This is a genomic window from Mesorhizobium sp. B2-8-9 (genome assembly GCF_006439475.1).
Lineage (GTDB): Bacteria > Pseudomonadota > Alphaproteobacteria > Rhizobiales > Rhizobiaceae > Mesorhizobium.
In genome coordinates this window covers 1-44275 of the sequence record NZ_VFTQ01000041.1, presented here as the reverse complement: position 1 = coordinate 44275, position 44275 = coordinate 1, and the positions used below count along the sequence as shown (strand labels likewise).

The 44275-nt window shown below is 63.6% G+C and carries 49 protein-coding genes and 1 tRNA gene; 22 read left to right on the top strand and 28 right to left on the bottom strand.

From position 1 onward, the window contains the following. The first annotated feature begins 318 nt into the window (after nucleotides 1–318). A complete protein-coding gene (locus tag FJ423_RS30625) occupies nucleotides 319–1239 on the top strand; it encodes a diacylglycerol kinase family protein (RefSeq protein ID WP_140847063.1) in 921 nt (306 codons plus the stop codon). Between the two features lie 8 nt (nucleotides 1240–1247). On the opposite strand, the gene FJ423_RS30620 is transcribed toward FJ423_RS30625, so the two are convergent. After that, a complete protein-coding gene (locus FJ423_RS30620; protein WP_095767385.1) occupies nucleotides 1248–1451 on the bottom strand; it encodes a hypothetical protein in 204 nt (67 codons plus the stop codon). Between the two features lie 158 nt (nucleotides 1452–1609). Here FJ423_RS30620 and FJ423_RS30615 point away from each other — a divergent pair, with 158 nt between their 5' ends. Continuing rightward, nucleotides 1610–3136, top strand: a complete 1527-nt coding sequence (locus tag FJ423_RS30615) for an HWE histidine kinase domain-containing protein (RefSeq protein ID WP_140847061.1) — start codon at nucleotides 1610–1612, stop codon at nucleotides 3134–3136. Between the two features lie 15 nt (nucleotides 3137–3151). Here the strand turns inward: FJ423_RS30615 and FJ423_RS30610 are convergent, their stop codons facing one another. The 3 genes from FJ423_RS30610 to FJ423_RS30600 form a co-directional block, all read right to left on the bottom strand. Continuing rightward, complete coding sequence (locus tag FJ423_RS30610; protein WP_140847058.1) at nucleotides 3152–3616, bottom strand: phage holin family protein; 465 nt, start codon at nucleotides 3614–3616, stop codon at nucleotides 3152–3154. A gap of 6 nt (nucleotides 3617–3622) precedes the next feature. After that, nucleotides 3623–3949, bottom strand: a complete 327-nt coding sequence (locus FJ423_RS30605) for a DUF883 family protein (RefSeq protein WP_095767382.1) — start codon at nucleotides 3947–3949, stop codon at nucleotides 3623–3625. A 73-nt stretch (nucleotides 3950–4022) separates the two neighbouring features. Continuing rightward, the gene (locus tag FJ423_RS30600; RefSeq protein ID WP_140847055.1) at nucleotides 4023–4775 is read right to left on the bottom strand and encodes a Crp/Fnr family transcriptional regulator; all 753 of its coding nucleotides are present in this window, start codon (nucleotides 4773–4775) and stop codon (nucleotides 4023–4025) included. 149 nt (nucleotides 4776–4924) lie between these two features. Here FJ423_RS30600 and FJ423_RS30595 point away from each other — a divergent pair, with 149 nt between their 5' ends. Then, entirely contained in the window at nucleotides 4925–5308 is a 384-nt protein-coding gene (locus tag FJ423_RS30595) for a response regulator (RefSeq protein WP_095767380.1), read from the top strand. Between the two features lie 141 nt (nucleotides 5309–5449). On the opposite strand, the gene FJ423_RS30590 is transcribed toward FJ423_RS30595, so the two are convergent. Both FJ423_RS30590 and FJ423_RS30585 read right to left on the bottom strand, forming a co-directional pair. Continuing rightward, nucleotides 5450–6001, bottom strand: coding sequence for an RNA polymerase sigma factor (locus FJ423_RS30590; RefSeq protein ID WP_040985057.1), 552 nt, complete (start codon nucleotides 5999–6001; stop codon nucleotides 5450–5452). 3 nt (nucleotides 6002–6004) lie between these two features. Continuing rightward, on the bottom strand, nucleotides 6005–6208 hold the full coding sequence (locus FJ423_RS30585) for a NepR family anti-sigma factor (RefSeq protein WP_095767379.1): 204 nt from the start codon (nucleotides 6206–6208) through the stop codon (nucleotides 6005–6007). Between the two features lie 219 nt (nucleotides 6209–6427). On the opposite strand from FJ423_RS30585, the gene FJ423_RS30580 reads away from it, so the two are divergent. From FJ423_RS30580 to FJ423_RS30565, 5 genes are all read left to right on the top strand, one after another. Then, complete coding sequence (locus FJ423_RS30580) at nucleotides 6428–7222, top strand: response regulator (RefSeq protein WP_095767378.1); 795 nt, start codon at nucleotides 6428–6430, stop codon at nucleotides 7220–7222. A gap of 169 nt (nucleotides 7223–7391) precedes the next feature. Further along, the gene (locus FJ423_RS30575; protein ID WP_018429836.1) at nucleotides 7392–7556 is read left to right on the top strand and encodes a DUF1328 domain-containing protein; all 165 of its coding nucleotides are present in this window, start codon (nucleotides 7392–7394) and stop codon (nucleotides 7554–7556) included. 244 nt (nucleotides 7557–7800) lie between these two features. After that, complete coding sequence (locus tag FJ423_RS30570; protein ID WP_246680359.1) at nucleotides 7801–8751, top strand: sensor histidine kinase; 951 nt, start codon at nucleotides 7801–7803, stop codon at nucleotides 8749–8751. A gap of 219 nt (nucleotides 8752–8970) precedes the next feature. Next, nucleotides 8971–9141 carry a hypothetical protein gene (locus FJ423_RS33795; protein ID WP_176477012.1) on the top strand — a complete coding sequence of 57 codons (171 nt, stop codon included), beginning with the start codon at nucleotides 8971–8973 and terminating at the stop codon, nucleotides 9139–9141. A 256-nt stretch (nucleotides 9142–9397) separates the two neighbouring features. After that, complete coding sequence (locus tag FJ423_RS30565) at nucleotides 9398–9643, top strand: YMGG-like glycine zipper-containing protein (RefSeq protein WP_095767375.1); 246 nt, start codon at nucleotides 9398–9400, stop codon at nucleotides 9641–9643. 77 nt (nucleotides 9644–9720) lie between these two features. Here FJ423_RS30565 and FJ423_RS30560 read toward each other — a convergent pair whose 3' ends face one another. The 5 genes from FJ423_RS30560 to xylF form a co-directional block, all read right to left on the bottom strand. Next, the gene (locus FJ423_RS30560; RefSeq protein WP_140847049.1) at nucleotides 9721–11343 is read right to left on the bottom strand and encodes a CHASE domain-containing protein; all 1623 of its coding nucleotides are present in this window, start codon (nucleotides 11341–11343) and stop codon (nucleotides 9721–9723) included. 132 nt (nucleotides 11344–11475) lie between these two features. Then, nucleotides 11476–12276: an ATP-binding cassette domain-containing protein gene (locus FJ423_RS30555; protein WP_095767373.1), complete on the bottom strand. Its 801-nt coding sequence runs from the start codon at nucleotides 12274–12276 to the stop codon at nucleotides 11476–11478. Nucleotides 12277–12292: 16 nt separating this feature from the next. After that, on the bottom strand, nucleotides 12293–13645 hold the full coding sequence (locus FJ423_RS30550) for a sugar ABC transporter permease (RefSeq protein WP_140847047.1): 1353 nt from the start codon (nucleotides 13643–13645) through the stop codon (nucleotides 12293–12295). Between the two features lie 48 nt (nucleotides 13646–13693). After that, on the bottom strand, nucleotides 13694–13822 hold the full coding sequence (locus FJ423_RS34685) for a hypothetical protein (protein WP_281409025.1): 129 nt from the start codon (nucleotides 13820–13822) through the stop codon (nucleotides 13694–13696). A 51-nt stretch (nucleotides 13823–13873) separates the two neighbouring features. Beyond that, the gene (gene xylF / locus FJ423_RS30545) at nucleotides 13874–14914 is read right to left on the bottom strand and encodes a D-xylose ABC transporter substrate-binding protein (RefSeq protein ID WP_095767551.1); all 1041 of its coding nucleotides are present in this window, start codon (nucleotides 14912–14914) and stop codon (nucleotides 13874–13876) included. A 268-nt stretch (nucleotides 14915–15182) separates the two neighbouring features. Between xylF and FJ423_RS30540 the strand changes: the two genes are divergently transcribed. Then, entirely contained in the window at nucleotides 15183–16424 is a 1242-nt protein-coding gene (locus FJ423_RS30540; RefSeq protein WP_140847045.1) for an ROK family protein, read from the top strand. 328 nt (nucleotides 16425–16752) lie between these two features. Here FJ423_RS30540 and phoB read toward each other — a convergent pair whose 3' ends face one another. From phoB to FJ423_RS30505, 7 genes are all read right to left on the bottom strand, one after another. Beyond that, on the bottom strand, nucleotides 16753–17442 hold the full coding sequence (gene phoB / locus FJ423_RS30535) for a phosphate regulon transcriptional regulator PhoB (protein WP_010911896.1): 690 nt from the start codon (nucleotides 17440–17442) through the stop codon (nucleotides 16753–16755). A 16-nt stretch (nucleotides 17443–17458) separates the two neighbouring features. After that, nucleotides 17459–18166, bottom strand: a complete 708-nt coding sequence (gene phoU / locus FJ423_RS30530; RefSeq protein ID WP_095767370.1) for a phosphate signaling complex protein PhoU — start codon at nucleotides 18164–18166, stop codon at nucleotides 17459–17461. 20 nt (nucleotides 18167–18186) lie between these two features. Further along, a complete protein-coding gene (gene pstB / locus FJ423_RS30525) occupies nucleotides 18187–18990 on the bottom strand; it encodes a phosphate ABC transporter ATP-binding protein PstB (protein ID WP_095767369.1) in 804 nt (267 codons plus the stop codon). Further along, nucleotides 18987–19838 carry a phosphate ABC transporter permease PstA gene (pstA, locus tag FJ423_RS30520; protein ID WP_095767368.1) on the bottom strand — a complete coding sequence of 284 codons (852 nt, stop codon included), beginning with the start codon at nucleotides 19836–19838 and terminating at the stop codon, nucleotides 18987–18989. Before pstA ends, pstB begins: the two co-directional genes overlap by 4 nt. Before the next feature lie 3 nt (nucleotides 19839–19841). Then, on the bottom strand, nucleotides 19842–20828 hold the full coding sequence (pstC, locus tag FJ423_RS30515) for a phosphate ABC transporter permease subunit PstC (protein ID WP_140847042.1): 987 nt from the start codon (nucleotides 20826–20828) through the stop codon (nucleotides 19842–19844). Nucleotides 20829–20891: 63 nt separating this feature from the next. Continuing rightward, nucleotides 20892–21950: a phosphate ABC transporter substrate-binding protein PstS gene (pstS, locus tag FJ423_RS30510; RefSeq protein ID WP_140847039.1), complete on the bottom strand. Its 1059-nt coding sequence runs from the start codon at nucleotides 21948–21950 to the stop codon at nucleotides 20892–20894. Nucleotides 21951–22443: 493 nt separating this feature from the next. Beyond that, nucleotides 22444–25788 carry a response regulator gene (locus FJ423_RS30505; RefSeq protein WP_246680358.1) on the bottom strand — a complete coding sequence of 1115 codons (3345 nt, stop codon included), beginning with the start codon at nucleotides 25786–25788 and terminating at the stop codon, nucleotides 22444–22446. A gap of 105 nt (nucleotides 25789–25893) precedes the next feature. Between FJ423_RS30505 and FJ423_RS30500 the strand changes: the two genes are divergently transcribed. Next, nucleotides 25894–26334: a hypothetical protein gene (locus tag FJ423_RS30500; RefSeq protein ID WP_224527149.1), complete on the top strand. Its 441-nt coding sequence runs from the start codon at nucleotides 25894–25896 to the stop codon at nucleotides 26332–26334. Between the two features lie 178 nt (nucleotides 26335–26512). After that, nucleotides 26513–26755, top strand: coding sequence for a hypothetical protein (locus FJ423_RS34430; RefSeq protein ID WP_246680357.1), 243 nt, complete (start codon nucleotides 26513–26515; stop codon nucleotides 26753–26755). 82 nt (nucleotides 26756–26837) lie between these two features. On the opposite strand, the gene FJ423_RS30490 is transcribed toward FJ423_RS34430, so the two are convergent. From FJ423_RS30490 to FJ423_RS30465, 6 genes are all read right to left on the bottom strand, one after another. Then, complete coding sequence (locus FJ423_RS30490) at nucleotides 26838–27200, bottom strand: hypothetical protein (protein WP_246680356.1); 363 nt, start codon at nucleotides 27198–27200, stop codon at nucleotides 26838–26840. A 289-nt stretch (nucleotides 27201–27489) separates the two neighbouring features. After that, nucleotides 27490–28344: a glutathione S-transferase family protein gene (locus tag FJ423_RS30485; protein WP_140847035.1), complete on the bottom strand. Its 855-nt coding sequence runs from the start codon at nucleotides 28342–28344 to the stop codon at nucleotides 27490–27492. A gap of 23 nt (nucleotides 28345–28367) precedes the next feature. Continuing rightward, a complete protein-coding gene (locus FJ423_RS30480) occupies nucleotides 28368–28949 on the bottom strand; it encodes a VOC family protein (RefSeq protein WP_140847032.1) in 582 nt (193 codons plus the stop codon). A 144-nt stretch (nucleotides 28950–29093) separates the two neighbouring features. Continuing rightward, a tRNA-Glu gene (locus FJ423_RS30475) sits at nucleotides 29094–29168 on the bottom strand. A gap of 85 nt (nucleotides 29169–29253) precedes the next feature. Continuing rightward, the gene (locus tag FJ423_RS30470; protein ID WP_140847029.1) at nucleotides 29254–29667 is read right to left on the bottom strand and encodes a VOC family protein; all 414 of its coding nucleotides are present in this window, start codon (nucleotides 29665–29667) and stop codon (nucleotides 29254–29256) included. After that, entirely contained in the window at nucleotides 29664–30047 is a 384-nt protein-coding gene (locus tag FJ423_RS30465) for a fimbrial protein (protein ID WP_140847026.1), read from the bottom strand. Before FJ423_RS30465 ends, FJ423_RS30470 begins: the two co-directional genes overlap by 4 nt. Nucleotides 30048–30073: 26 nt before the next feature. On the opposite strand from FJ423_RS30465, the gene FJ423_RS30460 reads away from it, so the two are divergent. Continuing rightward, the gene (locus FJ423_RS30460; RefSeq protein ID WP_140847023.1) at nucleotides 30074–31144 is read left to right on the top strand and encodes an RluA family pseudouridine synthase; all 1071 of its coding nucleotides are present in this window, start codon (nucleotides 30074–30076) and stop codon (nucleotides 31142–31144) included. 215 nt (nucleotides 31145–31359) lie between these two features. After that, complete coding sequence (gene rpoH, locus FJ423_RS30455; RefSeq protein ID WP_095767360.1) at nucleotides 31360–32271, top strand: RNA polymerase sigma factor RpoH; 912 nt, start codon at nucleotides 31360–31362, stop codon at nucleotides 32269–32271. A gap of 258 nt (nucleotides 32272–32529) precedes the next feature. Here rpoH and FJ423_RS30450 read toward each other — a convergent pair whose 3' ends face one another. The 3 genes from FJ423_RS30450 to FJ423_RS30440 all read right to left on the bottom strand — a co-directional run bounded on the left by FJ423_RS30450 (nucleotide 32530) and on the right by FJ423_RS30440 (nucleotide 34015). After that, nucleotides 32530–33189: a peroxiredoxin gene (locus tag FJ423_RS30450; protein ID WP_140847021.1), complete on the bottom strand. Its 660-nt coding sequence runs from the start codon at nucleotides 33187–33189 to the stop codon at nucleotides 32530–32532. A 183-nt stretch (nucleotides 33190–33372) separates the two neighbouring features. Continuing rightward, complete coding sequence (locus FJ423_RS30445) at nucleotides 33373–33738, bottom strand: cell division protein ZapA (protein ID WP_140847018.1); 366 nt, start codon at nucleotides 33736–33738, stop codon at nucleotides 33373–33375. 4 nt (nucleotides 33739–33742) lie between these two features. After that, entirely contained in the window at nucleotides 33743–34015 is a 273-nt protein-coding gene (locus FJ423_RS30440; protein ID WP_023763725.1) for a DUF4164 domain-containing protein, read from the bottom strand. A 260-nt stretch (nucleotides 34016–34275) separates the two neighbouring features. Here FJ423_RS30440 and tkt point away from each other — a divergent pair, with 260 nt between their 5' ends. The 6 genes from tkt to FJ423_RS30410 all read left to right on the top strand — a co-directional run bounded on the left by tkt (nucleotide 34276) and on the right by FJ423_RS30410 (nucleotide 42985). Further along, nucleotides 34276–36267 carry a transketolase gene (tkt, locus tag FJ423_RS30435; protein WP_140847015.1) on the top strand — a complete coding sequence of 664 codons (1992 nt, stop codon included), beginning with the start codon at nucleotides 34276–34278 and terminating at the stop codon, nucleotides 36265–36267. Between the two features lie 147 nt (nucleotides 36268–36414). Next, nucleotides 36415–37425, top strand: coding sequence for a type I glyceraldehyde-3-phosphate dehydrogenase (gene gap / locus FJ423_RS30430; protein ID WP_095767356.1), 1011 nt, complete (start codon nucleotides 36415–36417; stop codon nucleotides 37423–37425). Between the two features lie 273 nt (nucleotides 37426–37698). After that, nucleotides 37699–39588, top strand: coding sequence for a potassium/proton antiporter (locus FJ423_RS30425; RefSeq protein ID WP_246680355.1), 1890 nt, complete (start codon nucleotides 37699–37701; stop codon nucleotides 39586–39588). Between the two features lie 160 nt (nucleotides 39589–39748). Then, nucleotides 39749–40945, top strand: a complete 1197-nt coding sequence (locus FJ423_RS30420; protein WP_140847012.1) for a phosphoglycerate kinase — start codon at nucleotides 39749–39751, stop codon at nucleotides 40943–40945. 117 nt (nucleotides 40946–41062) lie between these two features. After that, nucleotides 41063–42091 (top strand): class I fructose-bisphosphate aldolase, encoded by a 1029-nt coding sequence (locus tag FJ423_RS30415; protein ID WP_140847009.1) that lies wholly within the window; start codon nucleotides 41063–41065, stop codon nucleotides 42089–42091. A 153-nt stretch (nucleotides 42092–42244) separates the two neighbouring features. Next, nucleotides 42245–42985, top strand: coding sequence for a thioredoxin family protein (locus FJ423_RS30410; RefSeq protein ID WP_140847007.1), 741 nt, complete (start codon nucleotides 42245–42247; stop codon nucleotides 42983–42985). 41 nt (nucleotides 42986–43026) lie between these two features. On the opposite strand, the gene FJ423_RS30405 is transcribed toward FJ423_RS30410, so the two are convergent. Then, complete coding sequence (locus FJ423_RS30405; protein WP_095767546.1) at nucleotides 43027–43188, bottom strand: hypothetical protein; 162 nt, start codon at nucleotides 43186–43188, stop codon at nucleotides 43027–43029. Nucleotides 43189–43393: 205 nt separating this feature from the next. On the opposite strand from FJ423_RS30405, the gene FJ423_RS30400 reads away from it, so the two are divergent. From FJ423_RS30400 to FJ423_RS30395, 3 genes are all read left to right on the top strand, one after another. Beyond that, nucleotides 43394–43558: a hypothetical protein gene (locus tag FJ423_RS30400; protein WP_095767353.1), complete on the top strand. Its 165-nt coding sequence runs from the start codon at nucleotides 43394–43396 to the stop codon at nucleotides 43556–43558. A 207-nt stretch (nucleotides 43559–43765) separates the two neighbouring features. After that, nucleotides 43766–43891 carry a hypothetical protein gene (locus FJ423_RS34680; RefSeq protein ID WP_263483645.1) on the top strand — a complete coding sequence of 42 codons (126 nt, stop codon included), beginning with the start codon at nucleotides 43766–43768 and terminating at the stop codon, nucleotides 43889–43891. A gap of 18 nt (nucleotides 43892–43909) precedes the next feature. After that, nucleotides 43910–44275 (top strand): YafY family protein (locus FJ423_RS30395; protein ID WP_140847005.1); only part of this gene is annotated, 366 nt, incomplete at its 3' end.

Below are 44275 nucleotides of genomic sequence, written 5' to 3'. Positions count from 1 at the left end.
GGGCGTCGTCTGCGCGAAAGCGCCGGTTGCTAGAAGGGTTGCGATCGCGGTCGTCGCAAAAAGAGTGCGGATCATCATGGTGGTCTCTCCTCGTGCCTGATCTGTGCATGACGCTCCTTGGCCAGCCTCTTGACGGCAGGTCGGAAGCGGCAATGTCTACAGGTTCACAACGTTGTGACAGGAGGGTTGTTCCAACCGCAACGCGTTCACGCGTCCGTGGATTGCTGACCTCCCGGCGGAACCTTTGCGGCGGCCTCCTCGTTTCAGCCTGCGGCTGAGGGTCTGCCGGCTCAAAGTGACCCGAACACGGAGCGCGATATGCGGTTTGCTGCGGTGCTGAACCAGGACGGCGGCACCCTCCGTACCATCGACATGGAAGCATTTTCCGAAAAGCTGCGTCAGACACTCGAAGCGGCGGGGCATTCGGTCGAGATCGACATCGTTGCCGGTCGCGACGTCGCCACGGCGCTGGAAAAGGTCATCGCCAGGCGAAATATCGACGTTGTTCTCGCCGGAGGCGGCGACGGCACGATTTCCACCGCGGCATCCCTCCTCATGAACAAGAAGAAGGCCCTGGCCATCTTGCCGGCCGGCACGATGAACCTGTTTGCGCGCGGCCTGGGCATCCCGCAGACATTGGAAGCGGCGTTGCAGTCCTTTGCCGACGGCGAGGTGATCGCCGTCGATATGGCGAGCGCCAACGGCCAGCCTTTCGTGCATCAGTTCTCCGTCGGCATGCACGCCAAGATGGTCCAGTTGCGCGAGAAAATGGATTTCGGCTCGCGCCTTGGAAAGATGCAGGCGTCCGTGCGCGCGGCGTGGGCGGCTATCAAGAACCCGCCGGCGCTCAAGGTGAGCCTGAGCATCGGCAAGGCCGAGATCGTCACCCGCACGACCGGCATCGGCATCTCCAACAATCTGTTCGGCGAAGGCCACCTGCCCTATGCCGACAACCCGGCTGGCGGCGTGCTCGGCATCTATGTCAGCGTCGCGCGCCGGCGTCATCATCTGGCGAAGCTGCTGCTGGACATGCTGCGCGGCAGGTTGCGCCAGAGCGCGCATGTCGAAGTGCATCAGGCTGGCAAGGTCGTGCTGAAAATCCGTTCGCCCACCAGGAAGTTCAGCGCGGTGCTGGACGGCGAATTGATCAGGCTGGAGAGGGAAACCACGGTCGAGATTCACCCCGGCGCCCTGAACGTGCTTGTCCCGTCCCGCAATGCGCAGGCGAAGGCGGCGTGATGGAAAGATCAGCTGCCTTGAGTGGATTTCTGCTCGGCGGGCGGCGCCGTCGGCACGTTCTGCTGGGTCGTCGGCGACTTGATCAGCTCGCCGTAGATCTCGACCGCGCCCCACGCGATGAAGGCGAGCAGCAGCCCGGCGATGAGGATTCTGAGGGCGTGCCAGCCCCAATGCCCCTGGCGAGCTTTGTCTTCAGGTACGATCTTGGTCACGATTGGCCTCCATGCTGCGCGGCGGCGGGCGCTTCAGGCACGACATGGTCGGTAACGGATCCTGTTCGGGAAGGTTCCGTGTCGGAAAAGACGCCCCGCAAGCATGCGGCAACCCGATTGCGTGTATATGATGGCCGATTGCGTGGCGTTTTGAGGGAATGGTGAGCAGCAAGGCGGATAGTTTGCCAGCGGACGTCAGCCGCGTCGTGATCGATGCGGAACGGCTCGCCCTGCTTCAGGGCCTGGGCGCCATGGATACCGCAACCGATCCGGACTTCGACCGTATCACCGGTCTCGCTGCGGCAATCGCCGAAGCGCCTGTCGCGGTGGTGAGCCTGATCGGAAGCAGTCGCCGGCGGTTAAAGGCGCGCATCGGCCTCGATGAGAAGGAGACGCCGGCCAGCACTTCCTTCAGCGCCCACGCCATCGCCGCCAGCGACGATCCCATGGTGGTGACCGACGCCACGCTCGATCCGCGTTTCGCCGACAATCCGCTGGTCACGGGCAAGCAGCACATCTGTTTTTTTATCGGCGTGCCGATGATGGTGGCCGGTGCCAGGATCGGTACGCTCTGCGTGCTCGATCGCCAGCCGAGACCGTTTCCGGCCGAGGACAAGGTGGCGAAGCTGAGAATGCTGGCCGACCTCGCGGCCAGCCTGTTCGCGCTGAAGGACGCCACCCGCGACGGCGCCATCGCCAAGGCGGAACTGGCGCGCGAGGAAAAGCGCCGCGCCATCGCGCTCGACGCCGCCTCACTGGCGAGCTGGGCGTGGGACATACGCACCGACATGATCGAATGCGACACGCTTCTGGCCGAGCTTTTCAACCTGCCGCCTTCGAACCGGCTGAAGGCGCGCGACATCCTGCGCGCCATCGACCCGCGCGACGTCTACCAGACCGAGACGCGTTTCCGCGACGCGCTGAGCGGCAGCGACGACTATTTTGGCGAGTACCGGGTCAAGGGGGTCCATCCACCCCGCTGGATCGCCACGCGCGGACGCGTGATCGAACGCGATGGCGAGGGCAAGCCGACGCTGATCTTCGGCGTCAACTACGACATCACCGAGCGCAAGCTCGGCGACGAGCGGCAGCGCCTCTTGCTGCGTGAGCTCAACCACCGCGTCAAGAACACATTGGCGACCGTGCAGGCGCTGGCGACGCAGACCGTCCGCCACGCTCGCCAGCCGAGTGTGTTCCTGGAGGCCTTCGGTGCCAGGCTGCAGGCGCTCGGCGCCGCCCATAATCTGCTGTCCGACCGCGAATGGCGCGGCATTGGCATCGGCGAATTGGCACGCATCGAGGTCAGGGTTTTCGACACGGGCCGCCAGCCGCGTATCGCGATTTCGGGTCCCGAGCTTCTGCTCTCACCCGATCAAGCGGTCGGGCTCGGCCTGATCCTGCATGAGCTCGCCAGCAACGCGATGAAATACGGCTCGCTCTCCGCGCCGTCGGGAAAAGTCGATCTCGACTGGAAGACGCAAGGCCGCAAAGGCGCGCGCCGCCTGGTGCTGACCTGGCGCGAAAGCGGTGGGCCGCGGGTCGAGCCTCCGGATCGCCAGGGTTTTGGCTCGATCCTGATCCGCCGCAGCCTCGCCAAGGTCATCGACAGCGAGGTGATCCACGAATTTCGCCCGGATGGCGTCTTCGCCGAAATATCGATACCGCTCGAGCCGTCCTTGAAATGACCGCTCCGGCACTGCTCAAGGCAAGTTTTCCGGGTCCGGCTTCGACGGCCCGGACTTGGTGTTCTCGCGATAGATAGCATACGCGACGACCGCCAGGGCAGGCGCGACAACGGCTCCAAGACCGCCTTTGCTTTTGGCGAGGGCCGGAAGCAAGGCAAGTGCGGCGGTAACGCCCGCCGCCGTCATATTGGCCTGGCGTCGCCGCGCGCGGCGCTTGCTGCGCATGCCGGCCGCCAGCTTGTGAATGACGAGGATGAGCCCGGCAACCACCAGGAAGCCGATGCCGAAGCCGAGACTGGTCGCCATCGGTCCGTAGCGGACCGCCAGCCAGATGTAGGCGGCGCCGATGAGGAAGCCGACACCGCACACGGCGAAAATGGCGGCAAGCCCGTAAAGGATTGCCGCGGTCCGCGCCCTGTGCAAAGCGGCCATCGCCTCGCCCGAGGCGAGGGCCGAGATCAGCGAGACAAGCGCCCCCATCTGCGGTTAGCGGCGGGAAAGCAGGGCGAACAGGTAACCGACGCCCGCCGCGATGGCCAGCGAGGTCACCGGCTTCTCGCGCACCTTGGCGATCAGCTGCGCTTCGATATCCTCGGCTCTTCCCCGCATGCTCTCGAACGCGGCTTCGCCCTGCGCGCGCAATTGCTCGACGCCGTCCGCGGCAGCGCGACGGGCCGCGCCGTAGCCGTGTTGACCGGTCGTGGCGAGTTGCTCGGTGAGTCGCTGGATGTCCGCTTTCAGTTGCTCAATATCGGCCTCCAGATCGGCGGCGGTTGCTTCGTCTGTGGCGGATTTGCCTGCGGCGGTTGCCATTCTCTAACTCCTTGTGTTTGCGTTGGTTTCAACGCCCGTTCGGCGCCATGGTTCCGGTCGTCGCAAGCCAAACCTAGATCAGCGGCCTGCATTCCTCGCCTAGCCCCTCCCAGCGGGCAAGCTTCTTCAGCCCGTCATAGTCGATCACTTCGCAGCCGCCGTCTCGCCACATGATGAGCTTGCGGTCCATCAGCTTGCGGATCGTCTTGTTGGTATGGACCAGCGAGAGGCCGAGCGTGTCGGCGATGTGCTGTTGCGTGATCGGGATCTGCACCGGTGTCTTGCCGTTGAGGCCGGCGCCGCGAGCCCGGCGGGCGATGAAGGCGATAAGGTAGGCGGCGCGCTCAAGCGCGGTACGGCGGCCGATGCTGAGCAGGTTCTCATCCAGCATGCGCTCCTCGCGCGACGCGATCCAGGTGATGTCATAGGCAAGGCCGGGATGGTTGCGATAGAGTTCCTGCAGCTGATCGCGTTCGAAAACGCAAAGCAGCATCGGCGACAGGGCTTCGACGGAATGCTGCATTTCGCCCATCAGACTTCCCTGCAGGCCGATGAGGTCGCCAGGCATGGAAAAATTGAGGATCTGCCGGCGCCCGTCGGGCAAAAGCTTGTAGCGGAACGCCCAACCCGACAGCACCGTGTAAAGATGCGCGCTGTGGCTGCCTTCGACCAGCACGGTCGCACCTCTGTCGACCGCCAATTCGCCACGCTTGAAGGTGTCGATAAATGACAATTCCTGCTCGTCGAATTCGCGGAAGGCCGGCAGCGGCCGCAGCGGGCATTTTTCACAAGGATATTGGCGAGTGGCAACCAAACGTCCGGACATTCGACCCCTCTTCGAAATCCCTGCCCTAGGGACGCAAGGAAACGTTTGAGGGGGGCAGCGGTTCCGCCGGGGTCATGTCCATGTCTTTTTTAAATGACATCGTGACGGATTGCGCGCATGAGTGCGTCTGCCAAGGAGATACCCCATAGGTGACAGCATTGCTTGACGGATTGCGCATTCTCGTCCTCGAAGACGAGTTCCTGATAGCGATGGATGTCGAGCAGCTTTGCCGTGACCACGGCGCCGCGGATGTGACGATCGCGCGCGAGATCGCCGACATTGACGGGCAGGCGCTGCCTTCGAGCTTCGACGCGGCAGTTGTCGATCTGATGCTTGGCGGGGTGTCGACCCTGGATTTCGCCGCGCGGTTGCGCGCAGAGGGCGTGCCGTTCGTATTCGCCTCCGGCTATTCGGATTCCGACGAAGTCAAGAACTCGTTCCCCGACGTTCGACTGGTGACCAAGCCTTACTCGGGCGACGATCTCGTCGAAGCCGTGGCGATCGCCTGCGGACGGGCCGCTCCGGCGGCCTGACGGTCGCCGCCGAGGCAATCTCAGGCCGCCTGCGTGCTCACATCATGGCCGGTGCGAGTCCGGCTTCCTCAAGCAAATGCCGGATACGTCAAGCGCGCCGAATGGCGCGAGCAGGAACTTGTCGCCTTCGCGTCCCGAAAGTTAAGCCGCGTTCGAACCTGTGACCTGCGCCGAGATCGCGTCGGGTCCGAACTCGTCCTCTCCGGAAATCTTGAGGATCTCCTGCAGCCTGGCGCGCGCCCGGCTGACGCGGCTTTTGATCGTGCCGACCGCGCAGCCGCAGATCTCGGCGGCCTCTTCATAGGAGAAGCCGGAAGCGCCGATCAGGATGATGGCTTCGCGCTGGTCCTCGGGCAGTTGCTCGAGCGCGCCGCGGAAATCCTTGAGATCGAGCTGGCCATGCTGAGCCGGATGAACGGCAAGCCTGGCCGTCATGATGCCGTCGCTGTCCTGCACTTCGCGGCCGCGCTTGCGCATCTGCGAATAGAATTCGTTGCGCAGGATGGTGAACAGCCAAGCCTTCAAATTGGTGCCCGGCTGGAAGCTCTCATGCTTGTCCCATGCCTTGACCAGCGTTTCCTGGACGAGGTCGTCGGCCCGGTCGGCATTCTGTGTGAGCGACACGGCGAAAGCCCGCAGGCTCGGGATCGCGCCGAGCAGCTCGGTCTTGAAGCTCTGGGATACCGCCGCCATGCCTCAGTCCTTTTTCTGGGCAGGTTCGGTCTGTTCCAGCTGGCTGAGCAGCTGAGCGAAACGGTCCGGCACATGATCCGAGACCAGTTCGTCATAATACTGCTTGAGCTTGCGAGCGATTTCGGAGTTTGCACCAAGCGGATTGCCATCCCCGTTCCGATGCCTGCTTGCGGCATCAGCCATCTGTTTTTTTGACATTTCCTTCATAATCGCCCTAATTTCCAGCACCCGAGCCGCTCTTCGATTTCAAACCACAACGCAAGCGGAATCCTCGTCTGGTTGCCCATCCCTGGATCCGAAACGCTTGCCTGCTAATTTAGTTCCGCGGCCGGGCGGAACTTTTTCCGGAAGCCGGCGTTTGATGCAGAGGGGCTTGCAACCAATGCGGCCTTGAACATGAAACGTCATCTGAGGGAGACGTCAATAATGAGTCTGTCCGCAACCATCGCTCCGCATCTCCCGTTCCTTCGCCGCTTCTCGCGCGCGGTGTCGGGATCGCAGGAGAGCGGTGACGCGCTGGTCGCCGCGATGCTGGAAGCCATTATCGCCGATACCAATATCTTCCCCGAAGCCTCGAGCGACCGTATTGCGCTGTACAAGGTTTTCGCCAGGCTGTTCACCTCCGTGGCCATCCGCGTGCCGCAGGAACAGGCGCAGACCGCCTGGGAGCAACGGGCCGCGGCCAATCTGAATGCCATCGCGCCCCTGCCGAGGCAGGCTTTCCTTCTGGTTGCCGTCGAGGGTTTCAGCGAGGACGAGGCGGCGGAGATCCTCGACGTCGACGAGGATGAGTTCTCGGAGCTGCTTGCCCAGGCGAGCAACGAGATTTCTCGGCAAGTTGCGACCGATGTGCTGATCATCGAGGACGAGCCTCTGATCGCCATGGATATCGAGGAGATGGTCGAGAGCCTCGGCCACCGCGTCGTCGGCACGGCGCGCACGCATGCCGAGGCTGTGGCCTTGTTCGGCAGGACGCGGCCGAAAATGGTCCTGGCCGACATCCAGCTCGCCGATGGGAGCTCGGGCATCGAAGCTGTCAACGAGATTTTATCCTCGACGCCTGTGCCGGTGATCTTCATCACCGCCTTCCCTGAACGCCTGCTGACCGGCGAACGGCCCGAGCCGGCCTTCCTGGTCACCAAGCCGTTCAATCCCGACATGGTCAAGGCTTTGATCAGCCAGGCCCTGTTCTTCGACCGTCAGGCCAAGGCCGCCGCCTGATCCCTTCCGAAGCTGGATCTCGAACGTCATGCGAGGGCTTCGCGCCATGCGTGATGCTTGGCTGTGTGCGGTCTGAAAAGCTCGCTTTGGGGGATCGTCTTTTTCAGCAAATGGTGGAACAAACGGCATCTGGCCACGTTCTTTTCCCGACATAAGAAGGAGACGCATCATGCTGTACTGGGCGCTCGTATTTCTCGTAGTTGCGATCATCGCCGGCGCGCTTGGGTTCGGCGGCATCGCCGGCACATCGGCAGGCATCGCGCAAATCCTGTTCTTCATCTTTCTCGCCTTCCTGGTGATTTCGCTCATTGCGGGCCTCTTCAGAAGAGCCTGACCGCAACACTGGAAGCCGCACCCCTCAAACGGTTTCCAGCCACCGCCGGACGGCGCCTCGAAAGAGCACCGTCCGGCGGACCGTTTTTGGAAAGCCCAATTTCAGGGTGTCGTCTCGTGCGGAACAAGTTGCGGATTAGGCCGTTCAAGGGCCGAGTGGGGGATTTCCGATGCCTTCCCAAGGTCCCACGCAAGACAGGGTCGAAAAGCGCGAAGTGATCGCAATGCATCCCTCGGAAAGCGGGATGCAGGTGGGGCGGGCCTTGCTTCACGCCCTGCACAATGCAGGGATTTCGGTTCTCTACCAGGATCGGCAGATGGAAACGGTCTGGGCGCGCAACATGAACGCGCCCTGGGCCGCCGATACAGCCGACGGCAAGGACTTGCTCTCGCCGGCGCAGGCCGAACGCATAAGGGCCGCCAAACTCAAGGTGATCGAATCCGGCAACCCGGACCAGCTCGAGCTCAGCATTCCGGGGCACCAGGGGGTGCGCTGGTTCCAGCTTTGGATCGATGCAGACCGGGGGGAAGCCGGCGATGTCCTCGGCGTCGTCACGACGATGGTGGAGACGACGGAGCAGAAACGCCGCGAGCAGACCCTCAAGACATTGCTGCGCGAAGTCAGCCATCGATCGAAAAATCTGCTCGCCATCATCCAGAGCGTCGCCACTCAGACCGGGCGGTATACGGAGACGCTCGGCGAGTTCCTGGCGCGGTTTCGCGGCCGGCTGCAATCACTCGCGTCTTCGCAGGATCTCGTCACATCCTCCAACTGGCGAGGAGCAGCGCTGCACGAGCTCGTATCCGGCCAGGTCGGCCGCTACAGCAGCGATCTGGCTCAAAGCCTGCGGTTCGCGGGCGAAAATCCTTACCTCAACCCCAACGCTGCCCTGCATATCGGTCTCGCCATGCATGAGTTGGCCGTCAACTCAGTGAGCTATGGCGCACTGTCGCGGCCGGACGGCCATGTCGAGGTGCGCGCCAAGCTCGAGGCTGAAGACGGAACCTCGCCCAACCTCTTGCTGACCTGGACGGAGGCGGTCGGCGACGCGCAGCGCAATGAGAAGCGTTTCGGCAGCGTGGCGCTGGAACGCGTCGTGCCGATGTCGCTGAATGGCTCCGCGACGCTGGAAATCGGCAGAGACCGGATGGAATACCGTCTCACAGTCCCGCACGGGAATTTCGAGACGGATTGATAGCGCGGTCGATGGCGTAGGAACATTCCAGGCAAAGTGCGCGACGGTCAGGCGGCTTAGCCGTAGCCATCCGTCCGCAATTGCGTCAGACGGAGACGGGAGCGCTTTGGCGGCGGAGGCGCTTTAACCGGCTGTTCACCATAAAGTCCGATCCTGTGCTCCCGGCTGACGATGCGCCGGAAACCCACCCGCGCCCCGGCGCGACCTGGGGAGACTGAAATGATGGTTGCCGACATGAACAGGCTGGAGCAGGCCGCCCGCGTCTCGATGAGCGGCTTCCAGGATGCCGAGCTGCCGCGGGCGCCGCGGTCGTCGCACCTTTCGCTCCGCCTGGGCGCGATCGCGCTTCTGGCCGCCGTGGCCTTGACCGCGGCCTGGCAATTGTTCTGACCCCGCACGCGACTTTGACTGTCGGCCACTATGGATTCCGCGCTGGACGACTGCGATCAGATCGTCGGGAATGTGCGGCCCGACGGCACGCAATTCGCAACGCTAGAGGTGCCCGGCATGCTTGTCGCGTCGAACGGCAAGCGTTCCGAAAACACTACGTTAGGCAACAGTAAAATCGGGCAGGCAAAGCACCTTTTTTCATGCTAAATGGTTGCTGGCACTGCCGAAAGTGAGGACAAAAGTGAGGAGCAATTCTATGCGGAAGATGATGATTGCCATGGTTGCCGTGGTCGCTGTCAGCGGCTGCACAACGACCGAGCAGGACGTCGTCGGCGGCGGCCTGATCGGCGCCGGCGTGGGCGGCTTGGTCGGCGGCAGCAAGGGTGCGCTGATCGGCGCGGCCGTCGGCGCCGGGTCGGGCCTTCTGGTTCGCAACCTGCGCAACGGCTATTGTCAGTATCGCGATCATCGCGGCCGGATCTACACGGCTCGCTGCAACTAGTTCAGCACGGGAAAGACCGGGGGCCGGCAGCCGGCCTCCGGTTTGCTCTAAATTCAAATTCAAGTCGCTGTTTTGCCTTACGCGCCCAGCGGGATCCTGATTTCCACCTTCAAGCCGTCGGCGTGGTAGTCGCGCGCGATGGTGCCGCGCAACTCGCGCGTGACGTTGAGATCTATCAATTTGGTGCCGAAGCCGGTCTTGACTGGCGCTTCCAGTTCCTTCTGACCCGCCTCGCGCCAGTTCAGAACCAGCGTCCGCTCGCGACCGCGGCCGTTGACGCTCCAGTCGACCTTGAGGGCGCCCACCGAACTGCCGGCCTCGCCATATTTCAGCGCGTTGGTGGCAAGTTCGTGGAAGGTCAGCCCGAGCGCCTGCGTCGTCGTCTCGTCCAGCAGCACTTCCGGCCCTGACAACACGCCGTCGGGAAGGTCCTTGCCGAACACCTGCCCGAGCTCGATGCGCAGCAGGTCGCCAAGATCGGCCTTCTGCCAGCGCGAGCGGGTCAGCATGTCCTGCGATGCAGCCATGGCCTGCAGGCGCGCCGAGAACGAAGCCGAAAACTCTTTCACGTCGGTGGCTTGCGACGCCGTCTGTCGCGCGATCGCCAGCACGCGGGTGATCGAATTCTTGATGCGGTGCTTCATCTCCTGCAGGATCAGATCCTTTTCCAGAAGGCTCTTTTCGGTCGCCTCATGCAGCGCCGATTTCGCCTCATAGGCGCGCTCCTGGTAGCGCGCCACCAGCGCGATGGCGCCGGCAAGCAAAAGGCCGAACAGTCCGAGCATCACCGGAATGGCGCGCGAGGACGGCGGTTCGAAGGCGCTTGTCGGCCTGAACAGCACGGTCCAGGGCCGGCCCGCGACAACGATATCGCGACGCGCCAGAAGCGTCGCCCCGATGCGTTCTGCAGGCGGCGCCTCCGAACGGAACAGAAGATTGCCGTCCTCGGGCTTGCCGTCATAGACCTCGACATTGACCGGCAGCAGCGGAGAACGGCTGAGCGCGACCTGGAACAAGTCCTGCGCGCGGAAGGCAGCGTAGAGAAAGCCGGACGTGGAGGAGCGGCTTGCATTGATCACCTCGGGCGCGGTTTCGACGTTCAGTCGCACGAAAACCAGGAACCCGGTGAAGGTCTGCGCCACGCCGGCGCCCTGGCCGAGCTGGACCAAACCGCTCGCATGCTGCCGGTCGTCTGCCATCGCCGTTTCGATCGCCGCGCGCCGTACCGGCTCGGTGAACATATCGAAGCCGATGATCGACTGGTTGGAGGCAGCGAGCGGCTCGAACAGCACGATGGGCGTGCGCCATTGCTGCGTCGTGGCAGGATAGATCGGATGCGCCGACCCATGGTCGTGCAGGATGTCGCGTTCCACCGCCGCCTCGTCGCCGGTCTTGGCGAGCCTCAGGAAGCCGATGCCGCGCAGCCCGGCGAAATTGTCGTCGATGTCAAGGGCGGTGAAGAAGGCCTTGAATTCGCCGCGCGAGATGTCGCCGTTGCGGGCATCGAACAGCGCCTGCGTCGAACGCAGCAGCGACAGATGCAGGTCGACGCGGCTCTCGATGCGGTTGAGCGCGTCGTCGGCCGTGCCCTCGAACTTGATCCGCGCCGCCTCTTGCGTCGCGAAATAGGCGAACCCTGCCATGGTCAGGCTGATCAGCGCGACGGCGACAAAGGCAACGATCGGAAAGAGCTTCTTCAAATCAAGGATGCGGCCCGTGGACGGTCGACGATCTTTATGGGCAAGTCTCGGCGCCAACACAATGGCGCGGTCAAACCATCACCGCGGCTGGTACATCACGCAGCCGTTAATTAGCCGGCTATCAGTTCGACTTCATGCTGCGATCTTCAGCGCCCCCGGGCCCGGAATGGCGCCTGGCGGGCATCTGCCGAGGATGATCATGCCGAGCACCTCGTCCTGGGTGACATCGGTCGTGCGCGCCGTGCCGACCACCTGGCCGTTCTTCATCACGCAGACCCGGTCGGCGAGCTCGAACACGTCGTGAATGTCGTGGCTGATCAGGAAGATGCCGATGCCGTCGGCCTTGAGCTGCTTGACCAGTTCGCCGACCTGCGCCGTCTCTTGCGGGCCGAGCGCCGCAGTCGGCTCGTCCATGATCAGGATACGGGCGTTGAACAGGATCGCGCGCGCGATCGCCACCGACTGCCGCTGTCCGCCCGATAGCTTGATAACCGGCTCCTTGAAGCGCTGGAAACGCGGATTGAGCCGGCCCATCACCTTGCGCGCCTCGGCTTCCATGGCGACGTCGTCGAGCGTGCCCCAACCCGTCATCAGCTCGCGACCGAGGAAGAGATTGGCCGCGGCATCGACATTGTCGGCCAGCGCCAGCGTCTGATAGATCGTCTCGACGCCATATTTCTTGGCGTCGCGCGGATTGGAGATCGAAGCCTCCTCGCCATTGATGAATATCTGTCCGCTGTCGCGCTTATAGGCGCCGGACAAGATCTTGATCAGCGTCGATTTGCCGGCGCCATTGTGACCGAGCAGCGCCATCACTTCGCCGGGGAAAAGATCGACAGATGCGTCGTCGACGGCGCGGATGCCGCCGAAGGCGATCGAGACGTTGCGCATGTCGACCAGCGGAACGCCGGCGGGAGACGATTTTTCAGCCATGGTCCTTCTCCTGCTATCAGACGCGCTTGCGATAGAGGGTGTCGAGCCACACCGCGATGACGAGCACGGCGCCCACGACGATGCTCTGCAGCGGTGAATCGACGCCGAGCAGCACCATGCCGGATTGCAGCGACTGCATCAGCAATGCGCCCAGCATGGCGCCGAGCACGGTTCCGGAACCGCCTGCGAGCGACGTGCCGCCGATGACCGCCGCGGCGATGACCAGCAGTTCATCCAGCGTCCCCAGCGCGTTTGTCGAGGAATTCTGCCTGGCCGACGAGATCGCCGCCGCGATCGTCGCCAGCACGCCCATGATCATGAACACCTTCATGGTGATCCAGCGCGTGTTGATGCCGGCAAGATTGGCGGCTTCCGGGTTGCCGCCGATGGCAAAGACATAGCGGCCGAATCTAGTGCGCTTGGTGACGAAGGTCATGATCAGGCCGACGGCGACCGCCATCAGCACCGGAATGGCGATACCGTGCGCGATGAACAGCCCGCCTTCGGGCACGGTGATGTTGTTGGCCGCGGCGTAGCGGTTCACGATGCCGACCGGCCACGGATAGGAGTTGGCGAGCCACACCGCGCCCAGGATGACCGCGCAGGTGACCGTGGCAAGCAGCGTCTCGGCCCAGACCGGACGCAGCGGGAAGCGGAAGCGCTTGCGCTGCACGCGGCCGTTGAAATGCATGAAGATAACCGCCAGGCAGGCGACGATGCCGACGGCCCAGCTCCATTTGGCGCCGATCGAGCCCGCCGGGCCGCCGCCCATCAACTGGAACGTGGCGTCGAGCGGCGCAACGGTCTGACCGCTGGTGACCCACCAGGCAGCGCCCCGCCATACTAGCAATCCGCCAAGCGTGACGATGAAGGCCGGCACTTCGAGATAGGCGATAACGAAGCCCTGGAAGGCGCCGATGATGAGGCCGAGCGCCAGGCCGATCAGCAACGCCAGAACCCAGATCCAGGGGTTTCCCAGTTCAAGCCCGACGAAGCGAACCAGGAAATGCGCCTGGGCAAAGCCCATGACCATGCCGATCAGCCCTTCGGCCGACCCGACCGACAGGTCGATGTTGCGCATGACGATGACGAGCACCATGCCGGAGGCCATGATCGCCACGGCCGAAGACTGAACCGACAGGTTCCAGAGATTGCGCGGCGTCAGGAACGTGCGGCTGTCGAAGTCGAGCGGGTTGACGCCAAGCCGCAGGCTGGAAATCACATGCAGCCCGATCCAGATCAGGAGCAGCGCGCCGATCATGCCCAGCATGCGGGTGTCGAGCTCGGTCGCCTTCAGGAACCGGGCAACAGTGCCGAGTTCCGACGCGCGCGCGGTGTCCGCCGGTTGGGTAGACGTCGTGTCGGTCATGATTTCCTCCCACCGGCTTGCCGTCTGGCGCGGATGCCGGAACTCAGCCTAGAAGCTATCCGCCTGAGGCAGAACGGCAAAATCTTTTGAAAACGCCGCGGCTTTAAAGCATCCCAGGAAAAGTGCGTAGCGGTTTTCCGTCCGGAATTGCGGCAACAAAAACCAGGAGCGGTTCATTGAACCGCTCCTGGCCGCGGCGCGGGTATTTTGATCGAAGGCAGGCAAGGCTCAGTTGCAGACCTGGACGCTGCCGGCGGGCACGCCCGCGCAGACCTCGTCCTTCTTGATCCAGCCGGCGTCGATGACGACGTTGAGGTTGTCCTTGGTGATCGCGACCGGCGTCAGGAACAGCGACTTGACGGTGTTGCCGCCGGGCGTCGTGAAGTCCTTGGCGCCGGCGATGTCGCCCATCTTCTTGCCGTCGGCGAGCTGCGAGGCGATCTCGGCGGCGTTCTTGCCGAGCTCGCGCGCGTCTTTCCACACCGACACGGTCTGCGTGCCGAGCGCGATGCGGTTGAGTGCCGCGTGGTCGCCGTCCTGGCCCGAGACCGGCACGGTGCCGGCCAGCCCCTGCGCCGTCAGCGCCGCGACAACGCCGCCGGCGGTGCCGTCATTGGCAGCCACGACCGCGTCGACCTTGTTGTCGTTGGCGGTCAGGAACTGCTCCATGTTCTTCTGCGCGTTGGCAGGCAGCCAGCCGTCCGTGTAGGCCTCGCCGACATTCTTGATCTTGCCGCTGTCGATGGCGTCCTTCAGGACTTCCATGGAGCCGGCGAACAGGAAGTCGGCGTTCGGATCGGAGCCCGAGCCCTTGATGAAGACATAGTTGCCTTCCGGCTTGGCCTTGAACACCTCGCGGGCCTGCATGCGCCCGACTTCCTTGTTGTCGAAGGTCAGGTAGAACACGTCCTTGTTCTCGATCAGGCGGTCATAGCCGACGACCGGGATTCCTTCATCGAGCGCCTTCTGCACCGCGGGGCCGATTGCCGAGGCATCCTGCGCCAGGATGATCAGCGCGTTGGCGCCCTGCGAGATCAGGCTTTCGACGTCGGTCAGCTGCTTGCCCGGATTGGACTGCGCGTCGGCCGAAATATACTTGTCGCCAGCGGCCTCGATGGCGGCCTTCATCGCTGCTTCGTCGGTCTTCCAGCGCTCTTCCTGGAAATTCGACCACGACACGCCGATCACCTTGTCCTTCGCCTCGGCGACAGACGCCAGCGTCAGCGACATGGCAACGCCCGCCAGAATGGCGGCTGCAAATTTCTTCATGATATCCTCCCTGCGCCCGTGCGGCGCGACCCAGACTGGCCCGAAGGCCGGCACAGAGGCTTTTTTTCGAGCCTCAAAAAAATACTGGTCCAGCACAACAGCGCTGTCAACCGAGATTCTGATGGGTTTTGATGGGCTCAGGCATTTTTTTCGGTATCCGCAATAAATAATGACATGGCCCCTGGCTTCTGCCACAATCCCTAGCGTGTCAGCGACAGGCCATGGCATTATCACAAGGCCGCGATGATTGGGGAGGACGTGCGAGACGATGTCGGTCGGAATCCGCCACGACGATTTGCGCCGGCGCAACCGCGCCATGGTGATTTCGGCGGTACGCCGCGCCGGTCAGCCATCACGAACCGAAATTGCCGCCACCACTGGGCTCAGCCACTCGACCATTTCGGCGATCTCCGCCGACCTGATCCAGGAGGGCATTCTCACCGAAAGCAAGGCCAGCGAGCCGACGGCGTTGAAACGCGGCCGGCCGCAGATCGGCCTGGCGCTGAACCCTGAAGCCGCCGCGGTGCTGACCGTGGTGTTGTCTCTGAACTTCCTGTCGGTCGCCGTGATCGACTATGCCGGCCAAGTTGTTGCCGAGGAGCAGCAGCGCCTGGACACGCTTGTTATGCCCCGCGACGAGCTGATCGGCGAATGCGTGGCGATCGTGCGGCGCCGGCTGCAGGATCCCGACCTCGACATTGGCAGCGTCGCCCGCATCGCCATGGGCATTCAGGGCATCACCGATTCGCATGCGCGCTCCATGCTGTGGTCGCCGATAACGCCGCTGACCGACATTCCTTTCGCCGACATCCTAGAGAAGGAGTTCGGCATCTCCGCCACCATGGAGAACGACTGCAACATGATGGCGGTGGCGCTGCAATGGCGCGACCCGGAGCGCTATCGCGACGACTTCATCGCCATCCTGTTGTCGCACGGCATCGGCATGGGTCTCGTGCTCAAGGGTGCGCTGTTCACCGGCACGCATTCCTCCGGCGGCGAGTTCGGCCACATGATTCACCGCCCGGGCGGGGCGCTTTGCCGCTGCGGCCGCCGCGGCTGCGTCGAGGCCTATGCCGGCAACTATGCGATCTGGCGCAGCGCCATGAAAATGAGCGAGGACGCCGAGCCGGTCGACGTCGGCGACGCTGACATGCGGGCCCTTGCCGCGAAGGCGCGCGAGAGGGACGGCCCCGAACGGGAGGCTTACCGCCGGGCCGGCGAAGCGCTTGGTTTCGGTCTCGGCAGCCTGTTCGCTCTCATCGACCCGGCGCCCGTCGCCATGGTCGGCGTCAGCGCGGCCGCCTTCGACCTGATCGAGCCGGCGCTGCGCGAGGCGATCGCCCAGACGGCCGGCGGCCAGCACTCCGAATCGATCTCCTTCGACACCGAGCCGAACGAACTGCCGCTGATCCGCGAAGGCTGCGCCATGCGTGCGCTGACCTTCGTCGACCAGGAGATTTTCGCACCCGGAGGCCAGGCGAGAGCGGGGACGGGAAAGAACGTGGCCTGAGGCAGCCTTGAAGAGGTCCGGGGACAGCAGCAGACGCTTGAAATTAGCGAAGGCCCCGCAGCTTCGTCATTCCAGGGCGGAGCAGGAGCGAAGCTCCGTCGCGGAGACCCTGGAATCCATGCCGCCACCTCCCGCGTCGAGCGCAGCGGCACAGAATTCTGGACTGTCGCAACGCATCGACATCACGGAATGGATCCTCGGGTCTGCGCTGCGTCGCTGCGCTCCTTGCTCCGCCCGTGGATGACGAAGCACAAGCGTCTCGACTAACCGCCAATGCACGCGATCCGACGCTGGAGACAGAATCCGTCAGCGCCTCGGCGCCTTAGCCCTAATCTTCCCTGATCGCGTAACCCGCCCCGCGGATGGTGCGGATGACGTCCGGCATGCGGCCGTTGTTGACTGCCTTGCGCAGGCGGCCGACATGGACGTCGACGGTGCGTTCGTCGATATAGATCGTCTCGCCCCAGACATTGTCGAGCAGCTGGCTGCGCGAGAACACCCGGCCGGGATGACGCATCATGAATTCCAGCAGCCGGAACTCGGTCGGGCCGAGCCTGATCTCGCTCTTCTTGCGGTAGACGCGGTGCGACTCGCGGTCGAGCACGATGTCGCCGACTTTGAGCACGCTGGACAGCACCTCCGGCTTGGCGCGGCGCAGCAGCGCCTTGACGCGCGCCATGAACTCCGGCGTCGAGAACGGCTTGACCAGATAGTCGTCGGCGCCGGTCGAGAGGCCGCGCACACGGTCGCTTTCTTCGCCCCGCGCGGTCAGCATGATGATCGGCAGCCGCTCGGTCTCGGGCCGCATCCTGAGGCGCCGGCAGAGCTCGATGCCGGAAACCGCCGGCACCATCCAGTCGAGCACGAGCAGGTCGGGAACGTTTTCCTGAAGGCGGATTTCGGCCTCGTCGCCGCGGGTCACCACTTCGACCTGGTAACCCTCGGATTCGAGATTGTAGCGGAGCAGCACCCCAAGCGGCTCCTCGTCCTCCACCACCATGATGCGTGGCGCGATCATTGGCAGGTACCCTTCGTCAGGCCGCCGGCGCCGACATTGTCGTCTCGTCCTGCTTGGGACGATTCGCGGGCAATTGCGTGCCGGTCAGCACATAATAGGCGTTCTCGGCAATGTTGGTCACATGGTCGCCGATGCGCTCGAGATTCTTGGCGCAGAACAGAAGATGCGTGCAAGCGGTGATGTTGCGCGGGTCTTCCATCATGTAGGTCAGGAGCTCCCGGAAGACGGATGTGTATTTGACGTCGATGCGCTCGTCGTCATTGCGAAGCTTGGCCAGCGCCGTGGCGTCGCCCACCGTATATTCCTGGATCACGGCCTGGACCTGGATCAGCACCAGCTGCGCCATGGAATCGATCGAATGCGTGAGGTCACGCGGCGCGGCGCTGACGCCGACCGAGCCGACGCGCTTGGCGATGTTCTTGGCGAGGTCGCCGATGCGTTCGAGGTCGCCCGCCATGCGGATCGAGCCGACCACGTTGCGCAGGTCGTCGGCCATCGGCTGGCGCTTGGCGATCAGCGTGATGGCGCGGTCGTCGAGCTCGCGCTGGCGCGCGTCCATGATGGCATCGTCGGAAACGACGCGCTGCGCCATGGCATTGTCGGTCTCGAGCAGGGCCTTGGTCGAAGCGCCGACCATGGAGGCGGCGAGATCGCCCATGTCGTTGATGAGCCGGCTGATCTGCCTCAGATCCTCGTCGAAGGAAGCGACGGTATGTTCGGCCATGATGATGTCCTCGTATGAGCTCAGCCGAAGCGGCCGGTGATGTAGTCCTGCGTGCGCTTTTCGCGGGGCGAGGTGAAGATCTTCTCGGTCCGGTCGAACTCCACCAGCTCGCCCAGATACATGAACGCCGTCTGCCGCGACACGCGCGCCGCCTGCTGCATGTTGTGGGTGACGATGACGATCGTGTAGTCGGCCTGCAGCTCGTCGATCAGTTCCTCGATCTTGGCGGTCGACAGCGGATCGAGCGCCGAGGCCGGCTCGTCGAGCAGGATGACCTCGGGCTTCACAGCAACGGTACGGGCGATGCACAGGCGCTGCTGCTGGCCGCCCGAGAGGCTGAGGCCGCTGGCGTTGAGCTTGTCCTTGACCTCGTTCCAGAGTGCTGCCCGCTTCAGCGCCTGCTCGACGCGGCTGTCCATCTCAGCCTTGCTGATCTTCTCATAGAGCCTGACGCCGAAAGCGATGTTCTCGTAGATCGACATCGGGAACGGCGTCGGCTTCTGGAACACCATGCCGATCTTGGTCCTGAGCAGGTTGAGGTCCTGCGAGCGGTCGAGGATGTTCTTGCCGTCGAGCAGCACCTGGCCCTCGGCGCTCTGCTTCGGATAGAGCTCGTAGATGCGGTTGAGCACGCGCAGCAGCGTCGACTTCCCGCAGCCCGACGGGCCGATGAAGGCGGTCACGCTGCGCTCGGGCAGGGACAGGTTGATGTCCTTCAGCGCCTTCGACTGGCCATAGTAGAAATTGAGGTTCTTGACCTCGATCTTGGCCTTCTCGACGGTCGTGTCGGCTGCGTTCAGGTCGGTGGACAACATCGGTTTCATCTGTCCTCTCTGCGTCCGGTTAGGCTGCGGGCGATGATGCTCAGCCCGAGAACCGTCAGGGTGATTATGAGTGCGCCCGTCCAGGCCAGTTGCTGCCATTCCTCGTAGGGGCTGAGAGCGAACTGGAAGATGGTTACCGGCAGGCTGGCCATCGGCGCATTGAGATTGCTCGACCAGAACTGGTTGTTGAGCGCGGTGAAGAGAAGCGGCGCCGTCTCGCCGGAGATGCGGGCAATCGCCAAAAGGATGCCGGTGACGATGCCGGAGAGCGCCGCGCGATAGGCAACCGAGCGGATCACTACCCAGCGCGGTGCTCCGATGGCGGTGCCTGCTTCGCGCAGCGCGTTGGGCACAAGGTTCAGCATGTCCTCGGTGGTGCGCACCACGACGGGGATCACCAGGATCGACAGCGCGACCGCGCCGGCAATCGCCGAGAAGTGCCCCATCGGCCGCACCATCAGCTCGTAGACGAACAGGCCGATGATGATGGAAGGCGCCGACAAGAGGATGTCGTTGATGAAGCGCACCACCGTCGTAAGCTTCGAGAAGCGTCCGTATTCGGCCATGTAGGTGCCGGCCAGCACGCCGATCGGCGTGCCGACGACGATACCGATGATCGTCATGACGATGCTGCCGTAGATGGCATTGAGCAGGCCGCCGGCATCGCCGGGCGGCGGCGTCATTTCCGTGAACACGGAGAGCGACACCCCGGAAAGCCCCTTGTAGAGCAGGGCGCCGAGAATCAGCGCCAGCCAGGCCAGCCCGATGCCCGCCGCGACGACGCACAGCGTCATCATCACGGCATTCTTGCGCTTGCGGCTTTGGTGAAGCGATGCGGCAGTCGACATCGGTCAGGCTCCTGTGCGGCTATCGATGCGCAACAGCATGTAGCGTGCGAGCGCGAGGATGATGAAGGTGATGATGAACAGGATCAGGCCGAGCGATACCAGCGAGGATGTATAGAGGTTGCCGTCGGCTTCGGTGAATTCGTTGGCGATGGTCGCCGAGATCGTCGTGCCCGGCGCAAACAGCGAGGCGCTGATGCGGTGCGCGTTGCCGATGACGAAGGTGACGGCCATCGTCTCGCCGAGCGCGCGGCCGAGGCCGAGCATGACGCCGCCCATGATGCCGATGCGGGTATAGGGGATGGTCACGCGCCGGGTCACTTCCCAGGTCGTGCAGCCGATGCCGTAGGCCGATTCCTTCAGCACCGCCGGCACCGTGTCGAACACGTCCTTGGTGATCGAGGTGATGAAAGGCAGCACCATGATGGCGAGGATCAGCGACGAGGTCAGCAAGCCGATGCCGTAGGGCGGACCGGCAAACAGGCTGGAGAGCCCCGGTATGCCGTGGAAAAGACTGATGATGAAGGGCTGCACAGTCGTCTGCAGGAACGGCGCGAAGACGAACAGGCCCCAGATGCCGTAGATGATCGAGGGAATGCCGGCGAGCAGCTCGACGGCGATGCCAATCGGACGCCTGAGCGGGCGCGGACAAAGCTCGGTCAGGAAGATGGCGATACCGATGCCGATCGGCACGGCGATGAGAATGGCGATGGCCGAAGTGACGATGGTGCCGTAGATGGGCGCGAGCGCGCCGAAATTCTCGGTGACCGGGTTCCAGGATTCGGTGGTCAGGAAGGAGAAGCCGAACTTCGACAGGGCCTCCCACGATCCGGCGACCAGCGAGATCGCGACCCCGCCGAGCAGAACGAGCACGAGGATGGCGGAAAGGCGCGTCGCCGTCCGGAAAACCATGTCGGTGACGGCGAAGCGGCGCACCGTCGCTTCTCTGGTCCGCATGGCGGACGATGTCGCGGCTTCGGAAACGGCTGTCATTTAGCCCCTCGCATTTCGAAGAGACAGGAGGGCGCCGTAGACGCCCTCCCTATTTTGCGGGAATTACATGCCGGAGTAGAGCGGCTTACCGTTCGCGTCGACGATGTCCTTGCTCCACATTTCCTCGACGCTCTTCACGACCGCCTCGGGCATCGGAACATAGTCCAGCCCGGCGGCCAGCTCGTCGCCCTTGGCATAAGACCAGGCGAAGAACTTGAGCGCTTCGGTCGTCGCCGCGGCGTCGTCGGGCTTCTTGTAGACGAGGATCCAGGTGGCGGAGGTCATCGGCCAGGATTCGGCGCCGGCCTGGTTGGCCAGGATGACGCCGTAGCCCGGCTGCGAGCTCCAGTCGGCATTGGCCGCAGCGGCCGAGAACGCGGCGGCGGTCGGCTCGACCTTCTTGCCGTCCTTGTTGATCAGGTCGGTGTAGGTCAGCTTGTTCTGCTTGGCATAGGCGTATTCGACATAGCCGATCGCGCCGCCGGTCTGCGACACGTTGTTGGCAACGCCTTCATTGCCCTTGGCGCCGATGCCCACCGGCCACTCGAGCGCGGTGTTGACGCCGACCTTCGACTTCCAGTCGGCGCTGACGTCGGCCAGGTAGTAGCTGAAGTTGAACGTGGTGCCCGAGCCGTCCGAACGGTGGACGACGGCAATCGCCTGGTCGGGCAGCTTGACGTCGGGGTTGAGCTTCTTGATCGCCTCGTCGTTCCAGTTGGTGATCTTGCCGGCGAAGATGTCGGCGAGCGTCGGACCGTCGAGCACCAGCTCGCCCGGCTTGATGCCTTCGAGGTTGACGACCGGCACGATGCCGCCCATCACCATCGGGAACTGCGCGAGGCCGGTGGAGGTGAGATCCTCGCCCTTCAGCGGCGCGTCGGAAGCGCCGAAGGTGACGGTCTTGGCCTTGATCTGCTTGATGCCGCCGCCGGAGCCGATCGACTGGTAGTTGAGACCGATGCCGGTCTCCTTCTTGTAGGCGTCGGCCCACTTCGCGTAGATCGGATAGGGGAAGGTGGCGCCAGCGCCGGAAATGTCGGCTGCCATCGCGGCGGCCATGCTAAGGGTTGATGCCGCAGCCATTGCAATTGCAACGGCCGCAGAGCGGATGAAATGTCTCATGTGGCCTGCTCCTGTTCGGAAGATGGTCTTTCGGCACCCGTTGTATCGGCGCCCGGTCAGCGCAATAGCCCTCGATTATTACAGTCGCATGACAGTTTCGTGTCAGCCCGGTAACGTCTGGACGAGGATGCTCGGAAGGGTTCCGCAGCGGCCTCGAAGGGCCGGACGGAGTTTGCCGCGGAAATCAGCAACTTGTCTGACTTTTGAAACAAAATTTATCCCGGCGGCCGGATGACGGCCGCCGGGAAATAAAATCCGGACGAGAGTGCGTTGCCTGTAAGCCAGAGCGGATCATGGCCTGGCCATCGCCGAAAACAGGGTCCGTTGGGGTAGAGTCGACGCTGTTTCTTGTCGGCGGTCGCTGCTCCCGCCCGTAACCGAAGAGCGGAATCAATGTCATGATTGTCCGAGCTTGGCGCTTGCTTTGGTATGGTGCGATCGCACCATACGCATGCGTCAGCCCCTTGCCGCCGTCCTGCCCGCCAAATTCGTTTTAACCGGCGTTGCGCCGGGTCTCGACGTCCGAACCCAGCCAGCGCTCGAGCTTTTCGAGCAGCGCCCGCGGACTGATCGGCTTCGGCAGGTAATCGTCCATGCCGGCTTCCAGGCAGCGTTCGCGGTCGCCCTTCAGTGCATGCGCGGTGACGCCGACGATCGGCACATGCGTGCCCATGTCCTCCTCGAGCCGGCGGATCGCGCCCGTCGCCTCCAGCCCGTTCATTTCCGGCATCGATACATCCATCAGGATCATGCGCGGATTGAGCCTGCCGAAGGCGTCGAGCGCCTTGCGGCCGTTGCCGACGATCTCGAAGCGGTAACCGGTCTCGCCAAGAATCTGGGTGAACACCATCTGGTTCACCTCATTGTCCTCGGCGACGAGGATGTCGAGCTCGCGCTCGGCATCGGCGGGGCACGGACGAGCCCGCGCCGGGGGCGGTTGCAGCATGGCGCGCTCCGATGCCGCCGTCTGCGCCGGAGCGGCTCGCGGGGGGCTGGCGGTGCCAATGGCGGGTTGCGCCGCCGCGCTGCTGTGGCGGTGACGCTGGATGGTCGAGACCAGCGTTTCCAGGAGAATGGAGGAGCGCGCCGGCTTGATCAGCTGCGCATCGATGCCGAGGTCGCGATAGGCCGTGCCGGCAAGCGACTGGTCGACCGAGGTCAGCATGATGATGGGCGTATGCGCCAGGCCCGCCGTATTGCGCACGATGCGCGCCATTTCGGCGCCGGTCATGCCCGGCATCTGATAATCAAGCACGACGCAGTCGACCGGCACGCCGTAGGCGGCGGCGGCAATCAGCACCTTTAACCCCTCGGCGCCGCTTTCGGCCGCGCAGGAATCGAACGTCCATGACGCCATCTGCTCGCTGAGGATCGAGCGGTTGACGGCATTGTCGTCGACGATGAGCACGCGCGCGCCGGTGACGTCGACCGGCATGATGCGCTGCCCGCCCTGCTCGGCCTTGGGCAGCGTGATCGTGAACCAGAAGGTCGAACCCTTGCCTTCGGCGCTGTCGACACCGATCTCGCCGGCCATCATCTCGACCAGACGTGAGGTGATGGCAAGGCCAAGCCCGGTGCCCTCATGCCGCCTAGTCGAGGAGGTGTCGACCTGGCTGAATTTTTCGAAAACCTGCTTCAGCTTGTCTTCCGGAATGCCGATGCCGGTATCGGTCACGGAAATGGTGAGCCTCGTTCCCGCCGGAACCCGCTCACCCGTCACGTCGACCAGGACATGACCCTTGTCGGTGAACTTCACCGCGTTGCCGAGCAGGTTGGTGACGATCTGCCTGACACGGCCGACATCGCCGACGAACTGGCCGTCGAGGCCCGGCTGGATGCGAACGATGAGCTCGAGGTCCTTCTCCTTGGCGCGCGTCGAGACCAGCGTCGCCACATCCTCGATCGCCTCGGCCAGATTGAAGGGTGCAGGGTCGAGCACCAGCTGGCCGGCATCGATCTTCGAGAAGTCGAGGATGTCGTTGATGATGGTGAGCAGCGCATTGCCGGATTTGACGATGATGTCGGTGAACGTCTTCTGCTTCGGATCGAGGTCCGACTTTGCCAGCAGCTCTGCCATACCAAGAACCCCGTTCATCGGCGTGCGGATCTCGTGGCTCATATTGGCGAGGAACTCCGACTTGGCCCGGTCGGCGAGCACGGCGCGCCGGCGCGCCTCGCTGAGCTCCGCCTCGCGCTGCTTGAGCTCGGTGATGTCGGTGGTGGAGCCGATGAGATAGAGCGAGCCGTCCGAGGCGATCATCGCGCCCTTGCGCGCGAATTGATGCCTGACGCTGCCGTCCGGCATCGTCACCGTCTCTTCGATCTCCTGCGTCTCGCCGGTGCGAAGCACAGCAAGGTCGCCGGCGACGAAGGCTTCGCCGTCCGCGCCGAAAATCTCGACGTCGGTCTTGCCGATCGCTTCTTCCCTGCTGAAGCCGGTGAGATCGCACCAGCCCTTGTTGACGTAGAATTGCCTGAGGTCCGAGCGCTTGGCGTAGATCGACACCGGCACATTGTCGATGAGGCTGCGGAACACCTCGTTCTCGCTCATGCTCTGCCGCAGCGCCTGCTCGCGCGCCTTGACGTCGGTGATGTCGGTGCTGGAGCCGACCAGATGCACCGACCCGTCGATCGCCACCAGCCGACTCTTGCGCGTCATCAGCTGGCGCACCGTGCCGTCGCGGTGGGTGACGGCTTCCTCGATCTCGCGTCCCGCGCCGGTCGCCACAACTTCGTTGTCGTCATTGCTGAAACCGTCCGCCTCTTCGGTCGCGAAAAGCTCGCGATCAGTCTTGCCGAGCACCTCGTCCTTGGGCAGTCCGGTCAGCGCGCACCAGGCCTTGTTGACGAATTCTATGGTGAGATCGTCGGCCTTGATGAAGGCTGCCACGGGCAATTCGTCCATCACATGCCGGTAAAGGTCGATCTGGCGCATGGAATCGCGCAACGCCTTCTCGCGCGCCTTGATGTCGGTGATATCGACACGCACGCCGATGAATGTGCCGTCGTCGGTGTGCATGTCATAGACCTGGTACCAGCGCCCGTCGGCGTTGAGGCGTTCGTAGGCCGAGCTCGGCAAACGGTACCGCTTGAGCATGGCGTCAAGCCAACGCTCGGTGTCGACGCCATACAGGCTGTCGATTCCGGGGTCGCCGCTCGAGCGGAAGTAGCCGACGGAGTGGCCAAGCGCCAACGCCTCGCGAAACGTGCGGCCAGGCTGCCAGGCCGGCTTCAGCGCCGGCAGCGTATCCTGCAGCTTGCGGTTGGCGAAGACGAAGCGGTCGTCGCGATCGTAGATGATGACGCCAGCCGGCAGCGACTCCAGCACGGTGACGAGGTTCTTGCGCGCGTCCTCCGTCTCGGTCTCGCGCTGTTTCATGTCGGTGATGTCGACATAGGAGATCAGCCGCTTGCCGCCTGGAAGAGGCGCCAGCGAGGCTATCAGCGTGCGGCCGTCCTTGCGCGGCAACTGCCTGGACCCTGCGCTTCCAGCCCGGATTTCGGCCTCCCGTTCGGCCACATGTCTTTGCCAGGCCTGTTCCTCGGCGCCGAACGGATCGGCATCACGACTGGCTTCCATGAGGTCGCGAAAGCGACTGCCGGCCGGAGCGCGCCGCGGATCGATTTGCCAGAAGTCGTAAAATGCCCGGTTGACCACCTCCGCCCGCAATTCGGCATCGAGAACGATGACGCCGATCGGCATCGAATCGACCATCAGCCTGAGATTGGCAAGCGCCTCCGAGGTCCCGGCCATATCGTGGACGTCGCCGAGAAAGGCCTCGTTGCCGCGTCTGTCCGCCTTGTTGTCCGCCTCGACAGTCCCGTCCGTATCCGCCATTCCTACCCCCAAGGCCGAACTGTGCCGGTCCGTCGGGGGAATGTGCCCGACAAGCATTAACGATCCGCTAACCATAATGATTGCAACCGCCTGCCCCGGTGCCCGTTGAGCCAGCTTCCGGCCCTGGCGCCGGCTGCGGTAATCCGCCCATTGGCGATCATGGCAACAACGCATTATAAGGTGCCTGAGGTGTTGCTAATGTTTGGTCGAATCGCGGCTTTCATCCTTTGTCCGGCGCTGCTTGCGGCGGGCGGCTGCGCGCGCAGCGACGACGGCACGGTGATCGTCCCGAGCCGGATGGACGTCAGGCGTGTCTGGGACAAGGCGCCGCCGGGAACGACCGCGTCGCGGCAGATCGCGTCGGACGTGTTTCCTTTGCCGCCCCCGGGCGCGCCGCAAGGCCCGTCGGTCCGGCGCTATTCCAGGTCTCCGCCAAGGCCTTCATATAACCAGAATCTGGCTGATCAGTCTTCGGACGAGCAGACCGCTCTTACCTGCAGGAATGTCGGCGAAACCGGCAAGCGCTACCGCGTCATCTGCGAGTAGCTTTGCCTCGATCCGCCGGTCGATGCCGGCTGGATCCACTTGCCCGTGAAGAAAGACAGCCCGACAGATTCAGCCCGGCCGCGACGGCGGCGCGATCACGGATCGCTGATGAAACCTTTGCACGATGACGGACGTTGTTGGCGTTGATGTGACGCGCGCTGCGCAGAGGAGACCGAAGATGTCCTTTCACTTCACCGTCTCTGGCCTGACCAGGAACTTGATCCATTCGCTTGGGCTGGATCATGAGCACGCGCTGAGACCCCTTACCCCCGAACAAAGCCTTCTGCTGGATTGCTACCTGGCCGGGCAGATCCCGGACTCCGCCTGGAACGATTATGTCTTCGAGATGCCGGAAACTCCGCGAAAAGTGCGATACGGGCTAAAGCATGTCTGCCGAAAGTGGGAACCGGTTTCGGGATAGAGACATGCCCAAAAACCTAAAGCGCATGGAGCGAATCTAGAAAGATCGCGACGCGCCTTAGGCTCGGCGCCTTCGCCGTGGCCTACTTCTTCGGCGAGTTGAACTGCAGCGTAAAGACGTTTCCGGCGATGCCTTGCGCCAGCGAGGGCGAAAGGCTGAGCGGTAGACAATCGTTCAGGGCCTTGGTCGCAGCGTCGATATACGCCTTACGCGCCTTCTCGTCGCCGCTGACATGGATAGCGGTTGTTTTCGGCGGCCCGATCAGCGTGCCGTCGCGTTTGAAGCTGAAGCTGAGCGTCACCGAGGAATTGTCGGAATTGGCCGGCGGCGTCCAGCAGGCGAGCAAAGCGGCGCCAACCTCGTTCATACCGTTGAGCGGCGCGGCTTCGGCCGTGATGGTGGCGCTCGCCAGGAGCGCGCTCGCGACCGCGGAAAGTTTCACCATTCTTTTCATCGCAGTCCTCATCGCTCTTTGCCCGGCTCGCACCTGTCGACCAAGGTAATGGTAGGATCAATCACGCCGATGACAATAGGATTTCAACCAGTCTGGCACCGGATAAGTCGTATGTCGTGATTGCCGTGGGAGGCGATACAACGGCCGGAAAAGCAAAAGGCCGGCGCTGGGCCGACCTTTCCCTTCGCCTCCGCTTCGCGCCAGTACATCCGTGGTCGCGGCGAGGACTTTGACCAGTAGACAGGCGTTGGGTAAATGAAACCTTAACCTGAGCCGGCTGTTAGGCTCTGGCCTGCGATTTCACATGCGCGATGTAGCCGCGCACGTCGCCTGCCGGCTCCGCATAGGCCTTGCCGAGCTTCTTCTCCATGGCCGCCATGTATTCCTTCGCCCAGCTGGGCAGCGCGTAGTCGATGACCGCCAGGAATTCGAGCGTTGCCGCCAGCCTTATATCGGCAATCGACGGGTTGTTGCCGCCGATGAACGGTTTGCCGTTGCGAAAGAACGAGTGAAACACCTCGAGCGGCTCGGCGATCGCGGCCATCGCCGCCTTCTGCGCTTCCGATTTCTTGTCGGGATGGGCGTCGCTGTGGCCGACCTCGCCAGCATATTGCGGAAAGCCGAGCGCCGGATACGTCGCGCGCGCGACATAGGGATAAAGCGTGCCGACAAGGTAGAACATGGCGCTATCGATCATCGCCCGCTTGGCCGGCGCCTTCGGATAGAACTTGTCCAGCCCGTGCTTGTTGGCGAGATACTGCATGATGGCGCAGCTTTCCCACAGCACGCCGCGCGGCAGGCCCTTGTCCTCGATCATCGGCGTCAGATGCGCCGGATTGCGCGCCAGGAATTCGGGCGAACGCGTAAGGCCCCAGGCATCGGTCTCCGCCGGATCGAGCCCGGCCGCTCGCGTGAACACCCGCACCGTCATGTTGTTGACGCTCGGCCTCAGCATGCTGAGTTTTATGCCAGGCTTCTTAGCTGGCTTGGCCACTTTCGAGGTCGCCTTCGCGGCCGCTTTGGCAGTCGCCTTCGCCGATGTCTTGGCGCCCGATTTCGCGGCGGCTTTTACCGCGGCTTTCGGCGCGGTCTTGGCAGCGGGTTTCTTCGCGCTCTTTGTTGCGGCTTTTGCCATTTGATGTCCCTCCCTTTGCTTGCTCAGTACGGATTCCTCGGCGCCCTGTTTTCCGACAGAGTTGCGCGTGACCGCTCGACCAGCGCCTGGATGGCGTCGGCAAGGTGCAATTCGGCGATGTTGTAGTCGCCCCGCGCCACGCGGATCTTGTGCGCCTCCATCAGCACGTCGGCATGGGTGAAGCCGGCCGGTGGGTCGAAGCGGTAGGACGCGAGCTCGATCAACAGCCCGAGCGGGTCTTCGAAATAGATCGAATCCATGAAGCCGCGATCCTTGGCGCCGCTGTGCTTGATGCCGCGCTCGTCGAGCCGCGCGACTGCCTGCAGGAAGGTGACCCGCGATACCGAGAACGCGATGTGATGGACGCAGCCTATATCGGTCGGTGTCCGCCGCTTGACCGGGACCCGGGTTTCGTCGGTGAAGACGGTGATCAGCCGCCCGTCGCCCGGATCGAAGTAGAGGTGGCTTTCGCTCGCCTTGTCGAGATTGGGCTGCTCGAAGATGAAAGGCATGCCGAGCACGCCCTCCCAGAAGTCGATCGAGGTCTGGCGCCCGGCGCCGACCAGCGTGATGTGATGAACGCCTTGCGACTGCAGCTTCCGCATTGGACTCCTCCCGCCCGCACTTGCGGCAGGCTTTGTGCAAGGGAATGCTAAAGCAACTGCAAGCGCTGCGCCAGAACGGACGAACGCGCGAACGCCAGATTGGACCCAGCAGGGATTGGTCTTTCGGTCTACAGGAGAGTTGCTTGGTACGCCCAAGGGGAATCGAACCCCTGTTCCCGCCGTGAGAGGGCGGTGTCCTGACCGCTAGACGATGGGCGCGCTCAAGAACCGGCTACATAGGCTGGCCGCTGGGAAAAAGCAACTGGGGTTTCAGGTTGTCCGTAGACTTAGCGAAATGCCCCGGTCAGCCCTGCCGTTTCGGCTCGATCAGGTCCCAGAGATTGCCATAGAGATCGGAAAAGACCGCCACCGTGCCGTAGGCCTCGAAGCGCGGCGCCTCGCGGAACTCGACGCCCTTGGCGAGCATCGCCTGGTGATCGCGGGAAAAATTGTCGGTCTCGAGGAAGAGAAACACTCGGCCGCCGGTCTGGTTGCCAATGCGGCTTGCCTGCTCTTCGCCGGATGCTTCCGCCAGGAGCAGCCTCGCCCCCTTGCCCTTCGCCGGCGCGACGGTGACCCAGCGCTTGCCGCCGCCGAGATCGACATCCTGGCTCAGCACGAAACCGAGCCGCTCGACATACCAGGCGATCGCCTCGTCGTAATTGCCGACGACGAGCGCGACGGTCGCAATGCTGCGCTGCTCGGCAAAGCCGCTCATTTGTTGCGAAGCGCGAATTGGCCGACGATGCGGCGCTCGGCGATGTCGTAGACGAAGATCGAACGGCCGCCATCGGCAAGCTCGGCGTCGATCGACAGGCGGTTGCCGGAGAGCGACTGGCTGATCACCTTGGCGCCGACGGGCAGCACGATGTCGCCCGAGAGCGGCGCACCGGCCGGAGCCTGAACATCGCCGGCGGGCGCCGATCCGGCCACCGGCGCGTTGCGGGCTTTGTAGACAAGCGCCCCGATCACCACCATAAGGGCGAGGAACAGAAGGCCGAGATTGACGATCATGAAGCGGACGAGCTTGCGGCGCACATTCTCGGCCGCGGGGTCGAGCGGCTTTTCCTCATCTTCTTCGGCGATCGGCCGGGCCATGGCTAAACAATCCGCAACGGGTTTCGATGAGCGCTCATAACGAAGAGAGTTCGACATTGATAGGGGAGGAGCCGACGGACGATGAGTTGGCCGCAGGCGAAGCCACCGTGCTGGAAGCCGGCGCCGACGCCGCCGGCCAGCGCCTCGACCAGTGGCTTGCCGTCAAGCTCGGTCCGGAGCTCTCGCGCAGCCGCGTGCAGGCGCTGATCAAGCAAGGCGCGGTCTCCATCGCCGGCAGGAAGGTGCTGGAAGCCAAGCGCAAGCTGACGGTCGGTGAGACGATCGAGATCCTGGTGCCCGCTCCGGAGCCGGCAGAGCCGCAGGGCGAGGACATTCCCCTCGACATTCTTTACGAGGACGACGAGCTGATCGTCATCAACAAGCCGGCGGGACTGGTCGTCCATCCCGGCGCCGGCAACTGGACCGGCACGCTGGTCAACGCGCTGATCCATCACTGCGGCGACAGCCTGTCCGGCATTGGCGGCGTAAGGCGTCCTGGCATCGTCCATCGCCTCGACAAGGAAACCAGCGGCGTCATGGTCGTGGCCAAGACCGACCGCACCCACAAGGCGCTGTCGGAAGCCTTTGCCGATCATGGCCGCACCGGCGACCTCGGGCGCGCCTATCTGGCGCTGGTCTGGGGCATCCCGCAACGGCCGACCGGCACCATCGAGGCTGCCTTGGGCCGCGCCGCCGACCGCGTCCGCCGCGCGGTGGTGCCTGAAAGTCGCGACGACGCCCGCCATGCCGTCACCCATTTCAGCGTCGTCGAACGTTTCGGCGAAGGACAGCAGACTTTCGCCACGGCAAGCCTGGTCGAATGCCGGCTGGAGACCGGCCGGACCCACCAGATCCGCGTCCACATGGCCCATATCGGGCATCCGGTGATCGGCGACCCGGATTACGGGCAGGCCTTCCGCACCAAGGCCAACCGGCTGCCCGAACCCTTGAAGGCCAAGGTCAAAGCCTTTCGCCGGCAGGCCCTGCACGCGTGGCTCCTTGAATTCCGGCATCCGACCACCCATCTAACGATGAGGTTCGAAGCGCCGATACCGGGAGACATGGAGGAACTCGTCGGCGACTTCCGAAAACTCTGAACCGACCCGCCACGAACAAGCTGCAAACCAGCCATCAAAAAACCTGACCGGCGTTGTTCACTTTAGCGTGACAGACTGTTTAGCGTTGAACAAATGCCTGTCTTTTCTGGTTTTGTTCCTATATACACATGTTGTCGCGGATGAGCCTTTGGCATCCGTGACGAACGCCCGCCGCGTTTCGGGGGCATCCACTCCAAAGAGAGAGGGGCGCTATCATGGCCCAATCATTACCCAGTATCGTTTCCGGTGAAGGCGGTCTCGCCCGTTACCTGGAAGAAATCCGCCGCTTTCCGATGCTTCAGCCGCAGGAAGAGTACATGCTCGCAAAGCGTTATGCCGAGCATCAGGACACCACGGCTGCGCACAAGCTCGTCACCAGCCATTTGCGGCTCGTCGCCAAGATCGCCATGGGCTATCGCGGCTACGGCCTGCCGATCGGCGAGGTGATCTCGGAAGGCAATGTCGGCCTCATGCAGGCCGTGAAGAAATTCGAACCGGAGCGTGGTTTCCGGCTCGCCACCTATGCCATGTGGTGGATCAAGGCCTCGATCCAGGAATACATCCTGCGCTCGTGGAGCCTGGTCAAGATGGGCACCACCGCCAACCAGAAGCGTCTGTTCTTCAACCTGCGCAAGGTGAAGGGCAAGATCCAGGCGCTCGACGATGGCGACTTGAAGCCCGAGCAGATCGCCGAGATCGCCACTCGCCTCAACGTTTCCGAGGCCGAAGTGGTGTCGATGAACCGCCGCCTTTCGGGCGACGCTTCGCTCAACGCTCCGATCCGGGCGAGCGAAGGCGAGTCCGGCGAATGGCAGGACTGGCTGGTCGACGATCACGAGAGCCAGGAAGAAATGCTCATCGAGCAGGACGAGTTGGAAAACCGGCGCACCATGCTGTCGGGCGCCCTGTCGGTGCTCAACGACCGCGAGCGGCGCATCTTCGAGGCGCGTCGCCTGGCGGAAGAGCCGCTGACGCTGGAAGAACTCTCGGCCGAGTTCGACATCAGCCGCGAGCGCGTGCGCCAGATCGAGGTGCGCGCCTTCGAAAAGGTGCAGGACGCGGTCAAGGCGGCCGCCAAGCGCCAGACCCAGGCGCTGCGGACCATCGAGGCGCAGCCGGCGGCGTAAAGCCACCACGCATTGAGCAGCAAAACGGCGGCGCCAGAATCTGGCGCCGCCGTTTTTTTGGCGAAAGCCGTCGCGCGCCCCTTTCTCCCCGTCACTATACGGGGAGAAATGACCGGTAGGGCAATGAGGGGCAGCGCCGACGCTGCGAGGTTATCGTTCAGGCAACAATCGCTTCACAGGCCGGCGCGCTTATCTTCGAGCGCCGCCCCTCGTCCGCCCTTCGGGCACCTTCTCCCGTGAACGGGGAGAAGGAAAGGCTCAGGCTGTCGGCTGCTTGGTCTTCCTGAGGTACGGCAGCACCGTCTCATAAGCCCCGAAACGCTTGATCGCGTCTTCGTTGGAGACGGCGGCGGTGATGATGACGTCGTCGCCCTGCTTCCAGTTGGCCGGCGTCGCCACCTGGTGCTTGGCCGTCAGCTGGATGGAATCGATGACGCGCAGGATCTCGTCGAAGTTGCGGCCCGTGGTCATCGGATAGGTCAGCGCCAGCTTGATCTTCTTGTCCGGGCCGATGACATAGACCGAGCGCACGGTGGCGTTGTCGGCCGGCGTGCGGCCCTCGGAGGTCTCGCCGGCGCCGGCCGGCAGCATTTCATAAAGCTTGGCGACCTTGAGGTCCTTATCGCCGATCAAAGGATAGTTCACCGTCTGGCCGGTGGCGGTCTTGATGTCGGCCTGCCACTTCTCGTGGCTCGACACCGGATCGACCGAGATGCCGATGATCTTGACGTTGCGCTTTTTGAACTCGCCTTCGAGGCCGGCCATGGTGCCGAGCTCGGTGGTGCAGACCGGCGTGAAATTCTTCGGATGGCTGAACAGCACCGCCCAGCCGTCGCCGATCCAGTCGTGGAACTTGATGGTGCCCTGCGTGGTCTCGGCCGTGAAATCCGGCGCGACATCGTTGATACGAAGACTCATGACCTATCCCTACCCTTTTGATGAAACGATGGCCGGCTCGGCCGGCAAGCATTCTAAGCTACCACCATCGCGGCATCGGTCAAACGCCAGGAGCCGTAACCTAGCCCGCTGCAGCCAAATATTTTTTTGGCGAGCACGGCGCTCTTCGGCAGGATTTTGCACTTTCGCGAGAGGGTGGGCCGCTCAGGCTTTCCTTATCGCGAGCGTCGCCGTGAGGTCTTCCATGCGCTGCGCGAGCGCGCCGAGCGCGGTCGTGAGCACGCTGTCGCTCTTGTCGGCCTTGGTCAGCGCCTCGTCGCGCGTCTTGCGCAAGGTCAGCACTTCGCTCTCCATGCCTTTGACACGCTTGGCGAGCTCCGAGAGCTCGTCCATCACCATGATGCCGGCCATGACGGTGAGCCGCTGATCGCCGATCTCGCCGAAGGAATCCTTCAGGTGCGAGACATAGCGGTCGAAGCGCTCGGCAAGGTCGATCAGATGCTCTTCCTGGCCTTCGTCGCAGGCCATGCGATACTGTTTGCCGTCGATGGAAACCGTGACCTGTGCCATTGCCTTACCTGTCCAGGACCGCGCGGATGGTTTCCATGGCGGTCACCAGCCGCCGCGACACTTCCTTGTTGGCGTCCTCCAGCCGTTCGGCGCGCGCTTCCGAATTGTCGAGCTCCTGCGCCAGGCGCGAGCGGTCGGCGTTCATGCGCTGCACCTCGGCCTCGGCTTCCGAATAATCGCGCTCATGCTCGAGCTTCGCCGCCACGGCGTTTTCCAGCCCTTCCATGGCCTTGCCCAGCCTGGCGATGACTTCCTTGAGGGTCGTTTCCCCGGTCATGGCCTCGTCCTATGCCCTGCCCATCACCGAATCGCACGTGTTCAGAACGCGTTACCTGGGAAAGATTAGGCGCCGGGTGAAGGGCACGTCAACAAAGCTCTCGCGACTGTCCCCCGCTATCGCTAATGTAGGCGCCCGGTGCCATCACAAGCCCGGCAAAATCCATCCCGATTTGTTGACTAAAAGACCGCGCCTGCTATGTGTCGCGGCATCCTTTTCCAAGGGTTCTCCCCAGGCTCCAACTCACTTCCGGAGGAAGCATGACCTCGCGTGAACAACATGATCGGATGGCCAACGCGATCCGTTTCCTTTCCATGGACGCCGTCGAGAAGGCGAACTCCGGTCACCCAGGCCTGCCCATGGGCTGCGCCGACATCGCCACGGTGCTGTTCAGCCGTTTCCTGAAATTCGACGCCAAGGCACCGCACTGGGCCGACCGCGACCGCTTCATTCTGTCGGCCGGCCACGGCTCGATGCTGCTCTACTCGCTGCTGTACCTCACCGGCTATGAGGACATGACGATCGAACAGATCAAGAATTTCCGCCAGCTCGGCTCCAAGACCGCCGGCCATCCCGAATACGGCCATGCCGCCGGCATCGAGACCACCACCGGCCCGCTCGGCCAGGGCCTCGCCAATTCGGTCGGCTTCGCGCTCGGCGAGCGCATCATGAACGCCGCCTTCGGCAACGACCTCGTCAACCACTACACCTATGTGCTGGCCGGCGACGGATGCCTGATGGAAGGCGTCTCCCAGGAAGCCATCGCGCTGGCCGGGCATCTGAAGCTCAACAAGCTGATCGTCTTCTGGGACAACAACAACATCTCGATCGACGGCCCGATCTCGCTGGCCGACAATACCGACCAGGTCGCCCGCTTCCAGGCCTCGGGCTGGAACGCCAGTCACATCGACGGCACCGATCCGGAAGCGATCGCCTATGCCATCGAGGCAGCGCGCCATTCCGACAAGCCGACGATGATCGCCTGCAAGACCACCATCGGCTTCGGCGCCCCGACCAAGGCCGGCACCAATAAGGCGCATGGCTCGCCGCTCGGCGCCGAGGAAATCGCCGGCGCGCGCAAATTCTTCAACTGGGACTCGCCGCCCTTCGAGATTCCGGCCGACATCCTCGACGCATGGCGCGCCGTCGGCACGGGCGGCGCCAAGGCCCGCGCCGACTGGGAAGGCCGCCTGGCGAAGGCCGAGCCGAAGCTCAAGGCCGAGTTCGAGCGCCGCCTCGCCGGCAAGCTGCCCTCCAACTTCGACGCCGTCATCGCCGACTACAAGAAGAAGCTGTCGGCCGACAAGCCGAAGGTCGCCACCCGCAAGTCGTCGGAGATGGCGCTGGAAGTCATCAACGGCGCTGTGCCGGAAACGATCGGCGGCTCGGCCGACCTCACCGGCTCCAACAACACCAAGACCAGCCAGACCAAGAACATGACCCCCGACGATTACGGCCAGCGCTATGTCCATTACGGCATTCGCGAGCACGGCATGGCGGCGGCGATCAACGGCCTGACCCTGCATGGCGGCCTGATCGCCTATGGCGGCACCTTCCTGTGCTTCTCCGACTACGCCCGCCCGTCGATGCGCCTTGCCTCGCTGATGGGCATCCGCTCGATCTTCGTCATGACGCATGATTCTATCGGTCTCGGCGAGGACGGCCCGACCCACCAGCCGGTCGAGCATCTGGCCGCACTTCGCGCCATCCCCAACCACAATGTCTTCCGCCCGGCCGACGCGGTCGAAACCGCCGAATGCTGGCAGATTGCGCTGGAATCCGAAAAGACGCCCTCGACGCTGGCGCTGACCCGCCAGAACCTGCCGACCGTGCGCACGGAGCACTCAGCGACGAACCTCTCCAGCCGGGGCGCCTATGAGCTGGCCGCCGCCGGCGGCGAGGCCGTGGTGACGATCTTCGCCACCGGCTCCGAGGTCGAGATCGCGCTTGGCGCGCGCGACCTGCTGGAAAAGCACGGCCATCCGACCCGCGTCGTCTCTGTGCCCTGCTTCGAGCTGTTCGACCAGCAGAGCGAGGATTACCGCAAGAAGACGATCGGCAACGCCAAGGTGAAGGTCGCGATCGAAGCCGGCATCCGCCAGGGCTGGGATCACCTGATCGGCACCGACGGCATTTTCGTAGGCATGCACGGGTTTGGCGCCTCCGGCTCGATCGAGCAGCTCTATCCGCATTTCGGCATCACCGCCGAAGCTGCCGCCAAGGCGGTCGAAGCCCGGCTACACGGCGAGTAGGAGAATTGCCTCGGGCCCGGCAGGCCGATTAACGGTTTTGCCGGACTGGACCAACCTAATCGATTTAAATGCGACCTTCTGCGGCTGGATTCTTGCGCTTTCCGCCGTTATGACACTGCGGACCCATCCGCCCCAAGGGAGAGAACAATGACCGTCAGAGTTGCCATCAACGGATTTGGCCGCATCGGCCGCAACATCCTGCGCGCCATCCATGAATCCGGCCGCAAGGACATCGACGTGGTCGCCGTCAACGACCTCGGCCCGGTCGAGACCAATGCGCACCTGTTGCGCTATGACAGCGTGCATGGCCGCTTCCCGCATGAAGTGACCGTGGACGGCGACCAGATCTCGGTCGGCAAGGAGAAGTTCAAGGTCACCGCGATCAAGGACCCGACCCAGCTGCCCTGGAAGGAGCTCGGCGTCGACATCGCGCTCGAATGCACGGGCATCTTCACCGCCCGCGACAAGGCGGCCGCGCACCTGACCGCCGGCGCCAAGCGCGTGCTCGTCTCGGCCCCGGCCGAAGGCGCCGACCTCACCGTCGTCTACGGCATCAACCACGACAAGCTGACCAAGGACCACATCGTCATCTCGAACGCGTCCTGCACCACCAACTGCCTGGCGCCGCTGGCGGCCGTGCTGCACGAAACCGTCGGCATCGAGAAGGGCATGATGACGACGATCCACTCCTACACCGGCGACCAGCCGACGCTGGACACCATGCACAAGGATCTCTACCGCGCCCGCGCCGCGGCGCTGTCGCAGATCCCGACCTCGACGGGCGCCGCCAAGGCGATCGGCCTTGTCCTGCCCGAGCTCAAGGGCAAGCTCGATGGCATTTCGATCCGCGTGCCGACCCCGAACGTCTCGGTTGTCGACTTCAAGTTCATCGCCAAGCGCTCGACCTCCGCGCAGGAGATCAACGAAGCGGTCATCGCCGCGTCCAATGGCAAGCTGAAGGGCGTTCTGTCGGTCACCCATCACCCGAACGTATCGATCGATTTCAACCACGATCCACATTCCTCGATCGTGGCGCTCGACCAGACCAAGGTCATGGACGGCAACTTCGTCTCGGTGCTGTCCTGGTACGACAACGAATGGGGCTTCTCGAACCGCATGGGCGACACCGCCGTCGCCTTCGGCAAGACCATCGGCTGATCGCTGTCGTCAATTTACAGCTCAAAACGCCCGGCTTCGGCCGGGCGTTTTCGTTTAAGCCTCGGCGGATCAGCGCACCATGGTGACTAGCCGGAACACCAATCGCGTCGTCATTCCAGAATCCGCGGCTGAGCTTCGCTCCTGCTTCGCCCTGGAATGACGAAGTTTGGAAGCATTGAACCCAAAAAACATTCTGTTGCCTTGCACTGGTCATGTCTTCGCCCCACTCTGCCGTAAAGCCACAAACAGAGGGATTTGGAGGGGCAACAGCGGATGGAGCATGCGATCTATCTCGTGACGCTGGTCGGCACGGCGCTCATTGTCGCCGCCGCGTTTTCGAGCCTGATCGCCTTCCGCTTCGGCGCTCCGTTGCTGCTGCTCTTCCTCTGCATCGGGCTTGCCACCGGCGTCGACGGCCTCGGCATCGAATTCGACAATGCGCGGCTGGCTTATTTTGCCGGCTCACTGGCTTTGGCCGTCATCCTGTTCGATTCCGGTTTCGGCACGCCGCTCAACGCGCTCAGGCAAGCAGCCGGGCCGGCGCTGTCGCTGGCCACGATCGGCGTTATCCTGACCACAGCCATCTTCAGCGCCGCCGCTTCCTATGTTCTCAAGCTCAGCTGGCTGGAATCCTCCCTGCTCGGTGCTGCCGTCGCCTCCACCGACGCGGCCGCCGTCTTCTTCCTGCTGCGCGCCGGCGAGATCCATCTGCGCGAGCGCGTGCGCGCGACGCTCGAAGTGGAATCCGGCACCAACGACCCGATCGCCATCTTCCTCACCATCACCCTGGTCGAGATCATCGCCGCGCATGCCAACCCGGAAGCCAACGTGCTGGCCACCAACCTTTTGCTCGGCTTCCTCGCCAATATGGGGCTCGGCGCCATCATCGGCGTGCTCGGCGGCTTTGCCATCGTGCGTCTGGTCGAGCGGTTGAATCTCGATCACGGCCTGCTGCCCATTTTCGTGCTGACGCTGTCGCTGATGGTGTTCGCGGCGGCCGGCGCCGTCGGCGGCTCGGGCTTCCTCGCCGTCTACCTTGCCGGGCTGATCGCCGGCAATTCCGACATACGCGCCGTCACCATCCTGAAGCGCTTCCAGGACGGCATGTCGTGGCTGGCGCAGATCATCATGTTCCTGATCCTCGGGCTGTTCGCCACGCCCTCACAGTTCCCTGAGATCCTCGTGCCGGCGATCCTGCTCGGCCTGTTCCTGATCTTCGTCGCCCGCCCGGTCGCCGTCTGGCTCTGCCTGATCCCTTTCCGGCTGCCGCGGCCAGAGGTCGCCTTCGTCTCCTGGGTCGGCCTGCGCGGCGCGGTCTCGATCCTGCTCGCCATAACGCCGCTGCTCGGCGGGCTCGAGCACGGCCGGCTGATCTTCAACGCCGCCTTCATCATCGTGCTGGTGTCGCTGGTGGTGCAGGGCTGGACGGTCGGTCCGCTGGCGCGCCGCCTCGGGCTGATCGTGCCGGCTCGTCTTGGGCCGCTGGACAAGGTGGAGCTCGAATTGCCGGGCTCGGCACATCATGAATTGCTCGCCTATCGCGTAGCACCCGGCAGCCCGGTGGCGCGGGGCGAGCGCATCCCGCGCTGGGCGAGGCCCTCGCTGGTGCTGCGCGACGGCCGCTCGATGCGCTTCCAGGACATGGGCCGGCTGGCGGCCGGCGATCAGGTCTACATCTTCGTACCGGACCGCTACCCGCGCCTGCTCGACAAGCTTTTTGCCAGCCGCGCCGTGGTCGATCCTGAGGATGCCGACTTCTTCGGCGCCTTTGCCGTCGATCCGGCCCGCTCGGCCGCGGAGCTGGAAGCCGCCTATGCCCCGGGCCTGTCCGAGGCCGAGCAGAAGCTCACCGTCGCCGCGCTCGTTACCGAGCGGCTCGGCGGCCGGGCCGAATATGCCGACCGTGTGATGATCGGACCGATCGAGCTGATCGTGCGCGATGTCGATGAGAAAGGCAGGATCACCGGCCTCGGCCTGTCCTTCGAGCCGACCGCGCCGGTCGCGCGCGTGCCGGTGTTCATGAGCGCCGGCGAGATCGGCGACCGCATCGCGGCGCTGATCCGCAGCTGGCGCAGGCCGGCGGCGAAGCAGGCAGCCGACGACGTGCCGGTCGACACCGTGGCGCCCGCAGCGGACGGGCAGAAGGCAACCGGCGAAGGCTGATGTCTCACGGCGACATCATTTTTGCGCGCGCGCCATTGACGCGGCCCTTGCATCGTCCTTCGCGCCGAGTAAGGTCGCCGCGTTTTCGCTAGAGCAATTTCACGAAAAGTGCGGGCGGTTTTCCGTCCGGATTGCGTCAAGGCAGTAGGAAGGAACGACCATGGCCGGCTTCAAGACACTCGACGATATCGGCGCCGTCAGCGGCAAGCGCGTCCTGGTGCGCGTCGACCTCAACGTTCCCGTCGCCGACGGCAAGGTGACCGACGCCACCCGCATCGAACGCATCGCGCCGACCATCGCCGAGCTCTCGAAAAAGGGGGCCAAGGTCATCCTGCTTGCGCATTTCGGCCGCCCTAAGGACGGCCCGTCGGACGAATTCTCGCTGGAGCCGATCGCCCGCGCGACGGCTGACGTTCTCGGCCGCCCGGTCGGTTTCGCCGCCGACTGCGTCGGCGCCAAGGCCGCGGACGCCGTCGCGGCGATGAAGGACGGCGACGTCCTGCTGCTCGAGAACACCCGCTTCCACAAGGCCGAGGAGAAGAACGAGCCGGCCTTCACCGAACAGCTCGCCGCCAATGGCGACATCTATGTCAACGACGCCTTTTCGGCCGCGCACCGCGCGCATGCCTCGACCGAAGGCCTCGCGCATTTTCTGCCGGCCTATGCCGGCCGCACCATGCAGGCCGAGCTCGACGCGCTGGAAAAGGGCCTCGGCGATCCGGTACGCCCGGTGGTGGCCATCGTTGGCGGCGCCAAGGTCTCGACCAAGATCGACCTTTTGATGAACCTGGTGAAAAAGGTCGACGCGCTGGTGATCGGCGGCGGCATGGCCAACACCTTTCTTGCCGCGCGCGGCACCGATGTCGGCAAATCGCTCTGCGAGCGTGACCTCGCCGGCACCGCCAAGCAGATCATGATCGAGGCGGCGGAAGCCGGCTGCGCCATCATCCTGCCTGCGGACGGCGTGGTCGCCAAGGAATTCAAGGCGGGCGCCGCCAGCGAGACCGTCGCCATCTCGGACGTGCCGTCCGACGGCATGATCCTCGATGTCGGCGCAAAGACCGTGCAGAGCGTCAACGACTGGATTGACCGCGCCGCGACGCTGGTCTGGAATGGGCCGCTCGGCGCCTTCGAGATCGAGCCTTTCGACCGCGCTACGGTGGCCGCGGCAAAGCATGCCGCCGCACGCACCAAGGAAGGCAAGCTGGTCTCGGTGGCCGGCGGCGGCGACACGGTGGCCGCGCTCAACCATGCTGGCGTCGCCGACGACTTCACCTATGTCTCGACCGCCGGCGGCGCCTTCCTCGAATGGATGGAAGGCAAGCCGCTGCCCGGCGTCGAGGTGCTGAAGCGGTAAACAGTCCGAGACCAGGCAAAGCCTGCGCGGCTTTCAATCGATTCTAGCTTTCCGGCGTCATTCCTTTGGCGGTAGTGTTCTGCTAGCGCGGAATAAACGCAGCGTAGGAGAGCACCCATGAGCGAACGTCTCGAAGATATCGCCGCCGCGATGGTGAGCGGCGGCAAGGGCCTGTTGGCCGCCGATGAGAGCTCCGGCACCATCAAGAAGCGTTTTGACGTCATCGGCGTCGAATCCACGGCCGATAACCGGCGCGACTATCGCGAGATGATGTTCCGGTCCAAGGAGGCGATGTCAAAATACATCTCCGGCGTCATTCTCTACGATGAGACCATTCGCCAGAAGGCCGCCGACGGCACCACACCGCTGGTCGACATCATCAAGGCGTCCGGCGCCATTCCTGGCATCAAGGTCGATCTCGGCGCCAAGCCTCTCGCCGGCTTTCCCGGCGACACCATCACCGAGGGCCTTGACGGGCTGCGCGAGCGGCTCGCCGACTATTACAAGCTCGGCGCCCGCTTCGCCAAATGGCGCGCGGTGATCGACATCGACACCAGCAAGGGCGTGCCCTCGGCCAATTCGATCGCCTCGAACACTCACGCGCTGGCCCGCTATGCCGCGCTCTGCCAGGAAGCCGGCATCGTGCCGATCGTCGAGCCGGAAGTGCTGATGGACGGGGCGCATTCGATCGACACCTGCTACGACGTCTCCAAGGCGACGCTGGTCAAGCTGTATGACGAACTCTACGCGGCGCGCGTCATCCTGGAAGGGTCGATCCTGAAGCCGAACATGGTCATCTCAGGCAAGAAGTCGGGCAAGACCGACAGCCCGGAGGAAATCGCTGAGAAGACGATCAAGCTGTTCCGCGAGGTGGTGCCGTCGGCAGTGCCCGGCATCGCCTTCCTCTCCGGCGGCCAGGAGGACGAGGAGGCGACCGCCAACCTCAATGCCATCAACGCCATCGGCCCGCATCCTTGGAAACTGACCTTCTCCTATGGCCGCGCGCTGCAGGCCGCGCCGCAGAAGGCATGGAGTGGCAAGGCCTCGAACGTTGCTGCCGGCCAGGCTGCCTTCACTCACCGGGCCCATATGAACCATCTGGCGGCGCTCGGGAAATGGCAGCCGGCGCTGGAAAAGGCCGCCTGACGCCATCCCTGAGCAGTGCATAAACCCGGGCCAGCAGCCCGGGTTTTTGCTTTTTGCGGGCCGCCTTCCCACTTGTCAGGCGCCGACCGCTATCGGCCATGTCGGATCGCGCCGATGTCGAACGTCCTTGGCAGGAGAGGACAGGAGATGGTCATGCATCGCAATGCCGTGGTTTCGCGCGAAGACTGGTTCGAAGCGCATCGCAAGCATCTCGAACGCGAGAAGGAGCTGACAAAGTTCCGCGAGCTTATCGCCGCGGAGCGGCGGCAGTTGCCCTGGTTCAAGCTGCGCAAAGATTATGTTTTCGAGAGCGAAGCGGGGCCGAAGCATCTTGCCGAACTATTCGCCGGCAAGAGCCAGCTCATCGTCTATCATTTCATGATGGCGCCGGGCTCAGACCACCGCTGCGAGGGCTGCTCGTTCCTCGCCGACCATATCGATGGCGCCGACCAGCATCTGAAGCATCATGACGTCTCGCTGGTCGTCGTCTCGCGTGCGCCGCTGGCCGAAATCCTGCCTTACAAGCAGCGCATGGGCTGGAAGTTCGACTGGGTGTCGTCCTATGCGTCCGATTTCAACTTCGACCTGCAGGTCTCCTTCACCGACAGGCAGATCGCGGCGGGCGAAACCACCTATAATTTCGAGAAGCGCCCGTTGCGGTCGAAAGACCTGCCCGGCACCAGCATCTTCTATCGCAACGAGTGCGGCGACATCTTTCTCACCTTCATGTCGCGCGCCCGCGGCGGCGATGCGCTGATCGGCGCCTATCACTATCTCGACATGACGCCGAAGGGCCGCGGCGAGACGGGTCCCTATCACAACCTGATGGACTGGGTGCGCCTGCATGACGAATATCGGGACAAAGACAAGGATCGGTCGGACTGCTGCGCGTGAACGGCAGGACGCGCCACTCGCGGGCGGTCCCCCGAACAGGCCTATACCCAGTGTCCAAGCACCGCCGCCAGCGAGATCGCGGCCATCGCAAGCAGCGCCAGCTTCCAAAAATCGCTGCGCCGCTTCAGCCCCGGCCAGCCCAGCGGCTTGATGACCTGGATCAGCATGATGCCGCAGATGACAAGGGCGAGCAGTTTCGTCATACCGCCTTTGACCAGCATCGATGGCGACTGTCAAAGCTGTTCTCGAGCGCACCCTCGGGCGGAGCATTCCTGACAGAAATAGGGCCTATTCGAACGCTGCGAGCGGCACCGCACCGTCTTTCTCCGCACCCTGCCAACTTCCTGACAGACTGCTGTCAGGAGGGGTGTGAGATACTCTTCCCATCCAAAAGAGAGGAGTGAGGTCATGAACGGTTTTACAATTCTGCGTAGTGTGCAGCATTATGTCGGCAGAATCCGCACCGTGCGCAACGAGATTCGCACCCAGCGTTTCCTGAACACCTTGCCGGCGGACATCCGCAAGGACATCGGCTGGCCGGATCTTTACCAGGGCCGCGTGCGTGAAAACTGAAATTTTGCCGCCGCGACTTGGATTGTGGCGGCAGCGCGCCCAGATGTAATGGCGGCCAGCGATGTTGAGTTCAGGGAAAGAAGCCTTTGTTTGCCGGTAGCTTCGCCCCAGCCTCCTGACAGTATGTTGTCAGGAGGCATGCGGTAATTGGAGCGACTTCGATCCTGACAGCAACGAACATGGTTCGACGATCCGGAGTAATCCGCAATGGTGAGAAGCTGGAACGACAAGCTGAACGCACCGGGCGTCAACCACATCAAGCCGTCGCCGCGACTGTCCTTCGGTGCGAAATTCATTGCCGCGCAGCGCAAGCGCGAAGGGCTTATGCCATAATCCTCGGGGGATCTAGCGATGCGTCGTGCTGACAGGCTTTTCCAGATCGTGCAGCATTTGCGGGGCGGCCGGTTGGTCACCGCGCAGAAGCTTGGCGCATGGCTCGAGGTTTCAGAACGCACCATTTACCGCGACATAGCCGACCTGCAGTCGACCGGCGTGCCGATCGATGGCGAAGCGGGCGTCGGCTACATGATGCGGGAGGGATTCGATCTTCCCCCGCTGATGTTCACACGTGACGAGATCGTGGCGCTGGTTGCCGGCGCCCGTATGGGGCGCGCCTTCGGCGGCGCTACGATGGCGAGGGCCGCCGACGAGGCGCTGGTCAAGATCGGCGCCGTGCTGCCCGACACCGAGAAGGACCGCATCGCCCGCACCGAGATC

Bases quoted from the DNA above. Each gene is read 5' to 3' on its own strand.
- FJ423_RS30420 (WP_140847012.1), top strand. From the start codon at position 39,749: ATGGCCGGCTTCAAGACACTCGACGATATCGGCGCCGTCAGCGGCAAG.
- FJ423_RS34430 (WP_246680357.1), top strand. From the start codon at position 26,513: ATGTCCTTTCACTTCACCGTCTCTGGCCTGACCAGGAACTTGATCCAT.
- FJ423_RS30540 (WP_140847045.1), top strand. From the start codon at position 15,183: ATGTCGGTCGGAATCCGCCACGACGATTTGCGCCGGCGCAACCGCGCC.
- FJ423_RS30590 (WP_040985057.1), bottom strand. From the start codon at position 6,001: ATGGCGGCGGTATCCCAGAGCTTCAAGACCGAGCTGCTCGGCGCGATC.
- FJ423_RS30580 (WP_095767378.1), top strand. From the start codon at position 6,428: ATGAGTCTGTCCGCAACCATCGCTCCGCATCTCCCGTTCCTTCGCCGC.
- FJ423_RS30480 (WP_140847032.1), bottom strand. From the start codon at position 28,949: ATGCGGAAGCTGCAGTCGCAAGGCGTTCATCACATCACGCTGGTCGGC.
- phoU (WP_095767370.1), bottom strand. From the start codon at position 18,166: ATGGCCGAACATACCGTCGCTTCCTTCGACGAGGATCTGAGGCAGATC.
- FJ423_RS30600 (WP_140847055.1), bottom strand. From the start codon at position 4,775: ATGTCCGGACGTTTGGTTGCCACTCGCCAATATCCTTGTGAAAAATGC.
- FJ423_RS30605 (WP_095767382.1), bottom strand. From the start codon at position 3,949: ATGGCAACCGCCGCAGGCAAATCCGCCACAGACGAAGCAACCGCCGCC.
- pstA (WP_095767368.1), bottom strand. From the start codon at position 19,838: ATGTCGACTGCCGCATCGCTTCACCAAAGCCGCAAGCGCAAGAATGCC.
- FJ423_RS30550 (WP_140847047.1), bottom strand. From the start codon at position 13,645: ATGACCGACACGACGTCTACCCAACCGGCGGACACCGCGCGCGCGTCG.
- FJ423_RS30585 (WP_095767379.1), bottom strand. From the start codon at position 6,208: ATGAAGGAAATGTCAAAAAAACAGATGGCTGATGCCGCAAGCAGGCAT.
- FJ423_RS34685 (WP_281409025.1), bottom strand. From the start codon at position 13,822: ATGAACCGCTCCTGGTTTTTGTTGCCGCAATTCCGGACGGAAAACCGC.
- pstS (WP_140847039.1), bottom strand. From the start codon at position 21,950: ATGAGACATTTCATCCGCTCTGCGGCCGTTGCAATTGCAATGGCTGCG.
- FJ423_RS30400 (WP_095767353.1), top strand. From the start codon at position 43,394: ATGAACGGTTTTACAATTCTGCGTAGTGTGCAGCATTATGTCGGCAGA.
- phoB (WP_010911896.1), bottom strand. From the start codon at position 17,442: ATGATCGCGCCACGCATCATGGTGGTGGAGGACGAGGAGCCGCTTGGG.
- FJ423_RS30440 (WP_023763725.1), bottom strand. From the start codon at position 34,015: ATGACCGGGGAAACGACCCTCAAGGAAGTCATCGCCAGGCTGGGCAAG.
- FJ423_RS30415 (WP_140847009.1), top strand. From the start codon at position 41,063: ATGAGCGAACGTCTCGAAGATATCGCCGCCGCGATGGTGAGCGGCGGC.
- FJ423_RS30610 (WP_140847058.1), bottom strand. From the start codon at position 3,616: ATGGGGGCGCTTGTCTCGCTGATCTCGGCCCTCGCCTCGGGCGAGGCG.
- FJ423_RS30405 (WP_095767546.1), bottom strand. From the start codon at position 43,188: ATGACGAAACTGCTCGCCCTTGTCATCTGCGGCATCATGCTGATCCAG.
- pstB (WP_095767369.1), bottom strand. From the start codon at position 18,990: ATGAAACCGATGTTGTCCACCGACCTGAACGCAGCCGACACGACCGTC.
- FJ423_RS30615 (WP_140847061.1), top strand. From the start codon at position 1,610: ATGGTGAGCAGCAAGGCGGATAGTTTGCCAGCGGACGTCAGCCGCGTC.
- FJ423_RS30450 (WP_140847021.1), bottom strand. From the start codon at position 33,189: ATGAGTCTTCGTATCAACGATGTCGCGCCGGATTTCACGGCCGAGACC.
- FJ423_RS33795 (WP_176477012.1), top strand. From the start codon at position 8,971: ATGATGGTTGCCGACATGAACAGGCTGGAGCAGGCCGCCCGCGTCTCG.
- tkt (WP_140847015.1), top strand. From the start codon at position 34,276: ATGACCTCGCGTGAACAACATGATCGGATGGCCAACGCGATCCGTTTC.
- pstC (WP_140847042.1), bottom strand. From the start codon at position 20,828: ATGACAGCCGTTTCCGAAGCCGCGACATCGTCCGCCATGCGGACCAGA.
- rpoH (WP_095767360.1), top strand. From the start codon at position 31,360: ATGGCCCAATCATTACCCAGTATCGTTTCCGGTGAAGGCGGTCTCGCC.
- gap (WP_095767356.1), top strand. From the start codon at position 36,415: ATGACCGTCAGAGTTGCCATCAACGGATTTGGCCGCATCGGCCGCAAC.
- FJ423_RS30505 (WP_246680358.1), bottom strand. From the start codon at position 25,788: ATGGCGGATACGGACGGGACTGTCGAGGCGGACAACAAGGCGGACAGA.
- FJ423_RS30485 (WP_140847035.1), bottom strand. From the start codon at position 28,344: ATGGCAAAAGCCGCAACAAAGAGCGCGAAGAAACCCGCTGCCAAGACC.
- FJ423_RS30445 (WP_140847018.1), bottom strand. From the start codon at position 33,738: ATGGCACAGGTCACGGTTTCCATCGACGGCAAACAGTATCGCATGGCC.
- FJ423_RS30555 (WP_095767373.1), bottom strand. From the start codon at position 12,276: ATGGCTGAAAAATCGTCTCCCGCCGGCGTTCCGCTGGTCGACATGCGC.
- xylF (WP_095767551.1), bottom strand. From the start codon at position 14,914: ATGAAGAAATTTGCAGCCGCCATTCTGGCGGGCGTTGCCATGTCGCTG.
- FJ423_RS30425 (WP_246680355.1), top strand. From the start codon at position 37,699: ATGGAGCATGCGATCTATCTCGTGACGCTGGTCGGCACGGCGCTCATT.
- FJ423_RS30570 (WP_246680359.1), top strand. From the start codon at position 7,801: ATGCAGGTGGGGCGGGCCTTGCTTCACGCCCTGCACAATGCAGGGATT.
- FJ423_RS30625 (WP_140847063.1), top strand. From the start codon at position 319: ATGCGGTTTGCTGCGGTGCTGAACCAGGACGGCGGCACCCTCCGTACC.
- FJ423_RS30460 (WP_140847023.1), top strand. From the start codon at position 30,074: ATGAGCGCTCATAACGAAGAGAGTTCGACATTGATAGGGGAGGAGCCG.
- FJ423_RS30470 (WP_140847029.1), bottom strand. From the start codon at position 29,667: ATGAGCGGCTTTGCCGAGCAGCGCAGCATTGCGACCGTCGCGCTCGTC.
- FJ423_RS34680 (WP_263483645.1), top strand. From the start codon at position 43,766: ATGGTGAGAAGCTGGAACGACAAGCTGAACGCACCGGGCGTCAACCAC.
- FJ423_RS30575 (WP_018429836.1), top strand. From the start codon at position 7,392: ATGCTGTACTGGGCGCTCGTATTTCTCGTAGTTGCGATCATCGCCGGC.
- FJ423_RS30410 (WP_140847007.1), top strand. From the start codon at position 42,245: ATGCATCGCAATGCCGTGGTTTCGCGCGAAGACTGGTTCGAAGCGCAT.
- FJ423_RS30465 (WP_140847026.1), bottom strand. From the start codon at position 30,047: ATGGCCCGGCCGATCGCCGAAGAAGATGAGGAAAAGCCGCTCGACCCC.
- FJ423_RS30565 (WP_095767375.1), top strand. From the start codon at position 9,398: ATGCGGAAGATGATGATTGCCATGGTTGCCGTGGTCGCTGTCAGCGGC.
- FJ423_RS30490 (WP_246680356.1), bottom strand. From the start codon at position 27,200: ATGGTGAAACTTTCCGCGGTCGCGAGCGCGCTCCTGGCGAGCGCCACC.